This is a genomic window from Tenacibaculum amylolyticum (assembly GCF_964511145.1).
Classification (GTDB): domain Bacteria; phylum Bacteroidota; class Bacteroidia; order Flavobacteriales; family Flavobacteriaceae; genus Polaribacter; species Polaribacter amylolyticum.
On the sequence record NZ_CAZEFZ010000016.1, the window covers coordinates 57,672 to 103,973 of the forward strand.

General features: G+C 31.5%; 48 protein-coding genes (1 of these 48 cut by a window edge). 16 read left to right on the plus strand and 32 right to left on the minus strand.

Features of this window, described 5'->3' with window-relative positions; all coding sequences use genetic code 11:
* The 6 genes from ACKTTC_RS06580 to ACKTTC_RS06605 all read right to left on the minus strand — a co-directional run.
* Window positions 1–607, minus strand: the 5' portion of a protein-coding gene (locus tag ACKTTC_RS06580) for a LytR/AlgR family response regulator transcription factor (RefSeq protein ID WP_408039007.1). Its footprint begins 158 nt before the window's first position; only the first 607 of its 765 coding nucleotides appear in the window; its start codon is at window positions 605–607; its stop codon lies beyond the left edge, outside the window.
* 4 nt (window positions 608–611) lie between these two features.
* Window positions 612–1,622: a sensor histidine kinase gene (locus tag ACKTTC_RS06585; RefSeq protein ID WP_408039008.1), complete on the minus strand. Its 1,011-nt coding sequence runs from the start codon at window positions 1,620–1,622 to the stop codon at window positions 612–614.
* On the minus strand, window positions 1,597–2,733 hold the full coding sequence (locus ACKTTC_RS06590) for a hypothetical protein (protein ID WP_408039009.1): 1,137 nt from the start codon (window positions 2,731–2,733) through the stop codon (window positions 1,597–1,599). Before ACKTTC_RS06590 ends, ACKTTC_RS06585 begins: the two co-directional genes overlap by 26 nt.
* A 10-nt stretch (window positions 2,734–2,743) precedes the next feature.
* Window positions 2,744–5,101, minus strand: coding sequence for a TonB-dependent receptor domain-containing protein (locus tag ACKTTC_RS06595; protein ID WP_408039010.1), 2,358 nt, complete (start codon window positions 5,099–5,101; stop codon window positions 2,744–2,746).
* Window positions 5,102–5,287: 186 nt separating this feature from the next.
* Window positions 5,288–5,728 carry a hypothetical protein gene (locus tag ACKTTC_RS06600; RefSeq protein ID WP_408039011.1) on the minus strand — a complete coding sequence of 147 codons (441 nt, stop codon included), beginning with the start codon at window positions 5,726–5,728 and terminating at the stop codon, window positions 5,288–5,290.
* 162 nt (window positions 5,729–5,890) lie between these two features.
* The gene (locus ACKTTC_RS06605; protein WP_408039012.1) at window positions 5,891–6,589 is read right to left on the minus strand and encodes a zinc metallopeptidase; all 699 of its coding nucleotides are present in this window, start codon (window positions 6,587–6,589) and stop codon (window positions 5,891–5,893) included.
* 82 nt (window positions 6,590–6,671) lie between these two features.
* Here ACKTTC_RS06605 and ACKTTC_RS06610 point away from each other — a divergent pair, with 82 nt between their 5' ends.
* From ACKTTC_RS06610 to ACKTTC_RS06635, 6 genes are all read left to right on the plus strand, one after another.
* The gene (locus ACKTTC_RS06610) at window positions 6,672–7,715 is read left to right on the plus strand and encodes an asparaginase (RefSeq protein WP_408039013.1); all 1,044 of its coding nucleotides are present in this window, start codon (window positions 6,672–6,674) and stop codon (window positions 7,713–7,715) included.
* Window positions 7,716–7,940: 225 nt separating this feature from the next.
* Window positions 7,941–8,660: a MotA/TolQ/ExbB proton channel family protein gene (locus tag ACKTTC_RS06615; protein ID WP_408039014.1), complete on the plus strand. Its 720-nt coding sequence runs from the start codon at window positions 7,941–7,943 to the stop codon at window positions 8,658–8,660.
* Window positions 8,661–8,668: 8 nt separating this feature from the next.
* Window positions 8,669–9,106, plus strand: a complete 438-nt coding sequence (locus ACKTTC_RS06620; RefSeq protein WP_408039015.1) for a hypothetical protein — start codon at window positions 8,669–8,671, stop codon at window positions 9,104–9,106.
* A gap of 6 nt (window positions 9,107–9,112) precedes the next feature.
* Complete coding sequence (locus ACKTTC_RS06625) at window positions 9,113–9,748, plus strand: ExbD/TolR family protein (RefSeq protein WP_408039016.1); 636 nt, start codon at window positions 9,113–9,115, stop codon at window positions 9,746–9,748.
* A 17-nt stretch (window positions 9,749–9,765) separates the two neighbouring features.
* The gene (locus tag ACKTTC_RS06630) at window positions 9,766–10,236 is read left to right on the plus strand and encodes an ExbD/TolR family protein (protein ID WP_408039017.1); all 471 of its coding nucleotides are present in this window, start codon (window positions 9,766–9,768) and stop codon (window positions 10,234–10,236) included.
* Between the two features lie 75 nt (window positions 10,237–10,311).
* Window positions 10,312–10,980 (plus strand): porin family protein, encoded by a 669-nt coding sequence (locus ACKTTC_RS06635; RefSeq protein ID WP_408039018.1) that lies wholly within the window; start codon window positions 10,312–10,314, stop codon window positions 10,978–10,980.
* Here ACKTTC_RS06635 and ACKTTC_RS06640 read toward each other — a convergent pair whose 3' ends face one another.
* The 10 genes from ACKTTC_RS06640 to rplM form a co-directional block, all read right to left on the minus strand.
* Window positions 10,981–11,583 carry a hypothetical protein gene (locus tag ACKTTC_RS06640; RefSeq protein ID WP_408039019.1) on the minus strand — a complete coding sequence of 201 codons (603 nt, stop codon included), beginning with the start codon at window positions 11,581–11,583 and terminating at the stop codon, window positions 10,981–10,983.
* Entirely contained in the window at window positions 11,583–13,046 is a 1,464-nt protein-coding gene (gene rpoN / locus ACKTTC_RS06645; RefSeq protein ID WP_408039020.1) for an RNA polymerase factor sigma-54, read from the minus strand. Before rpoN ends, ACKTTC_RS06640 begins: the two co-directional genes overlap by 1 nt.
* Window positions 13,047–13,128: 82 nt before the next feature.
* Entirely contained in the window at window positions 13,129–14,562 is a 1,434-nt protein-coding gene (asnS, locus tag ACKTTC_RS06650) for an asparagine--tRNA ligase (protein WP_408039021.1), read from the minus strand.
* 112 nt (window positions 14,563–14,674) lie between these two features.
* Window positions 14,675–17,047, minus strand: coding sequence for an efflux RND transporter permease subunit (locus ACKTTC_RS06655; RefSeq protein ID WP_408039022.1), 2,373 nt, complete (start codon window positions 17,045–17,047; stop codon window positions 14,675–14,677).
* 95 nt (window positions 17,048–17,142) lie between these two features.
* Window positions 17,143–17,697 (minus strand): ribosome recycling factor, encoded by a 555-nt coding sequence (frr, locus tag ACKTTC_RS06660; protein WP_408039023.1) that lies wholly within the window; start codon window positions 17,695–17,697, stop codon window positions 17,143–17,145.
* A gap of 36 nt (window positions 17,698–17,733) precedes the next feature.
* Complete coding sequence (gene pyrH, locus ACKTTC_RS06665) at window positions 17,734–18,444, minus strand: UMP kinase (protein WP_408039024.1); 711 nt, start codon at window positions 18,442–18,444, stop codon at window positions 17,734–17,736.
* A 95-nt stretch (window positions 18,445–18,539) separates the two neighbouring features.
* Window positions 18,540–19,511 carry a translation elongation factor Ts gene (gene tsf / locus ACKTTC_RS06670; protein WP_408039025.1) on the minus strand — a complete coding sequence of 324 codons (972 nt, stop codon included), beginning with the start codon at window positions 19,509–19,511 and terminating at the stop codon, window positions 18,540–18,542.
* 84 nt (window positions 19,512–19,595) lie between these two features.
* Window positions 19,596–20,351, minus strand: a complete 756-nt coding sequence (gene rpsB / locus ACKTTC_RS06675; RefSeq protein ID WP_408039026.1) for a 30S ribosomal protein S2 — start codon at window positions 20,349–20,351, stop codon at window positions 19,596–19,598.
* A 149-nt stretch (window positions 20,352–20,500) separates the two neighbouring features.
* Window positions 20,501–20,887 (minus strand): 30S ribosomal protein S9, encoded by a 387-nt coding sequence (gene rpsI / locus ACKTTC_RS06680; RefSeq protein WP_408039027.1) that lies wholly within the window; start codon window positions 20,885–20,887, stop codon window positions 20,501–20,503.
* A complete protein-coding gene (rplM, locus tag ACKTTC_RS06685; protein ID WP_408039028.1) occupies window positions 20,887–21,342 on the minus strand; it encodes a 50S ribosomal protein L13 in 456 nt (151 codons plus the stop codon). The genes rpsI and rplM overlap by 1 nt, the downstream gene beginning before the upstream one ends.
* A gap of 186 nt (window positions 21,343–21,528) precedes the next feature.
* Between rplM and ACKTTC_RS06690 the strand changes: the two genes are divergently transcribed.
* The gene (locus tag ACKTTC_RS06690; protein ID WP_408039029.1) at window positions 21,529–24,162 is read left to right on the plus strand and encodes a DUF5916 domain-containing protein; all 2,634 of its coding nucleotides are present in this window, start codon (window positions 21,529–21,531) and stop codon (window positions 24,160–24,162) included.
* A 74-nt stretch (window positions 24,163–24,236) separates the two neighbouring features.
* Here ACKTTC_RS06690 and ACKTTC_RS06695 read toward each other — a convergent pair whose 3' ends face one another.
* The 4 genes from ACKTTC_RS06695 to ACKTTC_RS06710 all read right to left on the minus strand — a co-directional run bounded on the left by ACKTTC_RS06695 (window position 24,237) and on the right by ACKTTC_RS06710 (window position 27,468).
* Window positions 24,237–25,160, minus strand: a complete 924-nt coding sequence (locus ACKTTC_RS06695; protein ID WP_408039030.1) for an SDR family NAD(P)-dependent oxidoreductase — start codon at window positions 25,158–25,160, stop codon at window positions 24,237–24,239.
* 4 nt (window positions 25,161–25,164) lie between these two features.
* Window positions 25,165–25,566 carry a DUF4345 domain-containing protein gene (locus tag ACKTTC_RS06700; RefSeq protein WP_408039031.1) on the minus strand — a complete coding sequence of 134 codons (402 nt, stop codon included), beginning with the start codon at window positions 25,564–25,566 and terminating at the stop codon, window positions 25,165–25,167.
* A gap of 80 nt (window positions 25,567–25,646) precedes the next feature.
* On the minus strand, window positions 25,647–26,483 hold the full coding sequence (locus tag ACKTTC_RS06705; RefSeq protein WP_408039032.1) for a helix-turn-helix domain-containing protein: 837 nt from the start codon (window positions 26,481–26,483) through the stop codon (window positions 25,647–25,649).
* A gap of 136 nt (window positions 26,484–26,619) precedes the next feature.
* Window positions 26,620–27,468 (minus strand): OmpA family protein, encoded by an 849-nt coding sequence (locus ACKTTC_RS06710; protein WP_408039033.1) that lies wholly within the window; start codon window positions 27,466–27,468, stop codon window positions 26,620–26,622.
* Window positions 27,469–27,582: 114 nt separating this feature from the next.
* Here ACKTTC_RS06710 and ACKTTC_RS06715 point away from each other — a divergent pair, with 114 nt between their 5' ends.
* Entirely contained in the window at window positions 27,583–28,560 is a 978-nt protein-coding gene (locus ACKTTC_RS06715; protein WP_408039034.1) for an FAD:protein FMN transferase, read from the plus strand.
* Here the strand turns inward: ACKTTC_RS06715 and ACKTTC_RS06720 are convergent.
* The 6 genes from ACKTTC_RS06720 to ACKTTC_RS06745 all read right to left on the minus strand — a co-directional run bounded on the left by ACKTTC_RS06720 (window position 28,557) and on the right by ACKTTC_RS06745 (window position 33,062).
* Entirely contained in the window at window positions 28,557–29,330 is a 774-nt protein-coding gene (locus tag ACKTTC_RS06720; RefSeq protein ID WP_408039055.1) for a class I SAM-dependent methyltransferase, read from the minus strand. The genes ACKTTC_RS06715 and ACKTTC_RS06720 overlap by 4 nt on opposite strands.
* 2 nt (window positions 29,331–29,332) lie before the next feature.
* On the minus strand, window positions 29,333–30,151 hold the full coding sequence (gene map, locus ACKTTC_RS06725) for a type I methionyl aminopeptidase (protein WP_408039035.1): 819 nt from the start codon (window positions 30,149–30,151) through the stop codon (window positions 29,333–29,335).
* Between the two features lie 45 nt (window positions 30,152–30,196).
* Window positions 30,197–30,511 (minus strand): hypothetical protein, encoded by a 315-nt coding sequence (locus ACKTTC_RS06730; protein ID WP_408039036.1) that lies wholly within the window; start codon window positions 30,509–30,511, stop codon window positions 30,197–30,199.
* A 107-nt stretch (window positions 30,512–30,618) separates the two neighbouring features.
* The gene (locus ACKTTC_RS06735) at window positions 30,619–31,173 is read right to left on the minus strand and encodes a thioredoxin family protein (protein ID WP_408039037.1); all 555 of its coding nucleotides are present in this window, start codon (window positions 31,171–31,173) and stop codon (window positions 30,619–30,621) included.
* Window positions 31,174–31,182: 9 nt separating this feature from the next.
* Window positions 31,183–32,700: a 2,3-bisphosphoglycerate-independent phosphoglycerate mutase gene (gpmI, locus tag ACKTTC_RS06740; RefSeq protein ID WP_408039038.1), complete on the minus strand. Its 1,518-nt coding sequence runs from the start codon at window positions 32,698–32,700 to the stop codon at window positions 31,183–31,185.
* Between the two features lie 83 nt (window positions 32,701–32,783).
* Window positions 32,784–33,062 carry a hypothetical protein gene (locus tag ACKTTC_RS06745; RefSeq protein WP_408039039.1) on the minus strand — a complete coding sequence of 93 codons (279 nt, stop codon included), beginning with the start codon at window positions 33,060–33,062 and terminating at the stop codon, window positions 32,784–32,786.
* A 194-nt stretch (window positions 33,063–33,256) separates the two neighbouring features.
* Between ACKTTC_RS06745 and ACKTTC_RS06750 the strand changes: the two genes are divergently transcribed.
* Window positions 33,257–34,099 carry a coiled-coil domain-containing protein gene (locus ACKTTC_RS06750; RefSeq protein WP_408039040.1) on the plus strand — a complete coding sequence of 281 codons (843 nt, stop codon included), beginning with the start codon at window positions 33,257–33,259 and terminating at the stop codon, window positions 34,097–34,099.
* A gap of 69 nt (window positions 34,100–34,168) precedes the next feature.
* Here the strand turns inward: ACKTTC_RS06750 and ACKTTC_RS06755 are convergent, their stop codons facing one another.
* Window positions 34,169–34,951: a M48 family metalloprotease gene (locus ACKTTC_RS06755; RefSeq protein WP_408039041.1), complete on the minus strand. Its 783-nt coding sequence runs from the start codon at window positions 34,949–34,951 to the stop codon at window positions 34,169–34,171.
* Window positions 34,952–35,062: 111 nt separating this feature from the next.
* Here ACKTTC_RS06755 and ACKTTC_RS06760 point away from each other — a divergent pair, with 111 nt between their 5' ends.
* A complete protein-coding gene (locus ACKTTC_RS06760; protein WP_408039042.1) occupies window positions 35,063–36,820 on the plus strand; it encodes an aromatic amino acid hydroxylase in 1,758 nt (585 codons plus the stop codon).
* Between the two features lie 2 nt (window positions 36,821–36,822).
* Entirely contained in the window at window positions 36,823–37,131 is a 309-nt protein-coding gene (locus ACKTTC_RS06765) for a rhodanese-like domain-containing protein (protein ID WP_408039043.1), read from the plus strand.
* 76 nt (window positions 37,132–37,207) lie between these two features.
* On the opposite strand, the gene ACKTTC_RS06770 is transcribed toward ACKTTC_RS06765, so the two are convergent.
* The 5 genes from ACKTTC_RS06770 to alaS all read right to left on the minus strand — a co-directional run bounded on the left by ACKTTC_RS06770 (window position 37,208) and on the right by alaS (window position 43,041).
* Complete coding sequence (locus ACKTTC_RS06770; protein ID WP_408039044.1) at window positions 37,208–37,411, minus strand: hypothetical protein; 204 nt, start codon at window positions 37,409–37,411, stop codon at window positions 37,208–37,210.
* An 80-nt stretch (window positions 37,412–37,491) separates the two neighbouring features.
* Window positions 37,492–38,442 carry a GSCFA domain-containing protein gene (locus ACKTTC_RS06775; RefSeq protein ID WP_408039045.1) on the minus strand — a complete coding sequence of 317 codons (951 nt, stop codon included), beginning with the start codon at window positions 38,440–38,442 and terminating at the stop codon, window positions 37,492–37,494.
* Between the two features lie 69 nt (window positions 38,443–38,511).
* Window positions 38,512–39,375 (minus strand): MORN repeat-containing protein, encoded by an 864-nt coding sequence (locus ACKTTC_RS06780; protein ID WP_408039046.1) that lies wholly within the window; start codon window positions 39,373–39,375, stop codon window positions 38,512–38,514.
* A 12-nt stretch (window positions 39,376–39,387) separates the two neighbouring features.
* Window positions 39,388–40,188, minus strand: coding sequence for a DUF2490 domain-containing protein (locus ACKTTC_RS06785; RefSeq protein ID WP_408039047.1), 801 nt, complete (start codon window positions 40,186–40,188; stop codon window positions 39,388–39,390).
* A 237-nt stretch (window positions 40,189–40,425) separates the two neighbouring features.
* Window positions 40,426–43,041 (minus strand): alanine--tRNA ligase, encoded by a 2,616-nt coding sequence (gene alaS, locus ACKTTC_RS06790; RefSeq protein ID WP_408039048.1) that lies wholly within the window; start codon window positions 43,039–43,041, stop codon window positions 40,426–40,428.
* 129 nt (window positions 43,042–43,170) lie between these two features.
* On the opposite strand from alaS, the gene ACKTTC_RS06795 reads away from it, so the two are divergent.
* The 5 genes from ACKTTC_RS06795 to ACKTTC_RS06815 all read left to right on the plus strand — a co-directional run.
* Window positions 43,171–44,139 carry a M23 family metallopeptidase gene (locus ACKTTC_RS06795; RefSeq protein ID WP_408039049.1) on the plus strand — a complete coding sequence of 323 codons (969 nt, stop codon included), beginning with the start codon at window positions 43,171–43,173 and terminating at the stop codon, window positions 44,137–44,139.
* A 27-nt stretch (window positions 44,140–44,166) separates the two neighbouring features.
* A complete protein-coding gene (locus tag ACKTTC_RS06800; RefSeq protein ID WP_408039050.1) occupies window positions 44,167–44,499 on the plus strand; it encodes a MerR family transcriptional regulator in 333 nt (110 codons plus the stop codon).
* Between the two features lie 15 nt (window positions 44,500–44,514).
* On the plus strand, window positions 44,515–45,099 hold the full coding sequence (locus ACKTTC_RS06805; RefSeq protein WP_408039051.1) for a LemA family protein: 585 nt from the start codon (window positions 44,515–44,517) through the stop codon (window positions 45,097–45,099).
* Window positions 45,100–45,102: 3 nt separating this feature from the next.
* Complete coding sequence (locus ACKTTC_RS06810; protein ID WP_408039052.1) at window positions 45,103–45,540, plus strand: TPM domain-containing protein; 438 nt, start codon at window positions 45,103–45,105, stop codon at window positions 45,538–45,540.
* Window positions 45,541–46,302, plus strand: a 762-nt coding sequence (locus ACKTTC_RS06815) for a TPM domain-containing protein (protein WP_408039053.1), incomplete at its 3' end; no start/stop codon positions are given.

The window sequence follows — 46,302 nt, forward strand, 5'->3', positions numbered from 1 at the left end:
AAAATTTGACCGGATTCAGTTGTTGAAAAATTGAACTTAAGCTTTGGGAAATAGTGTGTCTTTTACCTGCAGAATCTATAGCAATACAAAAATCACCAGAAGCTTCAATATGGGTAATATCTATTACGTTTAATAGTTGTATTCCTTTACTTTTCTTAATTACAAAACGTTTTTTATAAACGGTATTTTCTTCTTTTAAAGCTGTTTTTAATTCTGAAATAATATTGGTGTTTAAGTTACCATAATCACCTTTTTTAAATAGCGATTGATATTTTTCAATGGCTTTGTTAAAATCAGCTTTAGAATAAGGTTTTAATATGTAAGCAATCCCATTAGAGTTAAAAGCTTTGAAAAGGTATTCATCATGAGCAGAACAGAAAATAATTGGAATATCAATGCTTACATCATCAAATAAATCAAATGAAATGCCATCTAATAATTGAATGTCTGATAAAATAAAACTATAACTATGTTTAGTAAGTAGTTTTTTTCCTTCTAAGATAGAGCGTGCCCAATCATGTGCAACTTCATCTTCAAAAAAGTTGTTTAAATAGGTTGTTAGTTTTTGATATGCAGGAATTTCGTCTTCTAAAATTAAAATTTTCATACGCTTAATTTTCTACACTTAATTTAATAATAGGAATAATTACTTTAAACTCATTATTAGTATTGATAATACTAATTTCTTTATCAGATAATAATTGATAACGTGTTTTTAAATTTTCTAATCCAGTACCAAAAGAATCTTTTTTGGCTACAATTGATGATTTTGAATTCGCTACAGTTAACCAGTTATCTTCAATATAAATAGTAGCTGTAATAGTATTGCCAACACTTGGTTTGTTATGTTTTACTACATTTTCTAATAAAGCTTGAATGGCGCCTGTAGGAATGAATTTGTTTTCTATGGAAGCATTGCGTTTTATATGAAAATCATAATCATGATCGAAACGTGTTTTAATCAAGAAAATATAGTTTTCGGCTAAGGTGATTTCTTCAGAAAGCTCCATAACTTCTGAATCTTTGGTTTGGATGAGATATCGATAAATTAAAGATAATCTATTGATATATTCTTTTGCCTTTTCAGAGTTAGAATCGATTAAACTATCTAATGTATTTAGGTTGTTAAACAAGAAGTGTGGATCTAGTTGACTTCGTAATAGTTTTAACTCATTTTCTTTTTGTTGTTTTTCAACTTCAATAAGTTGATTTTGACCTTCATAAAACTTTTTGGTTAAGAATAAAGCAAACAAAAAGGATACATTGGAAGTACAACGATTTATCATTTTGAAAACAAACTCGAACCCACTAGGAAACTTAGACCAGTCGTTATTACCAGTCCAGTAACTAACAATATATTCAAGAGATGTAAGTGCAACCATAGTTCCAATTCCAACAACAGTAAAAAATAAATACCTTTTTTCTTGAAGAAACTTAGGGATAATCCAAAACGTGAAAATGAAAATAATAGCACAAGTAGTAATAAATTCCATAGGAAAATCGAGTAAATATTCAATAAGACGAGAGTTATTTTTATAGTAAGACCTACCTTGAATACTAAAGTCTACAATGAAATAAATAACAATTAAATAAATATCAGATTTGTTTATCCTTGTGTTCATTAATAGTTGTTTTGGTAAAGAATAACAAGCCAAAGCCTATTAAAGTGGTAAGATACCCAATTATCATTTTATATGGTATTGGGATGATACCAAAAATAAATAGCGTGGCAATTAAAATAACAAGAACACCAAGTTTATTTTGTCGTAAATAATTTAAACTCAAAATGAATAAGCCAATATTAAAATAACCTGTGCCTTTTTTTATGAAAACATCCCAAATGGATGGGAACTGTGATAAGTGACTTGCAAACTCATTACGAATTTCTTGATTAGGTTGACTCCACCATATAAAATCTAGAAGACACATACCAAGAATACAAATTGCTCCAGCCATAGCAATGGGTGTGCCTATGTAGGTGATAATTCCTTTAGGGAAATTTACCATTTTAGGAATGGCAAAAGCAACGCCTAAAAATAAAGACCAATGTGCAAAATCTATAGGTTTTAAATCATAGACGGATACAAGTACAAATAACAATTGCCCAATAACTTCGAAAAGTATTCCAGTTAAAAATAAGTAATCATAGAGTTTGTTGTGTTTGGTGTTTTCCTGTTTTTTTGGAAGAAATAAAATGAATAAACCAATCACGAAAACAATATAACCAATAAGCATTACAGCATGATATTCTTGAGGAAGTAACAAACCACCTATTCCTGTGGTAATAGAACCAAAAAGTGTAATAAACATTCCTTTTAGATTCGTGTTTATGTAATCGAATGATTGAATAGAGAGTCCGACAAATAATAATGTAGGTCCCACAGAAATAAAAACAGGCCAAATAGCAGGTTCTGCAACCAAATGATAATACATGTTTGCACGTTCTTCTAAATTGCTGTTAAAACTCCATAAAACGAAATCTATGGTACACATTCCTATAGAAGCCATAATTCCAGCCATGGTAATGGGAACTCCAACTTTAGAGAACTTTCCTTTTGAAAAATGTAATACACCGGGAATGATTAATACATAACCAATTAAAAGCGTCCAGTGAATAAAATCGATTGGTTCTAAAAGATTGAATGTATCTGTAAAAGAAAATGAAATCTGAGCTAAAATTTGTAAGCAGAAACCTAAAACAAATAAAACTTTTATGTGCGTATTTTTTTTCATTTTTACTAGATTAATCATTACTATCGATTCTGTTTTCTTCGTCTCTAGAGCCATTGCGTTTCGATTTCTTTTTTCCAAATTTAGATCCAAAATTATAGGTTAAACGCAACTGTACATTTTGTCTAGATCCATTACTTTCTATATTAGCATTAATATTATCGTAATTAACTCGTCCTACAAAACCTCTATCTAATACTTTGTAAATTCCTAGGTTTACTTTTAATCGGTCATCTATAAATTTCTTTCCAAAAGAAAAACTTAAGTTTCCAATCCAGCCCACATCAATTTGTCCTTCTAAAGCTCCTGAACCAAAATAACTAGACATTTCAGCATTAATATCCCAAGGTAACTTATAACTTGCTTGAGTGAATAATCCGTAATTCCATTTGGTAAGTTTTAAAGTAGGTGTTAATTCATTTGATTGAAACTTGTTGAAATCTACAATAACTCCAGTAAATCCTTCCAGTCCTTCAATAAAATCTAACGGACCAAAAAGTCTAAAATTCCAGTTTTGACGATCTTGTAAATTAATAGTAGTTCTTGAGATTTGAGCCGTAGTATCATCTTGTGAAATAAACTGAAATAAGTCATCTTTAGTTTCGCTATATGAAACAGTAAAGAAAGGTTGACTATCAAAAGTTAGATTGAATTGATAATTGTTCGTAAATGAAGGTTTTAAATTTGGATTCCCAACTTCAGAGGTTAATGGATCATATAAAGTAACAAACGAATTCAAACTATTGTAACTAGGTCTTCTAATTCGGTAGCTATATGCAACATTAGCACCTAATGATTCTGTAATTTTTTTACTTAAAGAAGCACTTGGGAAAATTTGAGAAATATTACGAGTTCTTGTGTCGTTGGTATTTGTAGAGGTTCCTTGTGTGTTACTGTTTTCATATCGTAATCCACCAGAAAAGGACCAATCTCCCATAGTAGCATTTACTTTAGAATATACAGCAAAGATTTTTTCATCAATAAGAAATCGATTACTATTGGCAGCTTGAAAATCAAAATTTCCTGTAGCATTTTGTGTAAATAATTGTAAATCACTATCCGTATTTATTTGTGAGTACTTACCTCCAAAACTTAATTTAAAATCATCAGAAAAAGTTTTAGTGTAATCTGCTTTATAAGTATTAATAGTATATTCTCCGTCTTGTAAATAACGTTGATTGGTAAAAGGAACAGTATTTCCGTTTACAGCATAAATATCGTTAGCGTTTTCATTTTTATAATTTACATAGTTGAAATCAATCAATAGTTTATCACTTTCTGTTTTAAATTCATAATAAGGATTTAAGCTCAACGTATTTTGAGTTCTATCAAATGTGTTTTCAGTAACAAATCTCTGTAAGCTAGTTGCAGTGGTAATATCAGTATTACTTTTTGCTACTCTATCAGAAGTTGAATTGTTATAACGTGTACCCACTCCAATAGAATTATTGTCATTAATATAATAATCGATACTTCCACCTACCCAAATACGTTTTGGATCAAAAGGCTCTATAGTAGCTTGATCGTATTTAGTATTTCCAACGGTTCTTTCAATAAAAAGATCATCTCGCCAAGTAGGACTAGAATATCCTGTGTTTAATTGCCAATTTAATTTGTTTTTATAACTAGCAATAGAAGCATTGGTTCCGTATTCTATACCTTCATCTTCACCAAGCCAAACGGTAGTACTACCATGCGTTCCAAGTCGAACATTTTTCTTTAAAATTATATTAATAATAGGTCCAGATCCTTCAGCGTCAAATTCAGCACCTGGTTGTTCTATCAATTCAACTTTAGCAATATTATCTGCTGGTAAATCACGCAAAAGAGTATCCATATCCATGTAATCCGTGGTTTTACCATTAATAAGAATACGCACATCAGATCTTCCAGCAAAGTTAATTCCATTATTCGTTACAATAATTCCAGGAACCCTTTTTACAACATCTTGCAAGCTATTATTAATCATTTCTGAATTTTCCAGGTCAACAATTAATTTTTCTGCAGTTTGTCGAATCACAGGACGTTTACTTGTTACAACAACTTCGTCTAGTGATTCATTTGTTTCTTCTAGCGTAAAGTTTAAATTTTTATTTGCAGTAAGCTCAAACTTTTTTGAAGTTTTGGTTTTAAAACCCAACATTGAAATTTCAATATGATACGTGCCTTCTTTAAGATTTGCAAAATTGTATTTTCCATTGTCATCAGATACAACACCTTTAGGAGTGGTATTTCCTTCTTCATATAAAATTACATTAGCAAAAGGTAAAGGTTCATTTTGTTTGTCAGAAACAGTACCATTAATATTATGTTGTGCAAATACTAAACTAGCCTTTAAAGTAAGTAGTAAGAATACCCCGAAAATTCTCATAATTTCAATTTTAGATTTATATGCCAAAAATGAAAACTAAGTGTGTTTTTTGAAATCAAAAACAGATGAATAGGGGTAAAATTCCGTTAAACCGAGTTTTAAAACTTTTTCTATAGTATTTAAATGATACTATAGCTATATTCGTTATAAGATAGTTTTACAATGATTTTTAAACAGAAATGAAATTTAAATCTTCTCTAAAACTCGTTTTTTCTTTTTAGGTTTTTCTTTTTTTTGAGGTTTATTTCCGGGAAATACAAGAGAAGTGCTAGAAAAAGTAGTACCAAAATTAATATTGGCATAGTATACTTGACTAATAGCGTCTAATACCTGATCTTCTGTGAGTTCTTTTAAAGGATGTATGAATACAGACCATAAGACACCATCAGAAATTGCATACTTTACATCTAAAGCTGTATGGAAATTAGCCATTAAAGAAGCAGTTTTAAATTCTTCAGTCAGTCTCTCGCTTTCTGCTACGGGAGACATAATACGCATTCTATTATGTGTAGAGTCTGCAATAGCAATAAATGGAATTTGTTTAATAATAAATCTCCACTGTGATTTCTGGCTGACAATACTGTCACTAACTGTTTCGAACATATTGCCAAGTTTTGTTGGAGTCATTTTTTGACTATATATAGTAGTACTTGAACAAACTAAAAGAAGAATTAGAAGAGCTTTTTTCATGGTTTTAATTTCTCACTTAGACGAAGTAAACTCTTAAAAATAACAAAGAGCTCTATAATTTTAGAACTCTTTATTTGTAATTATTTTTATATAAAATGATTAGTCTCTATTTCCTAATATTTGTAAAGCCCAGTAAGCTAGCATTGCTAACGATCCTAGAGCAGCAACTAAATATGTTCTAGCTGCCCATTTCAAAGCGTCTTTAGAACCTGCTAATTCTTCTCTAGTTACCATGTGTTTATTCTCGAGCCAAGCCAAAGCTCTATTACTAGCATCGTATTCTACTGGTAAAGTAATGAAACTAAATAATGTTCCTATTGCCATAAAAATTAAACCAGCTACAGCTATATATAAACCAATACCAGTATCTCCAGAAGCAGCACCAAAAAGAATTCCTCCCATAATTAACCATTGCGAATATCTAGAAGTAATGCTAACCATTGGTACAAGTTTAGAACGCATTTGTAACCAAGCATATGCTTTTGCATGTTGAACAGCATGTCCTACTTCATGCGCAGCAACTGCAGCTGCAGCAGCATTTCTTTGATTATATACACCTTCACTTAAATTTACTGTTTTATTCTGTGGATTATAATGATCTGTAAGCATTCCAGGTGTAGAAATAACTTTTACATCATAAATACCATGATCGGCTAACATCTTCTCTGCAATCTCAGCTCCACTCATTCCATTTCTCAAATGTACTTTTGAGTATTTTTTGAATTTTCTCTTCAAGGTATTGCTTACTACTGAACTGAATAGTGTAATAATACCTATAAGAATATAAAAACCTATCATAATCGTTTCTTATTTTGTTTTGTTTGATAAATTTACAACATAAATTATTCCATTTTCAAATATGAACTCAAAAGTTGTCAAAATGGCAAACAAACCTAAAATATTGTTAATATACACAGGGGGAACAATAGGTATGATTAAAGATTATACCACTGGAGCGTTAAAAGCATTCGACTTTAGTCAGATTTTAGAAAAAATTCCAGAATTACAGCACCTAAACTGTGAAATCACAACTATTTCATTTGAAGAACCTATAGATTCTTCTAATATGAATACGAGCTATTATATAAAGATAGCTGAAATTATAGCAGAAAATTATGCCGCACACGATGGTTTTGTGGTGTTAACAGGATCTGATACGATGTCTTATACATCTTCTGCAATTAGTTTTATGTTTGAGAACCTTCAAAAACCCGTAATTTTTACAGGTTCACAATTACCAATTGGAGATTTACGAACAGATGCGAAAGAGAATTTAATTACATCTATAGAAATTGCTTGTGCAAGAGAAAAAGAAGATGAACCTATTATTAAAGAAGTGGGTTTGTATTTTGAGTATAAATTGTATCGTGCTAATAGGACTACAAAAATTAACGCGGAACAATTTGAAGCTTTTAATTCTATGAATTATCCGCCATTAGCAGAAAGTGGAGTGCATTTACACTTTAATCACCATTTATTGTATAAAAGCAATAATAAAGATACTTCATTAATCTTTCGTAAAAACTTAATTGATGATGTAGTGGTTTTAAAGTTATTCCCTGGAATTACTTCTAAAGTAGTTGAGACTATTTTAAACATACCAAACTTAAAAGGAGTTATTCTAGAAACATACGGTTCTGGAAATGCACCTACAGAATCTTGGTTTATAGATTTATTAGCAGCAGCAATTCAGAAAGGAATACGAATTGTAAATGTTACACAATGTGCAGGAGGAAGTGTTATTCTTGGTTTGTATGAAACAAGTACAGACTTAAAAAGAATAGGTGTTATTAATGGAAAAGACATTACTACAGAAACGGCTGTAGCCAAAATGATGTATTTATTAGGAGAGGAATTATCTGACGAAGATTTTAAACATTATTTTGAGTTACCCCTAAGAGGGGAAATAAGTCTGCAACACTAGGCTATTTTTTTTGAAATTAATGTAACAATATGGAAAAGTTTTTTGACAATTCCCGTTAAAATTCTTTAATGAACCAACATTTTTTTGTTAATTGGCACTCTGAAAACTGGCGGTATTAGGTAAAATAGTTCGAAAATGAAGGTATGTTGCTGATATTCAAGCCAAATTCATTATATAAAAATTTGTATTTTTAACACGTTAACTATTAAAATTAATTATAACAAAATGAAAAAAGCAGTAAATGTCCTAACTCTTACAGGATTTATGTTCTTTGGGGCTATTCAATCAACTTTTGCTCAGGCAGGTGAAGCTGAAAAAACTTTTCACCAAGAGTTAAAACAACGTTTTATTGAGGGAGATCCAAAGTTTATGGGTATTGTATTAGTGACCTTAATCTTAGGTTTAGCTATTGCAATAGAGAGAATCATCTATTTAAACATGGCAACTACCAACACTAAAAAATTAGTAGCTCAGGTAGATGATGCTTTAAGTTCTGGTGGTGTTGAAGCTGCGAAAGAGGTTTGTAGAAATACAAAAGGACCTGTTGCTTCTATTTTCTACCAAGGATTAGAAAGAGCTGATGAAGGTTTAGAGGCAGCTGAAAAAGCAGTAGTAGGATATGGTGGAGTTCAAATGGGATTATTAGAGAAAAACATTTCTTGGTTATCTTTATTTATCGCATTAGCACCGATGTTAGGATTCATGGGAACTGTAATTGGTATGATCGATGCCTTTGATAGAATTGCAGTAGCAAACGATATTTCTCCAGCGGTAGTAGCAGGTGGTATTAAAATTGCATTATTAACAACAGTATTTGGTCTAGTTGTTGCTATTATATTACAAATATTCTATAACTATATCGTATCTAAAGTAGATAGTATCGTAAACAGTATGGAAGATGCTTCTATTTCTTTAATCGACTTATTAGCTAAGTACAAAAAATAAGAATTAGCATGGATAAAAGAATTTTAACAATTTTAATTGCTGTTATTGGCGTTGCTGGTTTCGGTCTTTATGCCAACGTGTTGATGGCAGATCCGGAAAATGCAGAGGCAGTAGCGAATGCAACATCACCAATGGTAACTTTTTCTGTGGTAATCTTGATTGCTTCTTTAGCAGTAGCTGTTATAGCTTCTTTATTAGGAGTTTTAAAGAATCCAGCAGCCTTAAAGAAAGCGTTACTAGGTGTAGTAAGTTTAGGAGTTGTAATACTAATTTCATACCTAATTTCTGATCCAGCACAAGTATTAGATGCAAATGGTAAAGTTATTGCAGCTGCAGGTAGTGCTGTAGCAAAATTAACAAGTACAGGTATATGGGCGAGTCTTTTCCTATTAGTAATTGGAGGAGCTTTCTTTGTATTTGATTTATTAAAAGGTTTAGTAAAATAATTTAACATGGCAAGAAGAGAAAACCCAGAAATTAATGCAGGTTCGATGGCAGATATCGCCTTCTTGCTACTTATTTTCTTCCTCGTAACTACAACTATGGATGTTGATTCAGGTATTTCTATGAAGTTACCAGAAAAACCGCCAAAGAATTACGAGCCACCAAAAATTAAAGAGAAGAATATCTTTGAGATTAGCATTAACAGAAATAACGACCTATTTGTAGATGGAGACGTTATGGAGTTAAAAGATCTTAAAGAAGCTGCTAAGAAATTTATAGACAATGGTGGAGGTGTTGGAAATCCAATACCAGGTGAAGAGAAAGGTAAAGAGTGTGATTATTGTCAAGGAGCCAGAGATCCAGAATCTTCTGATCATCCTAACAAGGCAATTGTATCTATAGAGAGTGATAGAGCTTCTGATTATTCAACATATGTAACAGTACAAAATGAGCTTAGAACTGCTTATGCAGAGTTAAGAAATGCATTATCTTTAAAGAAGTACAACAGATCATTTGTTGAAATTGAAGAAGCATATAAAAAGAGTGGTAATAAAGATAAAAACCTTGAAATTATAATTAAGGAGATTAAAACTGCTTACCCTCAAATCATCACAGATTTAGATCCAACAGATAGTAGTGAATAATATAAAAACAAATAATTATGTCAAAATTTAAAAAGAAGAAATCTGGTCAGCCAGCGATATCAACGGCTTCTTTACCTGATATTGTTTTTATGTTACTGTTCTTTTTTATGGTAACAACTGTAATGAGAGAAACAGATTTAGCTATTGAATCGCCTAAGTTGCCTAGCGCAACAGAAGTAAAGAAACTAGAAAAAAAGAGTTTAGTTACTACAATTTATGTAGGTAAAGCAAAAGATGCAAAGTACGGTAAAAAGTTCAATTCTATTCAGTTAAATGATAAGATTGCTACTCCGGAAGATATTCCTGCTTTTATCATAAACTCTAGGTTGGATGTTTCTGAAGAGCATCATCCAAGAATGACTACTTCTATTAAGGCTGATAAGCAAATGAATGTTGGTACTTTGACTGATATTCGTATAAAACTAAGAGATGTGAATGCATTAAAGCTTAGTTTGTCTACTCACAAAGGAAGTAGCATAGATAAATAAAAATTCATTTTGATTTATATATAAAAAAGAGCAATTATTAGATTGCTCTTTTTTTATTAATAAAATCTAGTTATTATGAAGTTAAAATTGTTTTTCGTATGCATTTGTAGCGTTATATATAATGCATATTCTCAAGCCGATTCTCTAAAGTTAGGAGATCGTTATTGGGAAGATCAATTATATTTGAGTATATCTTATGATGTTATGATAAATCAGCCTAATACGACAACTGAAACGGGTTTTTCGTATAGCTTTTCAGGAGGATATATTAAAGATATTCCTTTTAATAGACGAGGAAATGTTGCTGCTGGAATAGGAGTAGGTTATGGTTATAATTCTTTGAGTCATAATTTGCAAGTAATAAATACGAATACCATACAAATTCCTAGTAGTGTTTTAAGCTCAAACAAACTTCGATTGCATAATTTAGAGTTTCCTATTCAGTTTCGATGGAGGACTTCTAATGCCATAAAATATTCATTTTGGAGAGTATATACAGGAGTACGATTAACGTATAATTTAAGTAATAAATTTAGTTACACAGTAAATAATACAGCTGTAGAGTTTTCAAATATTGCTATTTATAATAAGTTTCAAGCTGGATTAGAATTATCGGCAGGTTATGGAGCTTTTAACTTCTATTTATACTATGGACTGTCTCCTATTTATAAAAATGCAACTATTAACGGGGCAGCTGTAAATTCTAAAATTGCAAAATTCGGATTGATATTCTACTTGCTGTAGTTATTGTAGCGTATAATAAGCAATGAATTGAGTTAAAAAACCTATTAAAAAGCCTAAATAAACCTCTTTTGGAGTGTGTGCCTTTAGATATAGTCTAGAAGAAGCTAAAAAGCCAGAAAGTAGTATTAAAATGATTATAAGAGGTAATACAGAGATATTATAGATTTGTTGAAAGACTACAAAATAACCTACAGCACTTCCCATAGAAAGCAAGTGTAAACTTGTTTTTATCTTCGTAAAGAAAATAAAGTATACCATCATCATTCCTAACAATGTTCCGAAGAATAAATAAGAGAGGTCTCTTATGTTCGGTAAACTTTGGAAAAACTTTCCTAAAAATAGAAAAATAGAAATCATTATAAACAAAGGAATCTTACGTTCTTGTATAGTAGGAACTTCAAAAGATGTAATTTTATTAGTCAACCTTAAGAAGATTAAGAGTAAAATTGGAATAATATAAGTAGCCGTAAAAACAATGATTAAAAAGTAGATTTGCTCTTTAAACGTAAATGTTATTGGGCTCAGAAAGAAGTACAACAATAAACCAACAGTAGGCATTACTATTGGATGTAATATGGTCGATATAAACTTGTGCCAGCGCATTAAATCTCTTTTCTTAAACGAGCTACAGGTATGTCTAACTGTTCTCTATATTTAGCTACTGTTCTTCGTGCAATAGGGTATCCTTTTTCCTTCAAAATAGCGGAAAGCTTTTCATCTGTTAATGGTTTACGTTTGTCTTCTTCAGCAATAACATTCTCTAGAATCTTTTTGATTTCTCTAGTAGATACATCTTCCCCTTGATCATTTTTCATAGACTCTGAAAAGAAATCTTTAATCAGTTTAGTACCGTAAGGGGTAGAAACATATTTACTATTTGCTACTCTAGAAACAGTAGAAACATCCATGTTTATTTTATCAGCAATATCTTTTAAGATCATCGGTTTTAACTTACGTTCATCACCAGTTAAAAAGTAATCATATTGATAATGCATAATTGAGTTCATCGTAACTAAAAGTGTTTGCTGACGCTGTTTAATAGCATCAATAAACCATTTTGCAGCATCTAACTTTTGCTTGATGAATAATACAGCATCTTTCTGAGATTTACTTTTATCTTTTGAATCCTGATATCCTTTTAGCATATTGTTATACTCTCTAGATACGTGCAATTCAGGAGCGTTTCTAGAATTTAAAGTTAATTCTAGTTTTCCATCAATAATTCGAATGGTAAAATCAGGAACAATTTGCTCAGCAATTTTGTTATTTCCTGCATATGAACTCCCAGGTTTTGGGTTTAACTTTGCTATTTCTGTATTAACTTCTTTAAGCTCTTCTTCAGAAATATTGAATTTGTCTAGTAGTTTTTTATAGTGTTTTTTTACAAAATGATCGAAAGCATTTTCTAAAATATCAATCGCTAAACGTCTACTTTTTGTAGGAGTTTTTGCTTTTAATTGAATTACCAAACATTCTTTTAAATCCCTTGCGCCAACACCAATTGGGTCTAGTTTTTGAACAACATTGATTAAAACAGTCTCAACTTTTTCTTCAGTTGTAAACACATTTTGTGTAAAAGCTAAATCATCTACTAAGTCTAAAATGTCTCTTCTTATATAACCACTATCATCTATACTTCCAACCAAAAATTCAGCAATAGCTCTTTCTTCATCATCTATTCTAAATGTATTTAATTGATTTTTTAAAGATTGATGAAAGGTAGTTCCAGCTGCATAAGGAACTTGTTTTTCTTCATCGTCTGAAGAGTAATTATTTGCTTGTGTTTTATAACTAGGATATTCGTCGTCACTTAAATATTCATCAATATTAATATCGTCAGCTTCTATCTTTTCATTACCTGTATCATCATAGTCTACATCATTGGTAAAATTATCTTCAAAATTGTCTGCTTCTTCCTTTCCTGTATCTAAGGCAGGGTTTTCTTCTATTTCTTGCTTTAAACGTTCTTCAAAGGCCTGTGTAGGCAATTGAATCAACTTCATCAACTGTATTTGTTGAGGAGATAATTTCTGAAGTAATCGTTGTTGTAAACTTTGTTTTAACATAAGTACAAATATATGAATTCAAAGAAAAAGAAAATCGCCATTCGGAAGCGAATGGCGATCTATTTTTTTATTTAAAATACTGTTAAAATTCTGCATTTTGTGGTGTTCTAGGGAATGGAATCACGTCACGGATATTACTCATACCAGTTGTGAATAATACCAAACGTTCAAAACCTAGTCCAAATCCTGAGTGTACTGCTGTACCAAATTTACGTGTATCTAAATACCACCATAATTCTTCTTCAGGAATATCTAATGCAGCCATTTTCTCTTTTAAAACTTCTAAACGTTCTTCTCTTTGAGATCCTCCAACCATTTCTCCAATTCCAGGGAATAAAACGTCCATAGCTCTTACGGTTTTTCCATCATCATTTAAACGCATATAGAATGCTTTAATTTTTGCTGGATAATCAAATAAAATTACTGGACACTTAAAGTGTTTCTCAACTAAATAACGCTCGTGTTCCGATTGTAAATCAGCTCCCCATTCTTCAATTAAGAATTGGAACTTCTTCTTTTTATTCGGTTTAGAGTTCTTTAAAATGTCAATAGCTTCCGTGTAACTTACACGTTTAAAGTTGTTTTCAACTACAAACTTTAAGCGTTCTACTAAGCCCATTTCACTACGTTGTGCTTGAGGTTTTTGTTTTTCTTCTTGTGCTAAACGACTATCTAAGAATGCTAAATCGTCTTCACAGTTATCTAAAACATATTGTAATACAGATTTGATAAAATCTTCAGACAAATCCATGTTGGCATCTAAATCGTTAAATGCAACCTCAGGCTCAATCATCCAGAATTCTGCTAAGTGACGTGTAGTATTTGAGTTTTCTGCTCTAAACGTTGGTCCAAATGTATACACTTTACCAAGTCCCATAGCATAAGTTTCAGCTTCTAGCTGACCCGATACAGTTAAGTTCGTTTGCTTTCCAAAGAAATCTTGAGAATAATCTATCTCTCCTTCTTCGTTTAATGGAGCTTTGTTAGTTTCAAAGTTGGTTACTTTAAACATTTCCCCAGCACCTTCTGCATCAGAACCTGTGATAATTGGTGTGTTTACATAGTAAAATCCATTTTGTTGGAAATATTGATGTACAGCAAACGAAAGTGCAGAACGTACACGCATTACAGCACTAAAAGTATTTGTACGAACTCTTAAGTGAGCATTTTCACGTAAGAACTCTAAACTATGTCTTTTAGGTTGAATTGGATACTCATCTGGATTAGAATCTCCTAAAACTTCAACGTTGGTTGCCTGTATTTCTACTTTTTGACCTTTTCCTTGGCTTTCTACTAAAGTTCCTTGAATAGCAACAGCAGCACCAGTATTAATTCTTTTTAAAAGCGTTTCGTCCGTATTCTCAAAATCAACAACACATTGAATATTATTAATTGTAGAACCATCATTTAAAGCGATAAAACGATTACTTCTAAACGTTCTTACCCATCCTTTAACACTTACTTCTTGTAAAAATTTACTGGAGTTTAATAACTCTTTTACGCTACTTGTTTTCATTTTTAAAAAATTGAACGACAAATATAATTTTTTAAGTAGAAATGAGCAATGCTACTGAGTTAAGAATAAGTATAATTTGAGTTTTATATACTCATTAAATGAAAATAAAAGCTTATTGTTTTTTGTTTTCCTCTTTTGGTGGTAAAATTTTAAAGTTAGTTTCTTTTAATACCTTCTGATTGGCAATCTTTTTTTCAAAAGAAAGTAGTAGAGAAGGAAGTAATAATAAGTTAGAAACCATGGCTAGTAAAAGGGTAACAGATACCAGTCCTCCTAAAGCAATTGTACCTCCAAAGCTAGAAACCGTAAATACTAAGAATCCAAAGAATAATACGATAGAAGTATAAAACATACTTACTCCAGTTTCTCTTAATGCTGAATATACAGCGGGTTTTACTTTCCAGTTATTAGCTAATAATTCTTGACGATATTTGGCCAAAAAGTGAATGGTGTCGTCTACAGAAATACCAAAAGCAATACTAAAAACTAAAATAGTAGAAGGTTTAATCGGAATGTCGAAGAATCCCATTAATCCTGCAGTCATTAGTAAAGGTAGCATGTTTGGTATTAAAGAAATCAGAATCATTTGTGGCGATCTAAACATCCAAGCCATGAAAATAGAGATTAATACAATGGCTAATGATAATGAAATTACTAAGTTCTTAATTAAATAGTTTGTTCCTTTTAAGAAAACTAACGCTTTTCCTGTCATAGAAACACTAAACTTTTGTCCTGGGAACTGCTTTTGAATAACAGCATCTAATCGATCTTGGATGATATCCATTTTATCAGTTCCAATATCTTTCATAAAGGTAGTGATACGTGCATATCTACCTGTGCTGTCTACAAAGTTTTTAAGCATACCAGCATTACTGTCAGAGTTTTTTGTATATGCAAAAATGTAACTTTTCTCTTGACTCGTAGGAAGTTGATAATACTTTGGGTTTCCTTTATAATATGCTTGCTTAGAATATTTAACTAAGTTGTTTACTGAAATAGGTTTCGAAAGTTCAGGGAAAGTTTCGATCGTTTCATTTAACTTCTCCATTTTTTTCAATGTAGAAAGTTTCATAACTCCTTTCTCTCGTTTGGTATCGATTAAAATTTCCAAAGGCATGATACCACCAAACTCATTTTCGAAAAATTTAATGTCTTTATAAAACTGTTTTCCTTTTGGCATATCTTCAATTAAACTACCCGAAACTCTAATTTTATAAAGTCCAATCATGCTTAAAATAATGATAACAACGGTAGTGATATAAATTGAAATACGTTGGTTTTTTACAGCTTTTTCCATCCAGTTCACTACGTTCTCCATCCACTTTTTCTCTAAATGATTCAAGTGTTTCTTCTGTGGAAGTGGCATAAAACTGTATAGGATTGGGATAATTAATAAAGCAAGAATAAATATACTTACGATATTAATAGAAGCTAAAACACCAAATTCTCTTAGTAATTTACTTTTTACAAAAACAAATGTTGCGAAACCAGAAGCAGTTGTAATATTGGTCATTAAAGTAGCATTTCCAATTTTAGAAATTACTCTTTGTAACGATTTTGCTTGGTTTCCGTGCTTTTTAACCTCTTGTTGGTATTTATTAATTAAGAAGACTGCATTGGGAACACCAATTACAATAATTAAAGGAGGAATTAAAGCAGTTAAAACGGTTAATTCATATCCTAATAAACCAATAAAACCAAAAGCCCAAGTTACACCTACACCTACTACTAATAAAGTAATAAAGGTGGCTCTAAATGATCTGAAGAAGAAAAAGAAAATAATAGCAGTAATAAGTAAAGCTCCTCCAACAAATAAGAGCATTTCATCTGCAATATTTTTTGAGTTTAAAGTACGTATGTATGGCATACCAGAAACTCGAACTTTTAAGTTATATTTTGATTCAAATTTAGAAACCAGTGGAATTAATGTTTTCTCTACAAAGTCAGCTCTTTCAGGTGTATTTACAATATCCTTTTTTAAATAGATCGCTGTTTGTATAGTTCCTTCTTCATTGTATAGGATATTTTCATAGAACGGTAATTTTTCAAATAACTGTTCTTTAATATTTTCAATGTCTTTCTTTTCTGTAGGCTTTTTTTCAAATAAAGGGCTAACTACAAACTTTCGTTTTTTTCTATCAGCTTCTAACTTTTTAATATCAGATATAGATGCTGTAAACTCAACTTGTGGCTCTTTATCTAAAGTTCTAGCTAATTCATTCCAAGCATTAAATTTTTCTACAGTAAATACAGTACTATCTTTTACTCCAAGGATAATCAAATTACCTTCTTCTCCGAAAATATCTAGGAATTTATTGTATTCCTGATTTACCTCGTGATTCTCTGGTAATAAGTTGGCTTCAGTATATGAAAAACGAATGTATTTGGCTTGGGTGACTAAGAATGCAGTTATTATAACAATAGCTGTTAAAACCAAGTATCTGTTACGTAAAATAAATCCTGCGATTTTAGTCCAAAAAGTCATCTAAAAAAATTTGTGCAAAGGTAGGTTAATTTGAAATAATAAAATAAAAAAGAGTGTTGTAAAACACTCTTTTTAAAAAACCTTTTAAGGTTTTATTAAACAGTCATGATTTCTTGCTCTTTTACAGAGAATTTTTCATCTATTTGTTTAACAAATCCATCGGTTAAACTTTGAATATCCGTTTCAGCATTCTTTTTCATATCGTCTGAAACATCTAATTTTTTAATTTCGTTGTTAGCGTCTTTACGAGCATTTCTTACACCCACTTTAGCATGCTCAGCTTCTGCTTTAGCTTGCTTTGCTAAATCACGACGACGTTCTTCTGTTAATGGTGGTACATTAATAATAATATTTTCACCATTGTTCATTGGATTAAATCCTAAGTTAGCAATCATAATTGCCTTTTCAATTTCGTGCAACATGTTTTTTTCCCATGGTTGAATAGAAATTGTTCTAGCATCAGGAGTATTTACATTAGCTACTTGACTTAATGGTGTTTGAGAACCATAATAGTCTACCTGTACATTTGCTAACATTGCTGGAGAAGCTTTACCAGCTCTAATACTTCTTAGTTCTTTCTCTAAATGAGAAATTGCATTATTCATTGCTTCTTTTGTACTATCTATGATAAAATCTATTTCTTCAGTCATCTTATAAATATTTAAGATATCAGTTTTTAAACTGTTTTATTTGTAATCAACTATTGTACCAATTGGTTCTCCTGATATTAACTTGAATAAGTTTCCTTTCTTATTCATATCGAACACAATAATAGGTAATTTATTTTCTTCACTTAACGTAAAGGCAGTCATATCCATTACTTTTAAGTTTTTCTCAATAACGTCTTTAAAAGTAATGTTTTCAAATTTAACGGCATCTTTATTCTTTTCAGGATCGTCATTGTAAATTCCATCTACACGAGTTCCTTTTAAAATAGCATCTGCATCTATTTCAATAGCTCTTAATACTGCAGCAGTATCTGTTGTAAAATAAGGGTTACCTGTACCAGCACCAAAAATAACAACTCTACCTTTCTCTAAATGTCTAATTGCTTTTCTTTTGATGTAAGGTTCAGCAACTTCTTTTATCTCAAGAGCTGTTTGCATTCTAGTGTATACACCTTCATCTTCTAAAGCACTTTGAAGTGCTAATCCGTTGATACAAGTTGCTAACATTCCCATATGGTCACCCTGAACTCTGTCCATACCATTGGCAGCACCTGAAACTCCTCTAAAGATATTTCCTCCACCTATTACGATTGCTACTTCAATTCCCTTGTCTACAACAAGTTTAATTTCTTGCGCATATTCTTTTAACCTTTTTGGGTCTATTCCGTAATCGCGTTCCCCCATTAGGGCTTCTCCGCTTAGTTTTAGAAGTATTCTTTTATATTGCATAGTTTTGTTGAAAAGTTGTGCAAATATACAAATATTAGTTGCAAAAAAAACCTCGCATTAAGCGAGGTTTTTCTAAAATTATATGTAGTAAAAAATTACCCTAAAGTAACTCTTACGAAGTTTTTCACTTCAACATCATCACCGTAAGAAGTAACGTATTCTTCTACAGTTTTCTTCTCATCTTTGATGAATTTTTGATCTAATAAACACTGCTCTTGATCTAAAGTAGTGTTATCAGAGATAAATCTTTCCATTTTTCCTGGTAAGATTTTGTCCCAGATTTTCTCTGGCTTACCTTCAGCTTTTAATTGCTCTTTTGCATCTTCTTCAGCTTGTGCTAAAGCTTCGTCAGTTAATTGTAAACGAGATACATACTTAGGAACATTCTTTAATGTTTTTCCTAAACGAACTAATTCTTCATTATCCTTAACGATTGCAGCAATTCTAGCATCAGTTTCAGCAGCTACAAACTCTGGAGAGAAATCTTTATAAGATAAAGTTGTTGCTCCCATTGAAGCAGCTTGCATTGCTAAATCTTTAGTTAAATCAGCAGCTTTGTCAATAGATTTAGTTAAACCTACTAAAGCAGAGATTTTACCAACGTGTGTATATGAACCTACGTAAGGAGCTTCAATTCTTTCGAAAGAAGGAATCTCAATCTTCTCACCAATAACTCCAGTTTGCTCGATTAATTTCTCAGCAACAGTTACTCCTGGCTCAAATTCAGCAGCTAAAAACTCTTCTTTATTATTATAGTTGATAGCAATGTCAACGAATTGTTTAGCTAAATCTTTATAACTATCATTCTTAGCAACGAAATCAGTTTCACAAGCTAAAACGATAGCAACACCATAAGTATTGTCATCACTAATTTTAGCGATAGCAACACCTTCAGATGAATCACGATCTGCTCTTTTAGCAGCGATTTTTTGTCCTTTCTTACGTAAGATTTCAATAGCTTTATCGAAGTTTCCTTCTGCTTCCACTAAAGCATTCTTACAGTCCATCATTCCTGCACCAGTAGTTTCTCTTAATTTTTTTACGTCAGCAGCGCTAATTTTTGACATTTTATAAGTTTTTTATGTTGTATTTATTTGTACAATGATATAATAAAATAAAGGTTTCAATGTAATGAAACCTTTATTTTAAAATTACTTAGCTTCTTCAGCTTTTACTTCTTCTTTGGTTTCAGCTTCTTTGTTAGCTTTCGCTTTTTCTTTGTCAGCTTTTCTTTCTGTTAATCCTTCTGCAATTGCATCAGTAACATAAGATAAAACTTTATCAATAGATTTAGAAGCATCATCATTTGCAGGAATTACAAAATCAATCGGTCTAGGATCAGAATTCGTATCAACCATTGCAAAGATTGGAATGTTTAATTTTTGTGCTTCAGCAATAGCAATATGCTCTTTCTTCACGTCAATTACAAATAAAGCACCTGGTAAACGAGTCATATCAGAGATAGAACCTAAGTTCTTTTCTAATTTTTCACGTTGACGGTTAATTTGTAATTTTTCTCTTTTAGATAAAGCATCAAAAGATCCATCTTGCTTCATTCTATCAATAGCAGCCATTTTCTTTACAGCTTTACGGATAGTTACGAAGTTAGTTAACATACCACCTGGCCATCTTTCTGTGATGTAAGGCATGTTTACTGATTTAGATTTTTCAGCAACGATATCTTTTGCTTGTTTCTTAGTAGCAACAAATAAAATTTTACGCCCTGAGTTTGCGATCTTTTTTAAAGCAGCTTGTGCTTCTTCAATTTTCGCTGAAGTCTTATACAAATCGATGATGTGAACACCATTACGTTCTGTATAAATGTAAGGAGCCATGTTAGGGTTCCACTTTCTAGTTAAGTGACCAAAGTGTACTCCGTTTTCTAATAATTCTTGAATGTTTGCCATTTTGATAAATGTGTTTACGTTCTGTTTTCGCAACAACACAGTAGTTTTACGTCTGTGTTATTTAGATACTAAACTGTTTAATAAAAATTAATTTATGAATAACAGTCTCAAAACATTTAAATGATGCTGAAACAAGTTCAGCATACATATTAACGCTTAGAGAACTGGAATTTCTTACGTGCTTTCTTCTGACCGAATTTCTTACGTTCAACCATTCTAGGATCACGAGTTAATAATCCTTCTGGTTTTAATACTGCTTTGTGCTCTTCATTAATTGCTACTAATGCTCTAGTAATTGCTAAACGAATTGCTTCAGCTTGACCAGTAACTCCACCACCATAAACGTTTACTTTAATATCGTAAGAAGCTAAGTTCTCAGTTAACATTAAAGGTTGACGTACTTTATACTGTAAAGTTGGAGTAGTAAAGTAATTGTTTAAATCTCTTTTGTTGATAGTGATGTTTCCTTCACCTTGAGAAACATATACACGAGCAACAGCTGTCTTTCTTCTACCTATTTTGTGAATTGTTTCCATTATTTAAGATCGTTAAGGTTAATAGTTGTTGGTTTTTGAGCTTCTTGTCCGTGCTCAGTACCAGCGTATACATATAAATTTCTGAATAATGCGCTACCTAATTTGTTTTTAGGTAACATACCTTTTACTGCTTTTTCGATAATTCTCGTAGGATCTTTTTCGAACATTTCTTGAGCAGTAAGCGATCTTTGACCACCTGGATACCCTGTGTGACGGATGTAAGTTTTCTGATTCCACTTACTTCCTGTTAAATTAATCTTTTCAGCGTTGATAATTACAACGTTGTCACCACAGTCTACGTGTGGAGTATAATTAGGTTTGTGTTTACCTCTAATAAGTTTTGCAACTTTAGAAGCTAGACGACCTAATGACTGCCCGTCCGCATCAACTAAAACCCACTCCTTGTTTACAGTTGCTTTGTTAGCCGATACTGTTTTGTAACTTAATGTGCCCATACACGATTAGTTTTTGTTAATTATAAAATTTAATTTTTCCTTAAAAAAGGAGTGCAAATTTACAATTATTTATTGTATTGACAAATAGTAAGTTGCTTTTGTTTAAGTTTAAGATTTTTGAAATGTGAATTAACATATTATTAAGAGAAATCTGGTATACTTTTGATCTTAGATTAAAACTAACTAATGAAAGCAAAGCCAATACTCTTTTTTGCTACTTTTTTGTGTACCATACAAATAATAAGTCAGCAGAGTCAGAGCATCCCCAAAAAGAAGTATTATACAAAGTTTATAACGTCGGTTCCAGAAATTGATGGTGCAATAACGGATAGTGCTTGGGACGAATTAGAGTGGGGAACAGATTTTACAGAGAAGGATCCAGATGAAGGCACACCGCCTACCTATCAAACTAAATTTAAAATAGGTTATGATAATAAGTATTTATACGTTGCTTTAAGAGCTTTTGATGATGAACCAGAAAAAATAGAAGAACGTCTTACGAGAAGAGATGGTTTTGCTGGAGATCGTATCAATGTAATTATAGATAGTTACCACGATAAAAGAACAGCTTTTGTGTTTACAATTACGGCTGCAGGTGTAAAAGGAGAAGAGTTGGCTACAAATAATGGTCAAAATTGGGATGCTAGTTGGAATCCTATTTGGTATACAAATGCAGTAGTAGATGATAAAGGATGGACAGCAGAAATGAAAATTCCTTTTACACAATTACGATTTGGAAATGCAGAGGAACAAGTTTGGGGATTAAATATTAATAGAACATTTTTTAGAAGACAAGAGCGTTCACTTTGGCAAAGAATCCCAAACGAAGTATCAGGTTTTATTAGTGAGGCAGGAGAGTTACACGGTTTAAAAGGTTTGAAATCTCAAAAGCAATTGGAAATCCAACCTTTTACAGTACTTCAATACGATACGTATGAAAAAGAGGCTGGAAACCCTTTTAGAACAGGAAGTGATTTTTCATTTAATGGAGGGTTAGATGCTAAAATTGGGATTACGAATGATTTAACATTAGACTTAACTGTGAATCCAGATTTTGGTCAGGTAGAAGCTGATCCAGGAAATATTGTATTAGATGGGTTTGACGATGTCTTTTTTCAAGAGCAACGACCGTTTTTTGTTGAAAATAAAAATATCTTCGATTTTAGAGTTGGAGGACAAGACAATGTTTTTTATAGTAGACGAATTGGTAGGTCTCCTCAAGGGAGTGTAGAGTTGAATGATGGAGAGTTTGTTGATGTTCCTGTAAATACAACAATTTTATCAGCAGCAAAATTCTCAGGAAAAACACAAGATGGTTGGTCTATAGGAATTTTGGAGAGTGTTACCAACAATGAATATGCAGAAATAGATTCAAACGGAGATAGAAGAGAAGTATTAGTAGAACCACTAACGAATTATCTGGTAGGAAGAGTTCAAAAAGATTTTAATGAGCGTAACTCATATATAGGAGGTGTTTTCACTTCTGTAGTTAGAGATAAGAGTAGCTTAGATTATTTGCATAAAGCTGCGTATACAGGAGGAGTAGATTTTAGACATGAATGGCACAATAGAGATTATTTCATTCAAGGAAACTTTGCATTAAGTCATGTGTTAGGAAGTAAAGAAGCAATTACAAGAACACAAGAATCTATTCGTCATTTATTTCAGCGTGTAGATGCTAGTCATTTAGAAGTAGATCCGAATAAAACTTCGTTAACAGGAACTGGTGGTCGTATTTTTGGAGGAAAAAGAGGAGGAGGAAACTGGCGTTTTTTCTTGGGAGCTACATGGAAATCTCCAGAGTTTGAATTAAATGATATTGGTTTCTTAAGAAGTACCGATCAAATATGGCAATTTAGTAATGTTGAATACTTATGGCAAGAACCAACAAATGTATATCGTAGAATGGCTTCCCGTATTATATTTAGAAGTGCTTACGATTTTGCTGGTCATCTAAATAGAGTAGAAACACAATGGAATACATTTGTAAATTGGGAAAACAATTGGGGAACAGAACTACGATTTGGACATAATCCTAGAGTGATTAGCAATACATATTTACGAGGAGGGCCGCGTTGGAGAAATGCAAATGAATCTTTTTATAATTTAAGTTTTGGTTCAGACTCTAGTAAAAAGTTTAGTTTTTCTGCTGGATTTAGAAATTCTTTTGGATCGCAAGATACATTTAGTGTAAAGAACTATGATATTCGTTTTAATTACCAACCTTTAGATGCATTAAGTCTTTCTTTAAGTACTAACTATACAGATAATAGAAACAAAGTTCAGTATGTAACAGTTCGAGATTTTGGAAATGAGCGCCGATATGTTTTAGGAGAAATTAATAATAATAACTGGTCTACAACCTTACGATTAAATTATAGTATCAATCCAAATTTATCGATACAATATTATGGTCAACCTTTTATAGCGCGAGGAAGATATAAAAACTTTAATTACGTTACTGGTAATCCAATTGCAACAGATTTAAACAATAGGGTTACTTTTTACGATGAAAGTACAAATCAAATTCAATTTGGGGCAAATAGTAGTGGGACAGATGTTTTTTTAGTAGATGAAGATTTAGATGGAACTACAGATTACGAGTTTTCTAATCCGGATTTCTCTTTTGTGCAATTACGTACAAATCTAGTAGTGCGTTGGGAATATATTCCTGGTTCTGAATTATTTTTAGTTTGGTCTCAAGGAACTACTGGAAGTGTAGATTCTGATAGGTCATTACTTGGAGGTTTAAACAATCAGATATTAGAAAACAAATTAGATAATACCTTTTTAATAAAAGCGACATATAGATTTTTATAAGCTTTGAGTAATTAATAAGTTTTAAAAGATTAAAAAAGTGATTCTATAACATGTTAGAATCACTTTTTTTAGTTTTAACTTACAAAACTATGAATAGCTGTATCAGCATTTTTTTGATATAGAGGATTGTCTAAGTCTTTCCAAATAGTACTTTGATCTATAACCTGACCTGTAAGTATATTTTCTTTACTAGCATAAAATACACCGCTTTTAAACTTCGGATTATTAATCCCTTCTACAAAACGTTTTGCTCCTTCTTCAACCGAATGAGACATTTTCATAAGTGGCATAATTAATTTCATACCAATATGTTTTAAGAAAATTCTTTTTATAAGAGGTAAATCATCCATTCCTTGAGTTCCTCTGGTGCCACCAGGACTCATGCTAATAAATTTGATGTCTGGGTTTTTTCTAGCCATATTACTCATCCATAAAGTTCCACCATACTTAATCCATCCATATACTTGCATAGGGTCAAAATCGTTCTTGAATTTACTACCATCAAAAATTGAAATAAACTCTTCTACTGAATTCTCACTTAAATTAGGGCGTTTCATTCCCATTTGTTTAATTCCTCTGGCAGCTTCTGAACTTGCAAATAACACTACATTGTTTAGTTTTTGGTGTTTTATTAACTCGTCTACTAAAACAACATGTCCTAAAAGATTACCAGCTGTTATTTCTGTTACTCCATTTGAGGTTAGTTTTTCAGGAGTTTTACCGCCTGTGCCTCCTGCATTTAGTATTAAAGCATCTACAGGAGATGTAATTGTTTCGACAGCTTTTTTAACGGTTTCTGGTTTAGAAATATCCATGATTATAATTTTAAAGATATCTCTTCCAGTTGCTTGTGTTAATTCTCTTTTAGCAGCAGTGGCTTTTTCTAAATTTCTACAAGCTAAATAAATAATTTCTGTATTTCTCTGAAATGCTAACTGTCTTGCGGTTTCTTTACCAATACCTGCGTTAGCTCCGGTGATCATTATTGACTTATTCATGATATTAATCGTTGAAGTATTTTTTGTTAATGAAGTATAAAGTAGCTCCTATGAATCCAAGTACGAATTCTAAAATAGTTGCTTTTACCATACCTTCAGAAGGCATTCCGTCTAAAACAACACTAATTACTCTACCAATACCTAAAGAGATAAAAAGTAAAGGGAGTGTAATTGCTGCAGTTTTTCTGATAGCTGTTTTTATGGCTCCAGAAAAAGATAAGATTGCTATTGCTAGCAATAAAATTCCAAAAGCACGAACATCATTTAGAGCGCTAGCATTTCCTGCGATTTCAATGCCTTCGTTTGCTTTAATTTTTACAGGGTTAAAAGCTGTAAGCGTTCCTATTACAGATAATAGTAACCCAGAAATAATTAAGTAGATTTTTAAAATTTTTAAACTGTTCATAACCAATGATTTTAATTCATTGCAAAGGTTATGATGTTTTTAAGAGTTTTCTTTTTGGTTTAGGTCAAAGAATTCTCATTTTAGTTCAAACGATAATCAGATGGACTTTTTCCAAAATGTGACTGGAAATTTCGATTAAAAGTAGCGGTAGATTCAAAACCAACGTCATAAGCAATTTCTGAAATACGATTCTTGCTCGATTTTAATAATTCAGCTGCACGTTCTAATTTTTTCCGAGTTAAATATTTTTTCGGACTTTCTTCAAATACTTCTTTAAACTTTCTTTTAAAAGAAGATTCACTTAAATGTGTTAATAACGCTAGTTCCTTTACGGTAAGATTAGCATACATGTTTTGCTGAATTACTTTTTTGAAAGCTGTTTCATTTGGTTTAAATAAAGCAGCTAAAAAGTCTAATTGAGATGGTGCATTTTGAGATTTTACTAATAGTTGAATAAATTCTTTCAGTTTAGTTTTTATAATACCTTCATCTACCAATTCAGGGTTTTCTAGTAAGATTTCTATACTTTGTCTAAAATTATGTAGCATTAAATCTACTTGAACTTGTTTTACATTATATCCTACTTTATAGTTGGATGTAGCAACGTCTAAATCAAATAAATCTTTTACTAATGAAGGATACAAGAATATTCCAACAGATTCTATTCCATCTTTACAACTTTCTTTGTTTTCGCTAGGTTCAAAAAAGTAATTCAAGCACTTAGCTACCATGGCAGTATCTTTATTAAGTTTAAGGTAGTCTTCAGGTGTTCTTACATTTACTTCACCTTTGTTAACAAACATAAAGCAAGCTTCTTCTTCAACATAGTTTTTTAGTGTTCTGTTGAAAAATGGCATCGATAGCTTTATAAAAACAATCCGATCTTTATAAGTAATTACTTTCTCTTCAAACTCCATGTAATCAATTAAAAATTTCTAAGTTGTTATAGGAATGATTATATATCTAAAATAATATATTTAATGGAATATAGGCAATAAAAAAACCACCTAAATAATAAGGTGGTTTTTTTATATTTTCTAAGTTGAATGCTAATTATTCTACTTTTTGATCTAATAAATCAAAGAATTGATTTAATCTTGGTAAGATAATAATCTTTGTTCTTCTGTTTTTAGATTTGTTCTCAGCTGAGTCGTTTGGTACTAAAGGTATAAAACTACTTCTACCAGCTGCGATTAATCTTTGTGGTGCTACATCATATTTATTCTCTAACTCACGTACAATAGCAGTAGAACGTTTTACACTTAAATCCCAGTTGTCTTTTAAAGAAGAGTTTCCAGAAATTGGAGTATCATCTGTATGTCCTTCTACCATTACATCCATTTCTGGTTGTGCGTTAACAACAGTAGCTACTTTTTGTAATACTTTAGAAGCTTTGTCTGTTATAGTATAACTTCCACTTTTAAATAATAACTTATCTGAAATAGAAATAAATACAACAGTTTTCTCAACATTTACTTCAATATCTTGGTCGTCGATACCATCTTGTAATTCTTTCTTTAAATGGAAAGCAACTACTAAGTTTAATGAATCTTTTTTAGATGCTGCTGCTCTAATTTTATTAATGTATTTATCTTTTTTGCTTAACTGAGATAAGGTTTCCTTAATGTTTTCGGTAGCACCTTTAGTTAATACAGTTAAGTTTTCAACTTGTTGAATAGTATTTTCCTTGTCCTTTTTTAATTCAGCAATTCTGCCTTCTAAATCTTTAGATCGATCCTGGTATTTGTCTTTTTCTACTAAACACTTAGTAAGGTTGTTTTTTACAGTTAATAACTCTTCTTTAGTTTGTTCATGTTTAGCTTTTAAAGCATCAAGTTCTTTGCTAGAGGCACAAGAAGCCAATAAGAAAGCTGCCGAAAGAAATAATATTAATTTTTTCATTTTTTATCTTAGTTAATATAAGCTACAAATTTATAAAAATGCTGAAACAAAAAGTTATGTTAACGCTATTTTAGTACGGATTAATTTATTTTTGTTAAACTAATCTAAAAATAAATGAAGCGCATACAATATTTTTTAGTTCTAACTGTACTTGCAACTTGTGTTTTAGGCTGCAAAGTAGAAGAAAAAAAGAGTTATACCAAACTACAGGGAAGGGTTTTTGGAACTACCTACAATATTATTTACAAGAGTAATGTAAATTATCAAGAACCAATTGATGAATTATTCGAAGCATTTAATAATTCGTTGTCAGCTTATATTCCTAATTCTATTATTTCTAAAGTAAATGAAAATGATACTACAGTTGTAGTAGATGCTTATTTTATAGAAGCATATGATAAAGCGAACAGAATTTATAGAGAAACAGATGGGTATTTCGATCCTACTATAGGAAAATTGATCGATGCCTATGGATTTGGTTCTGGAGAGGAAAAGAAAAATTTGTCTAAAGAAGAAGTAGATTCTTTGATGAATTTGAAAGGATTAGAAAAGATAAAAATTATAGATAATAAGGTAGAGAAAGATCCTGTAATAGCTTATAATGTTAATGCGTTTGCAAAAGGTTTAGGAGTAGATGTAATTGGCCGCTTTATAGAAGAGAAAGGGATTAAAGATTATTTAGTTGAAATAGGAGGAGAAATTAGAGCAAGAGGAAACAGTCCAAGAGATACATTTTGGAAAGTGGCTATAGATGATCCAAACACAGATGGTTCTAGAAGTCAATCTAGAACAATTGAATTGAATAATCAATCTATGGCAACTTCTGGAAATTATAGAAAGTTTAAATTAAATGCTAATGGAGAAAAGATAGTACATACAGTAAATCCAAAAACCGGTTTAGCACAAGAAAGTAACTTATTAAGTGTTTCTGTTTTATTGAAAGGAGATTGCGCAGATGTAGATGCTTATGCAACTGCTTTTTTAGCAATGGGATTAGAGGAAACAAAGGAGTTTGTGAAAAACCGCCCTGATTTAAAAGTAATCTTATTATTTGCTGATGAAATAGGACAAATACAAGAATTTAGAAATTAATGTTTATAACATACAGGCAAAATTTCACCCTTTGCCAATGCAAATCGCTCTACTTGTTCTGGAGCGATTTTTTTTGTGTAATCTATTTCTTGAACATCAAAACCAATGGAACGAAGTTTGTCAAAATAATCACGACCGTATACACGAACATGATCGTACTGACCAAAAATTTTAGTTCTTTCTTTTGGATCTGTGATACTATCATCTTCAAAAGTTTCAGCTCTGTTTAAATCTTGTGGAATTTGAAAAATACCAAAACCTCCTGGTTTTAAAACACGGAATAACTCTTGCATTGCCTTGGTATCATCTGGAATATGCTCTAGTACATGATTACAAAATATAATGTCGTAAGAACTATCTTCAAATGGTAAATCACAAATATCTGCTTTTACATCTGCAATTGGAGATTCTAAATCAGAAGTAACGTACGTTAAGTTTTTCTGTTTTCTAAATCTATTTAAAAAGCATTGTTCTGGCGCAATATGCAATAGCTTTTTTTGCTCAGTTGTTGAGAAAAAATCAGTTTCGTTTTTTAAATACAACCACAATAAACGATGTCTTTCTAAAGACAATGTTGAAGGAGATAACACATTTTCTCTTTGTACTTCATATCCATAAGGAAGCATTTTTCGAAAAGATTTACCATCAATAGGATCTGTAAATCGATCTCCTTTTAACCATAAACTAATAAATGGACGTACCCAATAACTTGCTTTGATAAGTATTGGACGTGGAATTGTGTTTAAAACGGTTTTAAAAACTGACACTATGATTACAATACTATAGGTTGTTGTCTAAACTCATTTTCTTCATCGCTTTCAATGCCTAAAGCTTCATAAATATATTGAAAGGTAGAAAGTAATTCTGGTTTTCCATCTACAATAGCAACATCATGTTCAAAGTGTGCAGAAGGTTTGTTGTCTAAAGTTGTAATTGTCCATCCATCTCTATGTTGGCGAATTTTATGAGTTCCCATATTAGTCATAGGTTCAATGGCAACAACCATTCCTTCTACAAATTTCTTTCCTCTTCCTCTGCGTCCATAGTTTGGCATTTCTGGATCTTCATGCATTGTTTTACCTAATCCATGTCCAACTAATTCACGAACCACACCATAACCGTTTTTTTCAGTGAATTGTTGAATAGCATATCCTACATCACCAACTCTATTTCCAACTTTAAATTCACGAATTCCAACATATAAGCTTTCTTTCGTAATATCTAATAACCTTTGTGTTTCAGGAGCAATTTCTCCAACAGGAAAAGTATACGCATGATCTCCGTAAAACTCATTTTTAATAGCACCACAATCAATAGAAATAATATCTCCTTCTACTAAAGGCGTATTATTAGGAATTCCGTGTACTACTTGCGAGTTTGGGCTCATGCATAGGGTGTTTGGAAAATCGTAAAGACCTAAAAAACCAGGAATAGCACCTTGCTCTCTAATAAACTCTTCAGCAAGTTTATCAAGATATAATGTTGTAACACCTGGTTTTACTTCTTTAGCAAGCATTCCTAATGTTTTTGAAACCACTAAAGCACTTTCGCGCATTAATTCAATTTCTTCTCTGGTTTTTTGTATAATCATCTTCTACGAAATAAAGTGCAAATATACTGTAATACTGAGAATAAATTAAGGAATAAATTTTGGATTGTCCTGTCTGAATTTTTTAATTTGTTTTAACCAATTAGGGTAACCATGTTTTTTGATCATTTCTTTAATATCTTCAGATTCAAAATCAAGATGAGGTTGATATTTGCTTAGATAAATAAATTCACTTTTATATTCCCATTCTTCGAAACAATTTTTATGCATTCCAGAATCAGAGAATTTCCATAAATGATGTTTTTGAGGAAGAAAAGCAGTCCAACTGATAATACTATCTTTATGTTTAAGTGTTTGATTGCAAATAGAACATATGGTAGAATCTGTTATAATTAAAGCCATAGGTAATTAACTAGTTTTATGAGTTGAAATATTAATATAAACAAAAACCTGAAATAACATTATGATTAGATGTCATTTCAGGTCAATTTTTTTATAGTACTATTGAATTATTTCTCGTAAGCGTGTTTGTATCCTTTTTCAGAAACAATTTGTAATAAATCGTGTTCAAGTGTAGCGCCATTTACGGTATGCTCAACAAACCTTCCAATTTCTTTTCCGTCTTTGTAAAAGATAAAAGTTGGTACACGAACCACATCAAATCCTTTTTCTAAACCTTTTGCTGTTTTTTGTCTGTTAACCGTAACTAATTCTAAGTTATCTTGATTAAAATTAGTCTCATCTAGAATTTTATAAAAGTTAGGAACCTCTCTTTTACTATCGCCACACCAAGTTCCCATAAAAGCTTTGATGGTTACATCTTTTAAAAGCGGTTGTAATTTTTTAATCGCATTTTTATCAGTTTCGTAATACTCATAATAATCGTTAAACCATTCGCTACCATAAGGTTCTTGTTGTAAATCTTTTTTGGTAGCTACACCTACTAAATTTCCACTAGCGTCTTTTACAGCTACTGGTTTTGCTTTAGCAGTTGTTTTTGGTTTAGGGTTCGCAGCACAAGCTGTGATTAATATAATTGATAGAATTAAAAATACGTTTTTCATGGTGTTATTTTAGACTAATGAATGTTGTGTCATTTCTTTTGGTTGAGGTACACCAATTAGTTGTAAAATAGTTGGTGCAATATCACCCAAGATACCATTTTTTATCGATTTTAATTCGTTGTCTACTAAAATTAACGGAACAGGATTGGTTGTATGTGCTGTGTTTGGACTTCCATCTGGATTTACCATTGTTTCACAATTTCCATGATCGGCAATTACTAAAGTAGTGTAATCATTTGCTAAAGCAGTTGTAATAATTTCTTTAGTACAAATATCTACTGTTTCACAAGCTTTTACTGCAGCATCAAAATCTCCAGTATGTCCAACCATATCACCATTAGCAAAGTTTAAGCAAACAAAATCTGTCTCTCCTTTTTCAAGTTCAGGAACAATTGCGTTTGTAATATCGTAAGCACTCATTTCAGGCTGTAAGTCGTATGTAGCTACTTTAGGAGAAGGACATAAAATTCTCTTCTCTCCATCAAACTCTTTTTCTCTACCACCAGAGAAGAAAAATGTTACATGTGGATATTTCTCTGTCTCAGCAATTCTAATTTGTTTTTTTCCTGCATTGGCTAAAACCTCTCCTAAAGTATTTTCAATGTTTTTATTATCATAAATAACATGCATGCCTTTAAAAGTAGCATCATAATTAGTCATTGTTACAAAATACAATGGTAATTTGTGTAAGTTGTATTCAGGAAAATCTTGTTGACTCAATGCTTGTGTTAATTGGCGACCTCTATCTGTTCTAAAATTAAAGAATATTACTACATCATCTTCTTTAATTAGTGCTTTAGGTTGATTTGCATCATCAACCATAATGATAGGTTTTATAAATTCATCAGTAACATCATTTTCATAGCTCTTTTCAATGCTACTTATAACATCTGTAGATAACTCTCCTTCACCTTTTACTAAAGCATTATAAGCAAGCGCTACACGTTCCCAACGATTGTCTCTATCCATTGCATAATAACGTCCTGTAACAGAAGCTAAAGTTCCAGTAGTTTCGTTCATGTAATTTTGAATATCTCCAATAAACCCTTTTCCAGATTTAGGATCAGTATCTCTTCCATCTGTAAATGCATGTAAGAATACATTTGACAGTCCAAACTCATTGGCAGCTTTCAATAATCCTTTTACATGATTACTATGAGAATGAATTCCTCCATCTGAAACTAATCCTAACAAATGAATGTCTTTATTATTTTCTTTAGCGTGTTGAAAAGCTTTAACCAGCTCTTGTTCTTTAGCAAGTGTATTTTCAGTAATGGCCTTGTTAATTTTAGCAAGATTTTGATATACAATTCTTCCAGCACCTAAATTGATGTGTCCTACTTCAGAATTTCCCATTTGTCCTTCAGGTAAACCAACATATTGACCATCAGTTCTTAACTCAGAATGCGGGAAGTTTTTATATAAAGAATCTATAAAAGGTGTATTTGCTTTATCTACTGCAGAAATATTTGGATTTGGAGAAATTCCCCAACCATCCAAAATCATTAAAATAACTTTCTTGTTCATCAGGTTTCGTTTGAACAGTAAAAGTAGTAAAGATTTAGAACCTTTTATTAAAATTTAACGAAACCGATTGCGAGTAATTATAGTTAATAAGAAAATTTAATACGTGAAAGAAATACTACAATGATAATACATAATGTAACAATTGATACTGTTTTAAAAACAAGTCTTTTTCTGTTTTCGTTTCGTATTTCTGTTCTAATTTTTTTGAGTTGATCAGGTGTCGCTTTTTTAGAGAAAACAAGTCGGTCTGTCTTATAAGAACTAGACTCATATTGTTTCATTTTTTTAAAAGCACTCTTACGATCTCTTTTATTGTTTTTTAAAGTTGTAACCATAGCATAAACTGCTCCTCCAAATCCCATAGCAAATAATTTAAAGTTTATCTATTAGTAGTTAGAAATTTAGAATTGTTACAAATGATAAATAAAGGAGTTAGTATAATAGTTCTAATTTGATTTTTTATTAGTACTTTTGCGGCCCTCAAAAAATAAGTGTGACCTTAAAGAGAAGTGCGTGTCTACACTTATGTTATACTAAGTAAATTGTAAATAGAAGTATGAAATTTTTAAAAATTATTATCCCTGCCCTAACTCTTTTTATAACAGGAGTTCAACAAATCAATGCTCAAGAAGTATCTAGAGAAGATAAAAAAAAGATTAAAGTACAAGAAGAAGAGATTCGTGCAAACGAAGAAATGTTGATGAGTGGTGTAAAAGGATTAGAAAGAATTAAAGCGCGACTGGAAAAAGATAAAGCGAAAAATAGGCTTACTCCAAAAGAGTTAGAAAGAAAGAGTAAAATTATTAGAAGTGTAGAAACACGATTAGATAGATTAAATACTAAAATAGCAGAACAAAAGAAAGAGTTAAACACTTTTAAGAAAGGGTTACATATTAAAGTAGAAAAAACTGTGGTGGCTTCTGGAGGAACACAGAGTGTAGTCGATGAAGAAAAAGCTCAAGAAATAAATGAAAGAGCTCTAAAATTAAAAGCTGCTAGAGAAAAATTAGCTAAGGAAATTAAGGAAAGTGAAGCTGCTTACTTAAAGCAGCAAAAAGAGTTACGTGAAAAGAACCTAGCTTTAGCAAAATTAGATAGCGAACTAAAACAAGAGGAAAAAGCAATTGAAGGAGGAGAAAAGTTATCTGAAAAGAATAAGCAGAAAATAAAGGATTATGAAGTTGAAATTAGCATGACACAAGAAATGGCAGCTAGTGTAAGAGAAGATTTAAATAATAAGAAGCAAAAAGTAGCAACAGCAGTTGCAGCCGGAAAATTATCTAAAGTAGGTTTACAAAGAAGAAAATCTATTATTAGAAAAATAGAAAAGAAATTGAATAAAATGGAGAGAGAGATTGAGAAGAAGAAAGAAGCTATTCAAAAATTAAAAGGAGCATAATTTAGTTATGTTATGAAAAACTATAAGGGTGAAACGTTGATGTTTCACCCTTTTTATTTTAAGATTTATTTACTGTTTGTATTTTTGAATAGCTTGTTTAATTTTTTGAATTCTATTTTCAGGATCAGGATGTGTACTTTGAAACTCAGGAACTCTTCTGGGGCCAGCAGCTGCTTTTAAAATTTCCATAACATTAATTAAATAACGAGGATCGTAACCAGCATCAATCATAAGTTTAACGCCTAATTCATCACTTTCTAATTCATCACCACGTCCATTTTTTAGTAATGTTTGTTGCCCAATACTATTAGCCAATCCACCTAAATCTGCTCCTACAGAAGCACCCATTGTAATCAACTTCCAAAAATTAGCTTCACTAATACGTTCGTTAGAATGTTTTCCTAAAACATGTCCAATTTCATGTCCTAATACACCAGCTACCATGTCTTCATTTAATCTGCCAGAATTATCAGTTAATCGAGCAAATAAAGCATAGGTAATAAAAATCTGACCTCCTGGTAAGGCAAAAGCATTGATAGTTTTATCATCTTTTAATAAATGAAACTCATATTTATAAGCAGATCTTTTAGCAATTGAATTATCTACGAGTCGTTGCCCTATTTTATCTACGTAAGTTTGGTATTGATTGTTGGGGTACAAACCACCGTGTTGATGTGCCATAGAAGGAGCTTGTTGTATGCCAATAGCAATTTCTTGCTCTGGTGTTAAACTTATCGTTTGCACTTTACCCGTGTATGGGTTTTCCTTCCGTTGACTACATTTTCTTAGGTAAGCAAAGCCTACAATCATAAGTCCAATAAATAACCGTATTCTAAGGCGTCTTCCTCTCATTTGTTTAATGGTATGATTTTGAGTTTAATATACGAATATTATCAGATTTATAAGGCTATTAATAATGAAATGAGTATTTTTATAGTTCCTAATTTTTTAAGATTTCAGCATATGGAAACTCACTTCGAGCTTAATGAAGTTACTAAGAAATTACCCACCCATTTACACAAATTTGTGGTAAAACAACCTTATGATGAATACACAGCGCAAAACCAAGCTGTTTGGCGTTATGTAATGCGAATGAATGTAGATTACCTAGGAAAGGTTGCGCACGAATCGTATTTAGAAGGTTTAGATAAAACAGGAATTTCTGTAGATACCATTCCAAGAATGGAAGGAATGAACAGAATTTTAAAAGAAATCGGCTGGGCTGCAGTTTCTGTAGACGGTTTTATTCCCCCAAATGCATTCATGGAGTTCCAAGCATATAATGTATTGGTAATTGCTTCAGATATGCGTACAATAGATCATATTAAATATACACCAGCTCCAGATATTATTCATGAAGCTGCTGGACATGCACCTATTATAGCAAATCCTGAATATGCAGAATATTTACGAAGATTTGGAGAGATAGGAGCAAAAGCAATCTCTTCTGCTAGAGATTATGAAATGTACGAAGCAATTCGTTTGTTATCTATTTTAAAAGAAAATCCAAATTCTACCACAAAAGAAATCCAAGAAGCACAGGAAAAAGTTGAGTGGTTACAAAATAATATGGGTGCACTTTCTGAAATGGCTCAGATTAGAAACTTGCACTGGTGGACCGTAGAATATGGTTTAATTGGAACACTGGAAAATCCGAAAATCTACGGAGCAGGTTTATTATCTTCTATTGGAGAGAGTAAATGGTGTATGCAAGATAGTGTACAAAAATTACCATATACTTTAGAAGCATCTAATGTATCATTTGACATAACCAAACCACAACCACAATTATTTGTTACTCCAGATTTTGCACACTTAAGTTTGGTATTAGAACAATATGCAAATACGATGGGAATTCGTAAAGGAGGCTTAAGTGGTATTAACAAATTAATAGATTCGAAAAACTTAGGAACGATTGAATTAAGTACAGGAATTCAAATTTCGGGAGTTTTTACAAATGTAATTACAGATCAGAATAATAAACCTATTTATATTCAAACTACAGGTGGAACCGCTTTAGCTAATAGAGATAAGGAGTTAATTGGTCACGGAACACATTATCATAAAGAAGGATTTGGAAGTCCAATAGGAAAATTAAAAGGAATAAATATTCCTATTGAAAATATGAGTCCTAGAGATTTAGAAGCTTATGGTATTTACGAAGGTAAAATAGTTTCTTTAGAGTTTGAAGGTGGTGTAAAAGTAGAGGGAGAAGTAATTACTGGTACAAGAGATTTACGGGGTAGAATACTATTAATATCATTTAAGAATTGTACCGTAACACATTTCGATACAGTTCTTTTTCATCCAGATTGGGGAATTTATGATATGGCAGTTGGAGTAGATGTTATTTCTGCTTATGCAGGACCTGCAGATGTAAGTTCTTTTGAAGATATTGGAAAAGTATCTGAAACGAAAACACACAAAATAAACTATTCTTCAGAAGATAAACGCTTATACGGTTTATATACCGAACTTAGAAAAGCTAGAGAAACCAATACAGTTACAGAAGAAATGATTTCTAACACTTTAGGAATTCTAAAAAACGATTTTCCTAACGATTGGTTATTGGTTTTAGAACTTTTTGAGTTAGCTGTAGAAAAAGACTACACTGTTCAAGAAGAGATTAAAAAGCACTTAGACAATTTAAAAAGTAATGAGGAGTACGCAAGTTTAATAGAAAATGGCGTATCATTGCTATCGGAAGAAGAAGTATTATAAATATGAACATTTTAAAATTATTTAGAAAGAAAAATATGGCAAACGAAATTCAAGAATATTTAGCGAAAGGAGCAATTGTACTAGATGTAAGAACTGTTGCAGAATGGAATGAAGGACATAGTGAAGTAGCTAAACATATCGTATTAAATACAATCCCAGAAAATGTAGAAGAAATTAAATCTTGGGACAAACCTGTAATTGCAGTATGTAGAAGTGGCGCTAGAAGTGGACAAGCTGCAGATTTTTTACAATCTCATGGTGTAGACATTATTAATGGAGGTCCTTGGGGAGATGTAGATCAGTATTTATAATACGAAAAACAAGAAACTTATATTGATTGAAAAGGAATGTTTGTTAATGAACATTCCTTTTTTTTTATGCGTTTTTTTAGAAAGGAATACAATTCAATCCTAAACACTCTCCAAGTTGTTCAAAAGAACCTAAAGGAGATTGTGATACATAAATACAACAATCACCATGTTGGCGACATATTGTGTCGCATTGATCTCCAAAGAATCCACCATTAACTCTTTTTTGTTCATCTTTACTTAGTGTTTTTACATTTCCTAAGTTTAATACTTGTTTTAACATAATAGAAGGTTTTAATTTATTTCTATAAATATAAAAAATAGATCAATTATGTTGTTGTAAAACAAAGAAGTAAAAAGCCTTTAAAATTTTATGAAAGGAAATTTGTTTTCTAGTTTTTCTTTTTTGTCTATAAGTTTATTTAAAAATTTTTGATGCGCTTCAGAACTCGGATTAAAAGGTTTATGAGCTAAACCTCTTTGAATTTCTTCAACCTCTTTTAAGGTGTTGTATGCACTGTTACTGAACCAAGTTTCTTGAAATTTTTCCCATATATATTGAATAGCAATAGTATTAGGATGGATCATATCTTCTTTATAAAAACGATAATCCCGTAATTCATCCATCATAATTTCATACGAAGGAAAATAAAAACGCTGTTTTCTAGGCTCAATAATTTGGTGTATTCCAGCTAATAAATGCGATTTACTTCGTTGGTTTTCTACAAAACCATCCTTAATATGACGTACAGGAGATACCGTAAATAAAATGGAAGCTTTTGGGTTTACAGCTTTAATTAATGAGCAAATACTATCTAAACACTCAGCAATTTCATCAACACTTAATAGCTCTTTTAAAAATTGCTTTTGAGGAACTTTATGGCAATTAGCAACAATAGTATCAGAAGCAATATGTCTGTACACCCAAGCTGTACCTAGCGTAATAATAATATGTGTTGCATTGGTTATTTGTTGTGTGGTAAGCTGTATAGCGTTGTTTAAATTTTCTAATAATAGAATTTTGTTTGCTGTACTTATAGTAGAATGTGCTTCAAAAGAATGCCAACGCTCGTTTAATTCGAAAATGGAGGTTTCATTAAACGTAGTTTCATTTATAGCTTTTTCGATTAGGTTTTCAATAGCTTTTGGGTGAAATAATATACCTAATGGGTTCTGTTGTGTTTGGAATTTATAATAAGAAAGCTTCTGACCAATATTTTCTGAAAAACAAGAACCAACTAAAAATAATTTAGAATCATAATCTATTTGATAATGCGGTTGTTTTTTTAGAGGTATTTGAGTTTGTAAAATCACATTTAGAATTTTAAATACACTAATTTAATATAAAATCAACCAATAAGAAGTTTGAGAAAATAAACTAAATTATTTCTGTTCTTCAATTAACTTGTCTTTTTTCCAAATACCTTTAGCAAGTACTTTTCCTTTTTTATCGTAAAACGTGCCTTCTCCATGGCGTTTGTCTTTTTTCCAACCTCCAGTGTATTTTTTCCCATCAGTCCAAAAATAAGTACCTGTTCCGTTTCTTAAATCATTTTTGTAATTACCTTCGTAATGCTCACCGTCAGCCCAATAAAAAACACCTTTTCCTTCTCTTTTGTTATTTTTCCATTCACCTTCATATCTACCACCTGTATCAAAAACAGCAATACCATAACCGTTAGCCTTTCCTTTAAGAATTCTACCTACATAATGAAGTATGTGTTTTTTAGAACTTTTAAATTTTAAATACTTAAAGGAAGATTTGTTAGCAAGTTGGTTTTTAATTGATGATAAATGTTTTTTAGTACTTTTTAAAATGTTATATAAAGAATCATAACTTTTAGACGTTTTGGAATAGTTATGAGGCTTATAAGATGGTTCTTTGTTAGAGGCTACTTTGTCGTCTTGTTTCTTTGTTTCATTAGATTTCTTTTCTAAAGTCATAAACTGTTTCGCTATTTGAATACGAAACTTTACGAAGTCTTTGTCTTCATTTATTACAGTATCTAAGAATTTTTCCTCATAAGCATTTAAGGCAGACTCATATTCACCTTTAATTAATAGAGAATCTATAGGAGTTAAATTGTATTCCTGATTTACTTTTTCTTTTAGTAAAACACAATCTGTTTCTAATGTTGTAATCTCCTCTTGAAGATTGTTAAGTTTTATTTTACTATGAATTGTATTAGCAATTAGCGAAATACATAGTAAGCTAAATATAAAAATTAAAGTTCTTGATATTTTCATAGTTGTGCTATATTAGTCATCCATATGGATGGCAGGGATTTTATTTTTAATATTTCTAGAATCTAAAGAGAAGTATAAATGGAGTCTTGCAGTCCAACTTTGTTTAAAAACAGTTGCATCTTTAAGGGTTTGTCCGTGAGAATACATAATACCTGTAGCCAATGTAATTCTAGGACTCACAATATAACCTAAGGACATGTGTAATCTTAAATCTTCCATTAAACTACCAGTTACGGCTTTTCCACTTTGTAAAATCAATTCAGCTTCAGGAGAAGCATAAAATGTTTTTGGTTTAAACTTATCAGAATTTAGAGGGATTTTTACTTTAAACATATAGCGCCATCTATTCCTAAAAATATACTCGCTATCTTCTTTAAAACCTTTTGTCCACCGATGTTCAATACGAAGGCGGTGATAAAAAAGTAATGAAGAAACAGGAGCAGCAAACATATATTGATGCCATATTCTCCATTCTGGAACTAAATTTTTATCAGTAGAGGTTTCATCTGTATTAAAATTAAGTCTTAAAACACCTCCTGCACTAACATTAAAGTTTTTAGAGTAAATATATCCTATAGCATGTCGGTTATACACTTGTGCTAATTGTCCTACATAAGGAGTTTTTTCGGTTTCTTGAAATCGAAAATGAGTTTGTGCAATCCAGTAAAAACGATTAGAGAGCCTAATATTACCATAAGTGTTAATCCAGGTTTTTGTTACTGGAGGTTTAAATTCAGTCTCTTGAGCTAGTAATGTGGATGAAGTGTATAAAAGAAAAATAAGGGTAAGTTTTACATAACAAGTTTTGTTCATGTATAAGCTGTTGATTTAGGGATTTTTGCTTCGTGAATTATAGTATGTGATATGGTACTAAGCTAAACTTAAGTTTGTTGATTTGTTAACTAACGAATGTTGGGGATATTTATTATAAGATGGGGAATTATATGATTGGGGATTTTAATATGTGTATTACATTATAAAAGCTAACTTTATTCCTTTTAAAACTATTTAAAAGGAATAAAGTAGCTAAATATTTTACTCTTGAAGTTTTTAAACAATATATTCTTTTGCTTTCTCTAAAACTTTAGGAATTCCTCCAGGGTTTTTACCACCAGCGGTTGCAAAGAAATTTTGTCCACCACCACCTCCGTGGATGTATTTTCCTAATTCACGAACTACTTTACCAGCGTCGTAACCTTTTTCGTTTGCCAAATCTTTAGAAATAAAGCAAGTTAATAAAGCTTTTTCCTTAGATGGAGCAGTAGCAAATAACACAAATAAATTATCAATTTCTCCGCCTAATTCAAACAATAAGTTTCTAATGCTAGCAGGATCTAAATCTACTTGTGTAGCTAAGAAATTTACACCATTTACTTCAGTAATTTGATTTTTCAAATCACCTTTCATATTCTTAGCCTTATCTTTTAATAATTGTTCTATTTGCTTTTTTAAAGTAGTGTTTTCTTCTTGTAAAGAATGTACTGTTTTAGTAACATCTTTAGGATTCTTTAGTAATGCTTTTACTTCAGAAAAATTACGTTCTACGTTTTCAAAATATTCTCCAACAGCAATATTGGTAATAGCTTCAATACGACGAATTCCTGCTGCAACTGCACCTTCAGATTTTATTTTAAAATACCAAATATCACCTGTTTGCTTCACATGCGTTCCTCCACATAATTCCATCGATTGTCCAAAACGAATTGCGCGTACGTTATCTCCATATTTTTCTCCAAATAAAGCAATTGCGCCCTCATCAATAGCTTGTTGCATTGGAATATTACGTTTTTCTTCTAAAGGTAAATTCTCACGAATACGAGCATTTACAAATTCCTCAATTTCGTTTAACTGATCTTTATCTACTTTAGAAAAATGAGAAAAATCGAAACGTAAATAATCAGGATTTACTAAAGATCCTTTTTGCTCTACATGCGGACCTAAAATAGTACGTAATGCTTGATGTAATAAGTGTGTTGCAGAGTGATTACTTGCAGATAATTTTCTGAAATCATCATTTACAACAGCTTTAAATGTTTCGTTCAAATGCTTTGGTAAATTCTTAGCAAAATGAATGATAACATTATTCTCTTTTTTAGTATCTGTTATATAAATAATATCTCCGTTTGGAGCTTCTAAATATCCTTTATCACCTACTTGTCCACCACCTTCTGGATAGAAAGGAGTCATGTTAAAAACCAACTGATATTGATCTCCGTCTTTTTTAGTAGACACTTTTCTATATCGGGTTAACTTAACATCAACTTGTAAAGTATCATAACCTACAAATTCTTCCGTTTCATCTTCTAATAATACAATCCAATCTCCAGTTTCACTTGCAGAAGCTGCACGAGAACGATCTTTTTGAGCTTTCATTCCTGCATTGAATTCCTCTTCATTTACATCGTAACCTTTTTCTCTAGCTATTAACTGCGTTAAATCTAAAGGGAAACCGTAAGTGTCGTATAATTCAAAAGCTTTTTTTCCAGAAACAATTGTACCTTCAGTTTCTTCAATAACTCTATCTAATAACAACAATCCTTGATCTAAGGTACGTAAGAAAGATTGTTCTTCTTCTTTAATTACATTATGTACTAAAGCGTCTTGTTTTTTTATCTCAGGAAAAGCAGCACCCATTTGGTGTGCTAAGGTTTCTGCTAATTTATAGATAAATGGTTCCTTTTGATTTAAGAAAGTAAATCCATAACGAACTGCTCTACGTAAAATCCTTCTAATTACATATCCAGCACCATTGTTACTAGGTAATTGTCCGTCTGCAATTGCAAAAGAAACAGCTCTTACATGGTCAGCAATAACACGAATCGCAACATCTATTTTTTCATCTTTACCATAAGCAACACCAGTAATAGTTTCAATTTCTCTAATTAATGGTGTAAATACATCTGTGTCGTAATTAGATTGAACTCCTTGTAATACCATACACAAACGCTCAAACCCCATTCCTGTATCAATATGCTTTGCTGGTAATTCCTCTAAAGATTTATCTGCTTTACGGTTGTATTGCATGAATACAAGATTCCATATTTCTACTACTTGCGGATGATCCTCATTTACTAAAGATTTTCCATCTACAGTAAGTTTTTCTTCATCGGAACGGATATCAACATGAATTTCAGAACACGGTCCACAAGGTCCTTGATCTCCCATTTCCCAGAAGTTATCCTTTTTATTACCCATTAAAATACGATCTTCAGAAATATATTGTTTCCAAATATCATAAGCTTCCTGATCCATTTTTGTGCCATCTTCCTTATCACCTTCAAAAACGGTAACATATAATATGTCTTTAGGAATTTTATATACTTCCGTTAATAATTCCCAAGCCCAAGCAATAGCTTCTTTTTTAAAGTAATCGCCAAAACTCCAGTTCCCTAACATCTCAAACATTGTATGATGATAAGTATCATAACCAACTTCCTCTAAATCGTTGTGTTTACCAGAAACACGTAAACATTTTTGAGAGTCTGAAATACGAGCATTTTTTGGGGCACTATTTCCCAAGAAATATTCTTTAAATGGTGCCATACCAGAATTTGTAAACATTAAGGTAGGATCATTTTTTAGTACCATTGGTGCAGAAGGAACAATTTCATGTTGTTTAGACCTGAAAAATTCTAAAAACTTAGTTCTTATCTCTTGGGATTTCATTGTTTTTTAGTTAAAAAATTTCTAATTAGTAAGAAAGAAAACACATATATTGAAACATTTTATAAATTTGCACGTCTAACTAAAGTGTGTTTTCCTTGTAAAGGACACAAAAATACTACATTTGGTCGTATGGCAAAAGTAAAATATTATTATGATCCTGAGACACTTTCTTATCAGCAAATAGCGGTAAGAAAGCGAGATAAGTTTAAAAACAGCATGATCTTTTTAACTGCTGCTGTTTTATTTATGGTTTTAGGATTTTTCATATTAACACCGTTTTTAGAATCTCCAACAGAGAAAGCTCAAAAAAGAGAACTTGAAAACTTAAAGCTACATTACGAGCTTTTAAGCAAGAGAATGCAAGAAACTTCTGAGGTGTTAACAGGCTTACAAGAACGAGATAATTATATTTATAGAACATATTTTGAAGCAAATCCAATTCCAGATGAGCAAAGAAAAGCTGGGTTTGGAGGAGTAAATAGATATAAAAACTTAGAAGGTTTTGATAATTCTGATATGATTAAAGATGTTACAAAGGAGTTAGATGTATTATCTAAACAAATTGTAGTACAATCAAAATCACTAGATGAAATTGTTGCTTTAGCAAAAGAGAAAGAAATAATGTTGGCTTCTCTTCCTGCTATTAAGCCTATTAAAAATGAAGATGAAACACGAATGGCTTCTGGTTTTGGAATGCGTATGCACCCAATTTTAAAATATCGTAAAATGCATAATGGTATGGATTTTACAGCACCAACTGGAACGCCTATTTATGCATCTGGAAATGGAAAAGTAGTACGAGCAAATAGAAGCGCAACTTTTGGTAAAGTAGTATATATACAACATGGTTTTGGATACAAAACGGTATATGCACATATGAGTAAAATTGCAGTTAAAAAAGGGCAAAAAGTAAAACGAGGAGATTTAATAGGATACGTAGGAAACACGGGACGTTCTGCTGCACCTCACTTACATTATGAGGTACATAAAAATGGAAGACCAGTAAACCCAATTTATTACTATTATGGCGATCTTACTCCAGAACAATTTATTGCCATGCAAAAAGCTTCTCAAGAGGAACGACAATCTTTCGATTAATTTGTAACTTGCAAATAAAAATCGTTGATGCATATTGATTTACCCGAAAAAAGATATTACCGAATAGGGGAAGTGGCTAAAGCTTTTAATGTTAATACCTCTCTCATCCGTTTTTGGGAGGGTGAATTTGATATTATCAAACCTAAAAAAAACGCGAAAGGAAATCGCTTATTTACAAACGAAGACATAGAAAACTTTAAATTAATCTACAATTTAGTGAAAGAACGTGGATTTACGCTTGAAGGAGCTAAACAGAAACTAAAGCAAAACCCTACGAAGGTTGTCGAAAATCAGGAAATTATTAGTAGATTAGAAGCTGTGAAAGCCGCATTAATTAAAATCAAAAATCAACTGGAATAACAAAAAAGCAAAAACATGAAAAAAAATAGAATCACTTTTGTGCTAATTGGAGCATTAGTTTTATTAGGAGTAATGCAATATAATGGAATGGTAACATTACGAAATAATGCAGAAACTGCTTGGTCTAAAGTAGAAAGTTCGTACCAAAGAAGAAATGATTTAATTGGAAACTTAGTAAAAACGGTACAAGGTGCTGCTGATTTTGAAAAAAGCACACTAACAGATGTAATTAATGCAAGAGCAAAAGCAACTTCAGTAAATATTAATACAGGAGATATTACACCAGATAAAATAGCGCAATTTCAACAAGCGCAGTCAGGTTTAACAGGAGCATTATCTAAATTATTAGTTTCTGTAGAAAGATACCCTGATTTAAAGGCAAATAGAAACTTCTTAGAATTACAAAGTCAATTAGAAGGAACTGAAAATAGAATTAATGTTGCTAGAGATCGTTATAACGACGAAGTAAATAAGTACGATACTAAAATTGACAAATTCCCAGGAAGTATTTTAGCAAGTCTTTTCGGATTAAAAGCAATGCCAAGATATAAAGCAGATCCAGGATCGGAGAAAGCTCCAGATGTAGATTTCAAATTCTAATAAATGTCTAACGTAGAAGATTTTCTTACACAGGCAGAAGAACAAGAAATTGTTCAAGCAATAGTACAAGCAGAACGAAATACTTCTGGTGAAATACGAGTGCATTTAGAACGTAGTACAACTATTTCTCATTATAACAGAGCGCTAGAAGTATTTCAAATGCTTAAAATGTTTAATACACAACAACGGAATGGTGTATTGATTTATGTTGCTGTAGACGATCATAAGTTTGTGATTTATGGTGATAAAGGCGTTGATGATGTTGTTCCTGAAAATTTTTGGGAGAGTACTAAAAATACCATGCAAGACTATTTTAAACAAGGACAGTTTAAAGAAGGTATTGTACAAGGAATTTTAAAAGCAGGTGAAGAATTAAAAGTACATTTTCCATGGCAAAGTGATGATGTAGATGAGTTACCAAACGAAGTATCTAAAGGTTAAATGAAAAAGAGAATACAGCATATATTTTTACTTTTACTATTCGTATTTAGTGCAATACAACAAACATTTGCACAATTCGAAATACCTAAAGTTCCCAAATCTCAAACAAGTGTTTACGATTATATAGGTTTATTAAGCCCTAGTGAAAAAACTTCTCTAGAAAATAAACTAGTAAGATATTCTGATACTACTTCTACTCAAATTGTTGTTGCAATTATAGCAAGTACAAAAGGGGAAGAAATAGGGTATTTAGCTACAAATTGGGCGCATAAATGGGGAATTGGTGAAGGAGATAAAGACAATGGTGTTTTTATGTTACTAGCCAAAAACGACCGTAAAATTACTATTAGAACAGGTTACGGAACGGAACATTTATTAACAGATTACACATCACGTCAAATAATAGAATACGATATTCTTCCTTACTTTAAAAAGGGTGATTTTTATGCAGGCTTGAACAGCGGAGCAGAAGCCATTTTTAAGGTAATGCAGGGTGAGTATAAAGGAAAACGAAAGCGAGGGAAAAAAGGAGGAGAATTCGGAGTGTTTATTTTTATCATAATCATTGTTATTTTCTTCATATTAATTTCCAGAGGAGGAAGAGGTAATGGAGGAAGACGTTATCGATCAGATTCCAGAGATATTCTAGAAACCATTATTTTGAGCAACGCGGGAAGAGGAAACTATGGAGGCGGAGGCTTTTTTGGTGGCGGCTTCGGTGGAGGTAGCTCTGGCGGTGGTGGTTTCGGAGGCGGCTTTGGT

Coding starts and splice junctions, on each gene's coding strand:
- asnS (WP_408039021.1), bottom strand. CDS start 14,562: ATGAAAACAAGTAGCGTAAAAGAGTTATTAAACTCCAGTAAATTTTTA.
- ACKTTC_RS06600 (WP_408039011.1), bottom strand. CDS start 5,728: ATGACTCCAACAAAACTTGGCAATATGTTCGAAACAGTTAGTGACAGT.
- ACKTTC_RS06695 (WP_408039030.1), bottom strand. CDS start 25,160: ATGAATAAGTCAATAATGATCACCGGAGCTAACGCAGGTATTGGTAAA.
- ACKTTC_RS06585 (WP_408039008.1), bottom strand. CDS start 1,622: ATGAACACAAGGATAAACAAATCTGATATTTATTTAATTGTTATTTAT.
- ACKTTC_RS06700 (WP_408039031.1), bottom strand. CDS start 25,566: ATGAACAGTTTAAAAATTTTAAAAATCTACTTAATTATTTCTGGGTTA.
- ACKTTC_RS06770 (WP_408039044.1), bottom strand. CDS start 37,411: ATGTTAAAACAAGTATTAAACTTAGGAAATGTAAAAACACTAAGTAAA.
- rpsI (WP_408039027.1), bottom strand. CDS start 20,887: ATGGAAACAATTCACAAAATAGGTAGAAGAAAGACAGCTGTTGCTCGT.
- ACKTTC_RS06640 (WP_408039019.1), bottom strand. CDS start 11,583: ATGCGCTGGCACAAGTTTATATCGACCATATTACATCCAATAGTAATG.
- ACKTTC_RS06780 (WP_408039046.1), bottom strand. CDS start 39,375: ATGAAAATATCAAGAACTTTAATTTTTATATTTAGCTTACTATGTATT.
- ACKTTC_RS06810 (WP_408039052.1), top strand. CDS start 45,103: ATGTCTAACGTAGAAGATTTTCTTACACAGGCAGAAGAACAAGAAATT.
- ACKTTC_RS06620 (WP_408039015.1), top strand. CDS start 8,669: ATGGATAAAAGAATTTTAACAATTTTAATTGCTGTTATTGGCGTTGCT.
- frr (WP_408039023.1), bottom strand. CDS start 17,697: ATGACTGAAGAAATAGATTTTATCATAGATAGTACAAAAGAAGCAATG.
- ACKTTC_RS06630 (WP_408039017.1), top strand. CDS start 9,766: ATGTCAAAATTTAAAAAGAAGAAATCTGGTCAGCCAGCGATATCAACG.
- rplM (WP_408039028.1), bottom strand. CDS start 21,342: ATGGGCACATTAAGTTACAAAACAGTATCGGCTAACAAAGCAACTGTA.
- rpsB (WP_408039026.1), bottom strand. CDS start 20,351: ATGGCAAACATTCAAGAATTATTAGAAAACGGAGTACACTTTGGTCAC.
- ACKTTC_RS06760 (WP_408039042.1), top strand. CDS start 35,063: ATGGAAACTCACTTCGAGCTTAATGAAGTTACTAAGAAATTACCCACC.
- ACKTTC_RS06715 (WP_408039034.1), top strand. CDS start 27,583: ATGAAGCGCATACAATATTTTTTAGTTCTAACTGTACTTGCAACTTGT.
- ACKTTC_RS06800 (WP_408039050.1), top strand. CDS start 44,167: ATGCATATTGATTTACCCGAAAAAAGATATTACCGAATAGGGGAAGTG.
- alaS (WP_408039048.1), bottom strand. CDS start 43,041: ATGAAATCCCAAGAGATAAGAACTAAGTTTTTAGAATTTTTCAGGTCT.
- ACKTTC_RS06750 (WP_408039040.1), top strand. CDS start 33,257: ATGAAATTTTTAAAAATTATTATCCCTGCCCTAACTCTTTTTATAACA.
- ACKTTC_RS06745 (WP_408039039.1), bottom strand. CDS start 33,062: ATGGGATTTGGAGGAGCAGTTTATGCTATGGTTACAACTTTAAAAAAC.
- ACKTTC_RS06690 (WP_408039029.1), top strand. CDS start 21,529: ATGAAAGCAAAGCCAATACTCTTTTTTGCTACTTTTTTGTGTACCATA.
- ACKTTC_RS06765 (WP_408039043.1), top strand. CDS start 36,823: ATGAACATTTTAAAATTATTTAGAAAGAAAAATATGGCAAACGAAATT.
- ACKTTC_RS06605 (WP_408039012.1), bottom strand. CDS start 6,589: ATGATAGGTTTTTATATTCTTATAGGTATTATTACACTATTCAGTTCA.
- ACKTTC_RS06785 (WP_408039047.1), bottom strand. CDS start 40,188: ATGAACAAAACTTGTTATGTAAAACTTACCCTTATTTTTCTTTTATAC.
- ACKTTC_RS06590 (WP_408039009.1), bottom strand. CDS start 2,733: ATGAAAAAAAATACGCACATAAAAGTTTTATTTGTTTTAGGTTTCTGC.
- ACKTTC_RS06795 (WP_408039049.1), top strand. CDS start 43,171: ATGGCAAAAGTAAAATATTATTATGATCCTGAGACACTTTCTTATCAG.
- ACKTTC_RS06655 (WP_408039022.1), bottom strand. CDS start 17,047: ATGACTTTTTGGACTAAAATCGCAGGATTTATTTTACGTAACAGATAC.
- ACKTTC_RS06710 (WP_408039033.1), bottom strand. CDS start 27,468: ATGAAAAAATTAATATTATTTCTTTCGGCAGCTTTCTTATTGGCTTCT.
- gpmI (WP_408039038.1), bottom strand. CDS start 32,700: ATGAACAAGAAAGTTATTTTAATGATTTTGGATGGTTGGGGAATTTCT.
- ACKTTC_RS06805 (WP_408039051.1), top strand. CDS start 44,515: ATGAAAAAAAATAGAATCACTTTTGTGCTAATTGGAGCATTAGTTTTA.
- ACKTTC_RS06755 (WP_408039041.1), bottom strand. CDS start 34,951: ATGAGAGGAAGACGCCTTAGAATACGGTTATTTATTGGACTTATGATT.
- rpoN (WP_408039020.1), bottom strand. CDS start 13,046: ATGTTAAAACAAAGTTTACAACAACGATTACTTCAGAAATTATCTCCT.
- tsf (WP_408039025.1), bottom strand. CDS start 19,511: ATGTCAAAAATTAGCGCTGCTGACGTAAAAAAATTAAGAGAAACTACT.
- ACKTTC_RS06735 (WP_408039037.1), bottom strand. CDS start 31,173: ATGAAAAACGTATTTTTAATTCTATCAATTATATTAATCACAGCTTGT.
- map (WP_408039035.1), bottom strand. CDS start 30,151: ATGATTATACAAAAAACCAGAGAAGAAATTGAATTAATGCGCGAAAGT.
- ACKTTC_RS06635 (WP_408039018.1), top strand. CDS start 10,312: ATGAAGTTAAAATTGTTTTTCGTATGCATTTGTAGCGTTATATATAAT.
- ACKTTC_RS06625 (WP_408039016.1), top strand. CDS start 9,113: ATGGCAAGAAGAGAAAACCCAGAAATTAATGCAGGTTCGATGGCAGAT.
- pyrH (WP_408039024.1), bottom strand. CDS start 18,444: ATGCAATATAAAAGAATACTTCTAAAACTAAGCGGAGAAGCCCTAATG.
- ACKTTC_RS06705 (WP_408039032.1), bottom strand. CDS start 26,483: ATGGAGTTTGAAGAGAAAGTAATTACTTATAAAGATCGGATTGTTTTT.
- ACKTTC_RS06610 (WP_408039013.1), top strand. CDS start 6,672: ATGGCAAACAAACCTAAAATATTGTTAATATACACAGGGGGAACAATA.
- ACKTTC_RS06595 (WP_408039010.1), bottom strand. CDS start 5,101: ATGAGAATTTTCGGGGTATTCTTACTACTTACTTTAAAGGCTAGTTTA.
- ACKTTC_RS06730 (WP_408039036.1), bottom strand. CDS start 30,511: ATGGCTTTAATTATAACAGATTCTACCATATGTTCTATTTGCAATCAA.
- ACKTTC_RS06615 (WP_408039014.1), top strand. CDS start 7,941: ATGAAAAAAGCAGTAAATGTCCTAACTCTTACAGGATTTATGTTCTTT.